The following is a 56,787-nucleotide window of genomic DNA, read 5'->3' as shown; positions in this document are numbered from 1 at the left end:
CTCCGGCACGAGCGCAAACCCGACCGTGCATTCCCTGCAAGCGGAATTGACGATCTGACAGGTTCCCGCGCTACGCGTCCCCGGCGGTTGCCCGGCGCCCGTTCAGACGCGGCCGTCTCTGCCGGAGGGCAGAACGTTGGACAGGAAGATCGCCACCGTCGCAAGCCCCGCGAACAGCGCCAGCAGGAAGCCGGGCGCCAGCATGAACCCGGTCTGCTGAATGATGAAGGTCGCCGTCAGCGGCGTCAGCCCGCCGACGATCGCAAAGCCGATATTGTAGACAAAGGCCACGCCGGTATAGCGCACATCGGTTGGAAAGATCGCCGTCAGCAGTACCGGCCCGACGCCCCAGGCGAAGGCGGCGATCAGCGAGATCACGATCATGGCCGGCAACAGTTCGGCCACGCCCTGCTGCATCCAGACATAGGCCGGGATCGCCGCCACCGCCAGAAGCAACGCGGCTATGAAGGCTGGAACCTTGATGCCGACGAAATCCGAGAGCAGGCCGGCCACCGGCATCGGCAGCGAAAACAGCACGATGCCGATAAGAACGGCGGTCGCCACCTGGTCGGGATCGTATTTCAGGAAATCGGTAAGATAGGAATTCATGTAGAGATAGAGCAGCGGAACGGTGGCGGCGCCGAGCCCGGTGATGAACAGGCCGAGCCAGACGGCGCGGGCATTGTCGCGGAACAGCGCGGCGAGCGGCACCTTGTGGGCATGGGCTTCCATCTCGGCGAAGGCCGGGCTTTCGGAAAGCCGCGCCCGCAGGAAGAAACCCGCGATCGCCACCAGCCCGCCGACGAAGAAGCCGATGCGCCAGCCATAGGAGAGCACCGCGGTCTCCGACATCAGATGGGTGATCGCCCACTGCACGGCCTGGGCGGCCAGCATGCCGACATTGATGATCATGAACAGGAAACCGCAGGCAAGCCCGCGCCGCTTCGGCATGGTTTCGGTGATCAGCGTCATCGCGCCGGGGATCTCCCCGCCGAGGCAAAGCCCCTGCACCATGCGCAACACCACGAGAAGCACGGTCGCGGCAATGCCCCAGCTTGCATAGCCGGGCATGAAGGCGATCAGGAATGTCGCGCCCGCCATGCCGGCGATCGAGACCCGGAGCATGGCCTTGCGGCCGTGCCTGTCGCCGAAATGGGAAAACAGGATGCCGCCGAGCGGGCGCACGAGATAACCGACGGCGAAGATCGCGAAGGCCGCCAGAAGCCGCGCGGCCGGCGCCTCGTCCGGAAAGAAGGTCTTGCCGATCTGCGAGGCGAAGGAGGCATAGATCACGAAATCATAGAATTCGAGCCCGCCGCCCATGCTCCCCAGAAAGAGTGCGCGTCTGCGCTCGCTCGCCGTCACCGTCATCCCGTTCCTCCGCGCTTGCCACTGAGCGACGTTCGCCGATGCCTGCCGGAAAGGCAAGGCGGAAAACGCAGGCCTCAGTCGAATGCGCTCGCAAGGCCCGCAAGCGCGGCATCGACGATCGCCTCCAGCGATTGATCGATGTCGACGACAACCACGCCCGGCTCTCCATCCGGCCGCTCCAGCGTCGCAAGCTGGCTCTGGAGCAGCGAAACCGGCATGAAATGGCCGGTGCGATGGCCCATGCGCGCGCTCAGCAAGGCCTCACTGCCGTCCAGAAACACGAAGGCCAGCGGTCCGCCGGCGGCCTCGCGCAACCGGTCGCGATAGGCCTTCTTCAGCGCCGAACAGGTAACGACGACGCCCTCCTTCCGATGGCCCGCGATCGCATCACCGATCAACGCCAGCCAGGGCCAGCGGTCCTCGTCCTGAAGCGGAATGCCGCGCGACATCTTTTCGACATTGGCGGCTGGATGAAGGTCATCGCCCTCGATGAAACCATGGCCAGCGCGCTCGGCAAGTCGCCGCGCAATGGAGGATTTGCCCGAGCCGCTGACACCCATGACGATGATGGCCTCGGGGAGTGCGCCCGAATTTGCGATGTCATGACCGTTCATTCTGTTCCCGCTCCGCAAGTGTGAGGCCATGGTCTAGAATGGTTCGCCCCCGAATGGAAGCGCGGGGCCGTTTCACCGGTCCGGTCTTTACACCCCCGCCGCTCCGGTGACGGTTTTGTGACGCGCAAGGGGTTTACCCCCGCCTTCCCCGAAGGCATAAGGGTTGAGGCATTACTTTCAGGCCCAATGAAATGAACGCATTGCAGACCCCCGACCCGAATGATGACCTCGCCGGCCTCGGCGACGACCGCAGTCTTCTGCTTGTCGATGACGACGCGCCGTTCCTGCGCCGGCTGGCGCGCGCCATGGAAACGCGCGGCTTCGATATCGAGACGGCGGGCTCCGTTGCCGAAGGGATAGAACTTGCAAAGGCGCGGCCGCCGGCCTTCGCCGTCGTCGATCTGCGGCTGGAAGACGGCAGCGGGCTCGACGTGGTCTCCGCCATCCGCGAGGCGCGGGCCGATACCCGGATCGTGATGCTGACCGGATACGGCAATCTCGCCACCGCCGTGACGGCGGTGAAGCTCGGCGCGCTCGACTATCTCGCCAAGCCCGCCGATGCCGACGATATCGTTCACGCGCTGACCCAGCAGCCCGGCGAAAAGACCGACCTTCCCGAAAATCCGATGTCGGCGGACCGGGTGCGCTGGGAGCACATCCAGCGGGTCTACGAGATGTGCGACCGCAACGTCTCCGAAACCGCCCGCCGCCTCAACATGCACCGCCGCACGCTGCAGCGCATCCTCGCCAAGCGCGCCCCGCGCTAGAAGCGGTTCCGCCATTCTCGCCTGATCGCTGTCTCCTCGCCCTGCGATGCGGGCGTTGAGCAAGCGTCGGCCGAAACACGCGGCCACTGCCGAAAAATTACCCTTTCGAAACAAGCATATTGCGGCATTCGCCCAAAGTATGAGCATTCGTCCACTTGACAGAGCGCGTCATTCTGGTGAGTAATTGCCCACATCGTAAGCTATTGCTCAATCTGAGGGAGGAACGAGTATGAAACTTCATTCGATGCTGCTCGCCGCTTGCTCGCTGGTCGCCCTGACCGGCGTTGCTTCTGCTGAGACGCTGACCATCGCCACCGTCAACAACGGCGACATGATCCGCATGCAGAAGCTCACCGACGATTTCACCAAGGATCATCCGGATATCGACCTCGAATGGGTCACGCTTGAAGAAAACGTGCTGCGCCAGAAGGTCACCACCGATATCGCCACCAAGGGCGGTCAGTATGACGTCTTGACCATCGGCAATTACGAAGTGCCGATCTGGGCCAAGCAGGACTGGCTTCTGCCGCTCACCGATCTGCCCGGCGATTACGACGCTGGCGACCTTCTGCCGGCCATCGCCGGCGGTCTTTCCGTCGACGGCACGCTTTATGCCGCGCCGTTCTACGGCGAAAGCGCCATGGTGATGTACCGCACGGATCTGGCCGAAAAGGCCGGCGTGACCATTCCGGCAGAGCCGACCTGGGACGAGATCAAGGCCGCGGCTGAAGCCATGACCGACAAGGACAACGGCATTTACGGCATCTGCCTGCGCGGCAAGGCCGGCTGGGGCGAGAACATGGCCTTCCTCGGCGCCATGTCCAACTCCTACGGCGCGCGCTGGTTCGATATGGAATGGAAGCCGCAGTTCGACACCGAAGAGTGGAAGGCGACGCTCACCGACTATCTGGACATGATGAACAATTATGGCCCGCCCGGCGCGTCCTCCAACGGCTTCAACGAGAACCTCGCGCTGTTCCAGCAGGGCAAGTGCGGCATGTGGATCGACGCCACCGTCGCCGCCTCGTTCGTGACCGATCCGGATGAATCCAAGGTCGCCGATTCGGTTGGCTTTGCCCTGTTCCCGGAAAAGGGCGATCTCGGCAACCGCGGCAACTGGCTGTGGTCGTGGAACCTCGCCATTCCGGCATCCACGCAGAAGGCCGATGCGGCCAAGGCATTCGTCGCCTGGGCAACCTCCAAGCACTACACCGATCTGGTGGCAGAGCAGGACGGCTGGCGCGCAGCACCTCCCGGCACCCGCACCTCGCTCTACGAGAACGCGGATTACAAGGAGGCGGCACCGTTCGCCGAAATGACGCTGGAATCGATCAACGCGGTCGACACCAACAAGCCTTCGGTTCAGGAGATCCCCTATACCGGCGCGCAGTTCGTCTCGATCCCGGAATTCCAGGGTATCGGCACCGCCGTCGGCCAGCAGTTCTCGGCAGCCCTTGCCGGCAACGTCTCCGCCGAACAGGCCCTCAACAACGCGCAGCAGTTGACCCAGCGCGAAATGATGAAGGCCGGCTACATCAAGTAACCTTCCTCCGCGGGCGGCCGGGCTCAAGGGTCCGGTCGCCTTCGGAGTTCAAGCCGACATGATGACGGCCGCCGCGCATGAAGTGACGGCGGCCAATCCGGTTTTGGCGCACCGATGAACGGCCTTGTCTGGCCCGACACACCGGGATGCGCAACGAACGGGCTCAAGGCGCCTGAGGGCGGCCTGACGATCCACTTTGCGGGGGAAACACCGAAATGGCGACGACCCATACCAAAAATGCGGCGCGGCTGATGATGGCGCCCTCGGTCATTCTGCTCTTGTTGTGGATGATCATACCGCTGTCGATGACGATCTACTTCTCGTTCCTGCGCTACAATCTTCTGATGCCGGGGACGGAAAGCTTCGCCGGCTTCATGAATTACCGCTTCTTCCTGACGGACCCGGCCTTCTTCCAGGCGATCGGCAATACGCTTCTGCTGGTGGGCGGCGTGTTGTTTGCAACCGTCGTCGGCGGCATCGCGCTGGCGCTGCTGCTCGATCAGCCGATCTTCGGACAGGGGATCGTGCGCATCCTCGTGATCGCGCCGTTCTTCGTCATGCCCACCGTTTCGGCGCTGGTGTGGAAGAACATGCTGATGAACCCGGTCAACGGGTTGTTTGCTTCGCTCGCGCGGTTCCTCGGCATCCAGCCGATCGATTTTCTATCGTCGATGCCGCTGACCTCGATCGGCCTGATCGTGACCTGGCAATGGCTGCCCTTCGCAACCCTCATTCTGCTGACGGCGCTTCAGTCGCTTTCCGAAGAGCAGAAGGAAGCCTCCGAGATGGACGGGGCCAACGCCTGGAACCGGCTGATCTACATCATCCTGCCGCATATGGCGCGCGCCATCACCGTGGTCGTGCTGATCGAGACGATCTTCCTGCTTTCGATCTTCGCCGAAATCCTGGTCACCACCAATGGCGGCCCCGGCACGGAAAGCACCAACCTCACCTACCTCGTCTACATGCAGGCATTGCTGCAGTTCGATGTCGGGGGAGCGTCCGCCGGCGGTATCATCGCCGTCATTCTCGCCAATATCGTTGCGATCTTCCTGGTTCGCATGATCGGCAAAAATCTGGAGGACTGACGATGGCACGCCGGGTAACAACGCAACGGAAAGCCGCTTTCACCGCATTGGCATGGCTGATCGCGTTCCTGATCTTCTTCCCGATTCTCTGGACCTTTCTGACCAGCTTCAAGACGGAGGGCGAGGCCGTCGCCTCGCCGCCCTCCTTCCTGTTCTTCCAGTGGACGCTGGAAAACTATGTCGAGGTGCAGGCGCGCTCGAATTATTTCCACCATTTCTGGAATTCGGTGGCGATCTCGCTGGGTTCCACTGTGATCGGCCTCCTGATCTCGGTGCCGGCCGCCTGGGCGATGGCGTTTTCGCCGACGCCGCGCACCAAGGACGTGCTGCTCTGGATGCTCTCCACCAAGATGCTTCCGGCGGTCGGCGTGCTGGTGCCGATCTACATCATCTTCCGCGATCTCGGCCTGCTCGACACCCGCACCGGCCTGATCGTGGTGATGATGCTGATCAACCTGCCGATCATGGTGTGGATGCTCTACACCTACTTCAAGGAAATCCCGGGCGAGATTCTCGAAGCCGCCCGGATGGATGGAGCAACGCTCGGCAAGGAGCTCATCTATGTGCTGACGCCGATGGCGATCCCGGGCATTGCCTCCACCCTTCTTCTCAACATCATCCTTGCCTGGAACGAAGCGTTCTGGACGCTGAACCTGACGGCCTCGAAAGCGGCGCCGCTGACAGCCTTCATCGCTTCCTATTCGAGCCCGGAAGGCCTGTTCTACGCCAAGCTTTCCGCGGCATCGACCATGGCGATTGCGCCGATCATCATTCTCGGCTGGTTTTCGCAGAAGCAGCTCGTACGCGGGCTCACCTTCGGCGCGGTTAAATAAGGACAGGACCAATGGGCAGCATCAGACTTGAAAAAGTTTCCAAGCACTTCGGCGAGCACGCGGTCATCCCTTCGATCGACCTCGAAATCAACGAGGGTGAATTCGTCGTCTTCGTCGGCCCGTCGGGCTGCGGCAAATCCACGCTTCTGCGCCTGATCGCGGGACTGGAGGACGTCACAGGCGGGCGCATCCTGATCGACGGCGAGGACGCCACCGACAAGCCGCCGGCAAAGCGCGGGCTTGCCATGGTGTTCCAGTCCTACGCGCTCTATCCGCATATGAGCGTTCGCAACAATATCGGCTTCCCGCTGAAGATGGCGAATGTCGACAAGGCCGAGATCGACCGCAAGGTCGAGGACGCTGCGAAGATCCTGAACCTCACCGATTATCTGGAGCGCAAGCCGCGCGCGCTTTCCGGCGGTCAGCGCCAGCGCGTTGCGATCGGCCGCGCGATCGTGCGCAATCCCGAGTGCTTCCTGTTCGACGAGCCGCTCTCGAACCTCGATGCCGCACTCCGGGTCAACATGCGCCTCGAGATCACCGAACTGCACCAGCAGCTCGATGCCACCTCGATCTATGTGACCCATGACCAGGTCGAGGCCATGACCATGGCCGACAAGATCGTGGTGCTGCGCGCCGGCAATATCGAACAGGTCGGCTCGCCGCTGGAGCTTTACCGCAAGCCCGCCAACCTGTTCGTCGCCGGCTTCATCGGCTCGCCGAAGATGAACTTCGTCACCGGCAAGGATGCGGAAGGCTACAAGGCGCACACGATCGGCGTCCGGCCCGAGCATCTGACGCTGTCGACCGAAAGCGGCACCTGGCGGGGCAAGGTCGTGGTCGCCGAGCATCTGGGCTCCGACACCTTCCTGCATATCGATGTCGAGGGCATCGGCCAGCTCACCGCCCGCGCCAATGGCGACTTCCCGGTGCGCCATGGCGATGTCGTCTATGTCACTCCCGATGCCGAGCGGATCTACCGCTTCGACGACAAGGGGCTGGCGCTCTAGACGGCAGGGCGCGCAGAGAAAACGGCGGGCACCACCGGCTGCGCCCGCCCCGGAATGCGAAGATCGGACAGGACAATGACCAAGGCACTTTCTCTTAACACACTCAAGGACCACGCCGACAAGGCGGCGGTGCCGACCTATGCGCGCGACGATCTTTCGCCGGGCATTGTCCATTTCGGCGTCGGCAATTTTCACCGCGCCCATCAGGCGGTCTATCTGCACGAGCTCTTCAACAAGGGCCGCGATCACGACTGGGCGATCATCGGCGCCGGCGTGATGCTGGGCGACGCGAAGATGCGCGACGTGCTGAAGGGCCAGGATTTCCTGACCACGGTGGTCGACCAGGAGGCCCATGCAAGCAGCGCCACCATCACCGGCGCGATGATCGACATGATCGCGCCGCCGGATTTTGACGCGATGATCGAAAAGCTCGCCGACCCGGCGATCCGGATCGTCTCGCTGACGGTGACCGAAGGCGGCTATTTCATCGATCCGGCAACCGGAAAGTTCGATCCGAAGCACCCGGCGATCGTGGCCGACGGCAACAACCCGGATCAGCCAAAGACCGCATTCGGCCTGATCATCGCCGGGCTGAAGAAGCGCCGCGCGGCGGGCCTTCCGGCATTTACCGTCATGTGCTGCGACAACATTCCCCATAACGGCGCGGTCACGAAGGCCACGGTGTCCGGACTTGCCGAACTCTCCGATCCGGATTTCGCCGGCTGGATCCGCGATCACGTCGCCTTCCCCAACGCCATGGTCGACCGCATCACGCCGGCCACCGGCGAGCGCGAGCGAAAGATCGCCGCGGAAGAACACGGCATTGCCGACAACTGGCCGGTGTTCTGCGAGGAGTTCCGGCAGTGGGTGTTGGAGGATGATTTTCCGCTCGGCCGGCCCGCGCTGGAAGAGGTGGGCGTCACCTTCGTCGATGATGTCAGCCCCTACGAAATCATGAAGCTCAGGATCCTGAACGGCGGCCACGCCGCGATCGCTTATCCGGGCGAACTGCTCGACATTCACTTCGTTCACGAGGCGATGGAGAACGAGCTGATCGCCGCCTTCCTGGAGAAGCTCGAAAAGGACGAGATCATCCCGATCGTGCCGCCGGTGCCCGATACCGATCTCACTGAATATTACAAGCTGATCGCGCGGCGCTTCGCCAATCCCAAGATCGGCGACACGATCGAGCGGCTGGCGCTCGACGGCTCCAACCGCCAGCCGAAATTCATCCTGCCCTCCACCGCCGTCCGGCTGGAGAAGGGCCTCGATGTCACCGGGCTTGCGCTGGTCTCGGCGCTGTGGTGCCGTTATTTCGAGGGCACGTCCGACAGCGGCCGCAAAATCAAGTTCAACGACGAGGCCGCAGACCGGCTCCATGCCGCCGCACTTGCCTCGCGGGAAAAGCCGACCCGTTTCCTGGAAGAGCGTGACATTTTCGGCGCCGTTGCCGATAATCCGCAATTCGTGAAGCGGTTCACCGGCGCGCTTGAAAGCCTGCGGGCCGACGGCACGGCCGCGACGCTGAAACGCTATATCGCCGGCGATCTGGAGTAACGCCGCAATCAGGAGGCTCATGCCCGCAAAGCCGCTCATCATTTTCGATTGCGACGGGGTGCTGGTGGACAGCGAACCGATTTCGCTCGCGGTCTTGAGGGAGGCGCTCGCCACCGAGGGCATCAGCATCTGTGACGAAGATGCGCGGCGGCTGTTTCTCGGCCGCTCGCTTGCCACCATGCTCGCAATCGTCAAGCAGGATTACGGCGCGACGCTCGGCGACGGGTTCCTGGACGGGCTGAGGCGCGACCTCTATGCCCGGTTCCGCGCCGAACTGAAACCGACAAATGGCATTGCGGCGGCCTGGGCCGAGCTGGAGGCGACGGGTTACGATTTTTGCGTCGCCTCCAGCTCCCAGCCCGAGCGAATCCGGCTTTCACTTGAGATCGCCGGTCTCCTGCCCCGGTTCGAACCGCCGATCTTCTCCGCCTCGATGGTGGAAAACGGCAAGCCCGCGCCCGATCTCTTCCTCTTTGCCGCAGGCCGGATGGACCGGCCGCCGCAGGAATGCCTTGTGATCGAGGACAGCCCGGCAGGCATTGCAGCGGCAAAGGCAGCGGGCATGCGCGTGTTCGCCTATCTCGGCGCCACCCATGCGCATTCCCCGGACTATCGCGAGCAGATTGCGGCGCTTCACCCCGACCTAATGTTTGACGCCATGGACAATCTCGTCCAACGTGCGGCAAAAGTCTGACAGGAAATCAAGGGTGGGAGCGACCGGGATGCGCGATCATGTGATTGCGGTCGATGTCGGCACGGCAAGCGTGAGGGCCGCCGTGTTCGACGCTGCCGGCGCGATGCTTGCCCGCGCGGCCACTCCGCTGCGCCTGAAGCGCCCGGCGCCCCGGCGCGGCGAATATTCCTCGCAAGACATATGGCAGGCGACAGCGGAGGCCGTGAAGGCCGCCCGCGCGGCAGCCGATATCGCGCCGGAGCGGATCGCGGGCCTTGCCTTCGGCGCCACCTGCTCGCTTGTGCTGCTGGACCGCGATGGCCGGCCGCTTGTGCTTTCCGAGGATGAAACCGGCGCATTCGACACCATTGCCTGGTTCGACCACCGCGCCGCTGCCGAGGCGGCCGAACTCAGCGGGTTCGACCATGAGGCGGTGCTCCATTCCGGCGGTTCGGTCTCCCCGGAAATGCAGGTGCCGAAACTCGCATGGCTGAAGCGCAATCGGCCGGATCTCTGGGACCGGGCCGGCGGCATCTTCGATCTCGCCGACTATCTCACCTTCCGCGCCACCGACAACAACCGCCGCTCGCTCACCACGCTTTCGGCCAAATGGTTCTATCGCGGCGACCACGTCCTTCCCTGGCCGCTCGGTCTTCTGGAAAAGGCCGATCTCACCGATCTGCGCGACAAGGCGGCAATCCCGGAATTCATTCTGGTGCCGGGCGACGCCGCGGGCCGGCTGACGACAGCGGCGGCCCGCGACCTTGGCCTTGATGGCGAAGTGGTGGTCGCGGCAGGCCTGATCGACGCCTATGCCGGCGCGCTCGGCGCGATGCCGCCGCCGGACATGAAAGGCGATGGCGAACTGGCGCTCATCGGCGGCACATCAAGCTGCATCGTCGGCTATGAAAGCCGGCCCGTCTTCGCGCCAAGCCTCTGGGGGCCCTATTTTTCCGCGCTCTATCCCGCGCGTTGGTTGTTCGAGGCGGGCCAGTCGGCCACCGGCGGCCTGCTCAACCACCTGCTGGAGGTCCACAGCGCCGGCGGCATTGCCACCGAGGAGCAGCATGGCAGGGTGATTGCCCGGATCGGGGACATGATTGCCGAGCACGGACCGAGCTTTGCCGATGGTCTCGATATTCTTCCCGATTTTCACGGCAGCCGCTCCCCCTTCGCCGATCCCTCGATGACCGGCATGGTTGCCGGGCTGACGCTCGACGGCAGTTTTGACGGGCTCTGCCGTCTCTACTGGCGCGCCTCGGTGGCGATCGCCCTGTCGCTGAAGCAGATTCTTGCCCTGCTTTCCGAAAACAGCATCGCCGCAACGCGCCTGCATCTCGCCGGCGGCCACCGGCGCAACCCGCTGCTCACCCGACTTTACGCCGATGCCACCGGCCTGCCGGTTCTGGTCTCGCCGACCGAGGACGTCGTCCTGCTGGGTTCTGCCATCCACGCCGCAACCGCCGCGGGTCTTGCCCCCGATCTCGGTGCGGCCGCGCGCGCCATGCAGGCGACGCCGGTCGAGATCGCGCCCGATCCCGCACTCGCGGATTACTATGCCCGTCAGTATCGCCGGCTGGAAATCCTGCAGGCCTGCCGCGACCAGCTCAAGACCCTCGCATAAGCGTCGACAGAAAGACATAAACAAACCTTTATGTCTTTCTTGCCAGTTTTCGCCAAGGCTGATAGGTACGGAACAGATGAACAGGCAAATTGCGGGTGCCGGTCGCGCTCGTCCTGCCGAAATGTTTCCGGAGTTTCAGATGAGCACCACAAACGACTATCTCGTCGCCGATATCGCGCTGGCCGATTATGGCCGCAAGGAAATCGACATTGCCGAAACCGAAATGCCGGGCCTGATGGCCGCGCGCGCGGAATTCGGCGACAGCCAGCCGCTAAAGGGCGCGCGCATTTCCGGCTCGCTGCACATGACGATCCAGACCGCCGTGCTGATCGAGACGCTGACGGCGCTGGGCGCTGAGGTCCGCTGGGCCTCCTGCAACATCTTCTCGACCCAGGATCATGCCGCCGCCGCGATCGCCGCCGCCGGCATCCCGGTCTATGCCGTCAAGGGCGAGACGCTCGCCGAATACTGGTCCTATACCGACCAGATCTTCCAGTGGGCCGATGGCGGCCAGTCCAACATGATCCTCGACGATGGCGGCGACGCCACCATGTATATCCTGATCGGCGCGCGCGCCGAGGCTGGCGAGGACGTGCTCTCCAAGCCCGGCTCGGAGGAAGAGGAAGTGCTGTTCGCGCAGATCAAGAAGCGCATGGAAGCCTCTCCGGGCTTCTTCACCAAACAGCGCGAGGCGCTTCTCGGCGTCACCGAGGAAACCACCACCGGCGTCAACCGGCTTTATCAGCTTGCCAAGAAGGGCCAGCTTCCCTTCCCGGCGATCAACGTCAACGACTCGGTCACCAAGTCGAAATTCGACAACAAATATGGCTGCAAGGAATCGCTGGTTGATGGCATCCGCCGCGCAACCGACGTGATGATGGCCGGAAAGGTCGCCGTCGTCTGCGGCTATGGCGATGTCGGCAAGGGCTCCGCCGCCTCGCTTTCGGGCGCCGGCGCGCGCGTGAAGGTCACGGAAGCCGATCCGATCTGCGCGCTTCAGGCGGCGATGGACGGCTATGAGGTCGTGCTTCTGGAAGATGTCGTCGCGACCGCCGATATTTTCGTCACCACCACCGGCAACAAGGACATCATCCGCATCGAGCATATGCGCGAGATGAAGGACATGGCGATCGTCGGCAATATCGGCCATTTCGACAACGAGATCCAGATTTCTTCGCTGCGCAACTACACCTGGACCAATGTGAAGCCGCAGGTCGACATGATTTCGTTTCCCGACGGCAAGCGCATCCTGCTGCTTTCGGAAGGCCGCCTTCTGAACCTCGGCAACGCCACCGGCCACCCTTCCTTCGTGATGTCGGCGTCGTTCACCAACCAGGTGCTGGCCCAGATGGAAATCTTCCAGAACCACGACAAATACGAGAACACGGTTCACGTCCTGCCGAAGCATCTCGACGAAAAGGTCGCCCGCCTGCATCTCGAAAAGCTCGGCGCCAAGCTGACAGTGCTGTCCGAGGAACAGGCCGCCTATATCGGCGTCACGCCTGAAGGCCCGTTCAAGCCGGAACATTATCGTTACTGAGTCCATTTGGGGGCCGCCGTCAGACGGCGGCCTGCGAACGTCACAAAAAAGGAAAGGCGGCCCCGCCTGGGAGCCGCCTTTTTTGATCAGAATCTCGATTTTCTCGGGTCACCCTCGGGCTCGACCCGAGGGTCCAGGCGACGCCCACCGTACGGCCTGGATGCTCGGATCAAGTCCGAGCATGACTCATGAGAGCGTGGCGTAGCGCGAAGGACACAAGAGCGTCGGGAATGTGGCGCCGAGCGCGTTTGCCGTCAGCGCCCTTCCAGCCCCACTCAGCCTTCGAGCACAACCACCTTGGTGCGCTTGTCGGGGTCGACGCGGGCGTAGAGGTCGATGATGTCCTGGTTGATCATGCGGATGCAGCCCGACGACACGGCCTGGCCGATCGAGGTCCAGTCCGGGTTGCCATGGATGCGGAACAGCGTATCGTTGCCGTTCTTGTAGAGATAGAGCGCGCGGGCGCCGAGCGGGTTCATGATGCCCGCATCCATGCCGCCGGCATATTCCTTCAGCTCCGGCTGGCGCTTGATCATGGCCTGCGGCGGATACCAGGTCGGCCATTCGGCGCGGCGGCCGATATAGGCCTCGCCCGACCAGCGGAACCCGTCCCGGCCGACGCCGATGCCGTAGCGCACGGCCTTGCCGTCTTCCAATACCAGATAAAGCAGCCGCTCCTTGGTATCGACGATGATCGTGCCGGGCGCTTCATCCGTTTCGTAATTGATGATCTGGCGGCGATACTTGTCGTCGACCTGGGTGATCGGCACGCGCGGCAGGTCCACGCCATTGTCATTCGTGGCCGCATAGGCGGAGATCGGCGCCATCGTCGTCGAAGAACTGTTGGTGGTGGTGCAGCCGGCGGCGGCGAGCAGGCTCGTCAGCGAGATTGCCAGAAAAAGGGATCGAATGTGCATGGACGGTCTCACGGCGTGGAACAAAAGGTGATAATGGTCAATTGATAGAAGCTTATGGTTAACATTTGATTGCAACACAAGCTCTGACATGGATCGGAGGTTTAGATCGCGCCCCGAGGGCGCGGGGCTGTTGTGAAAATGCATCGCATGAAAGGAAGTTCCATGGCGATTGTCGATCTGCATGGAAAAAACCCGACGGCGGATGGCCGCCAGTCGGACCGCGCCATCATGGTCCGTCGCGGCGTCCAGCAGTTGCTGAAGCATATGCGCGTTTCCGCGATCGCCGAGATGACGCTGAGGAGCGGGCGGCGGGCCGATCTGATCTGTCTTTCGGAGAAGGGCGAAATCTGGATCATCGAGATCAAGACCTCGATCGAGGATTTCCGCGTCGACCGGAAATGGCCGGAATATCGCGATTTTTGCGACCGGCTGTTCTTCGCCACCCATGCCGATGTGCCGCTCGAAATCTTTCCGGAAGATTGCGGATTGCTGCTCGCCGACCGCTACGGCGCGGAGATGATCCGTCCCGCCCCCGAACACAAGCTTGCTGCGGCGCGCCGCAAGGTGCTGACCCTTGCCTTCGCCCGAAACGCCGCCGACCGCCTGACCTTCGCCGAGCTGGTATTGGAGAAGCTGGAAGCGGAGGGCGTGGACGTCAGGATTTAGATTTGTTTTTACGCGCGTCCGGACGGAAAACCGGTATCCACTTTTCCTGGACGCGCTTTAAAGCGGCGGCGTGCCGTTTTCGGCGAGCGCATTGCCGGCGAAATAGAGCGAACCGCCGATCAGGATGCGCGGCGGCGGCTGATCGGCGCGCGCGCGCATGCAGATCGCGGCCAGCGCCTCGCCGATCGAGGACACGGGCTCCGCCGAAAGCCCGGCATCGGCCGCGGATGAAGCCAGTGCAACCGGATCGATCGAGGCCTCGGTGCCCCGGATCGGCGCGCAATAGACATAGGTCGCAAGCCCCGCGAAATGTTCGAAGAAGCCGAACGGGTCCTTGGTGTTGATCATGCCGATTACCAGATAGAGCGGGCGCGGGTCGCGCTCCTCGAACCCCGCCAGCGCCTCGGCGATCACCTCGCCGGCGCCGGGGTTGTGGCCGCCGTCGAGCCAGATTTCGGAGCCCGCGGGCGCCGCCGTCACCAGATCGCCCGTCGTCAGCCGCTGCAGACGGGCCGGCCAGAACACCGCGCCCATGGCGGTTTCGACGGCCTTTTCCTCCAGCGGAAAGCCGGCCGCCTTGACGGCCGAGATCGCGGCGGCGGCATTGGCATATTGATGCCGGCCCGGCAGCGCCGGCAGCGGCAGGTCCATCAGCCCGTCGCCATCCTGATAGACCAGCCGGCCATGCTCCTCATGGGCGGAAAAATCCTGGCCATAGACATGCAGTGGACATCCGAGCCTGTCAGCGCTGGCGATCAGCACCTCTTCCGCCGCCTCATATTCCTGCTGGCCGATCACCACCGGCACGCCGGGTTTCATGATCCCCGCCTTTTCGGCCGCGATCAGCTCCACCCGGTCGCCGAGATAGGCCTGATGATCGAGCGAGATCGGCATCACCACGGAAACGGCGGGCTTGTCGATGATATTGGTGGCGTCGTAGCGCCCGCCGAGGCCAACTTCGAGGATCACAACATCGGCTGGAATTTCGGCAAACAGCACGAAGGCCGCCGCCGTCAGCATTTCGAACACGGTGGCTTTCGCGCCCTCATTCGCCGCCTCGACCCGCCGCAGCGTCTCCGCCAGCAGCGTGTCGTCGACATAGCCGCTCGTCCCGCCCGGTCCGCCAATGCGGAACCGCTCGTGCCAGCGCACCAGATGCGGCGAGGAATGGACATGGACGGAAAGGCCGGACGCCTCCAGCAGCGCCCGGCAGAAAGCGGTGGTCGAGCCCTTGCCGTTGGTGCCGGCGATATGGATCACCGGCGGCAGGGAGAGATGCGGATTGCCGAGCTTTTCGAGCAGAACCCGGATGCGATCCAGCGACAGATCGAAGCCCTTGGGATGCAGCTGCATCAGGTGCTCGATCACGCGCTCGGCGGCGCCGAATGAGGGGTTATCCATGATTGATCCGATTCTGCGGGCTATCCCGCCCGTGGCGTTCGCGCGCCCTTATCATCCGCCGGAGGTGGCCGACCGGGAAGACCGCCGCCGCCTTGGGCCGCACGGGGTCTTCTTCGCCTTTCTCAGCCCTGCTGCGCCGGTGCTTCCTCCGCCGGAAGCGTCTGTTCGGCTTCCGCCTGCGACGCATGCGGGCCTTCCAGAAGCCCGTGCGGGGGCGTTGCCGGCGCGCCGGTCATGATCTTCAAAAGCCGGGCCAGCGTTTCGGGCAGGTCATGGCGCTTGACGACCATGTCGACCATGCCATGCTCCAGCAGATATTCCGCGGTCTGGAACCCATCGGGCAACTGTTCGCGGATGGTCTGCTCGATCACGCGGCGGCCGGCAAAGCCGATTTCCGCGCCGGGTTCGGCGATATGCAGGTCGCCGAGCATGGCGTAGGAGGCGGAAACGCCGCCGGTGGTCGGGTTGGTCAGCACCACCACGTAAGGCAGGCCGGCATCGCGCATCATCTCGATCATCACGGTCACGCGCGGCATCTGCATCAAGGAGAGAATGCCCTCCTGCATGCGCGCGCCGCCGGAAGCGGGGAAGATCACCAGCGGGCATTTTTCATCGAGCGCGCGCTGGAAGGCCTGGATGATCGCCTCGCCGGCGGCCATGCCGAGCGAGCCGCCCATGAACTTGAACTCCTGCACCACGGCGACGAGCTTCAAGCCCTCGAGCGTGCCGACGCCGGCGAGGATCGTGTCTTCCTGCTCGGTCTTCGCCCGGTTTTCCTTCAGCCGGTCGAGATATTTCTTGGAGTCGCGGAATTTCAGCGGGTCCTGCGCCACCTTCGGCTGCGGCAGGTCCTCATAGGTCCCGTTGTCGAACAGATCGGCGAGGCGGGCACGCGCGGGCATCTTCATGTGATAGCCGGAAGACGGGATCACCCACTTGTTTTCTTCCAGATCGGTATGAAACACCATGGCCCCGGTTTCGGGGCACTTGATCCACAGATTCTCGGGCACCTCGCGGCGACCGAACATGGAATTGATCCGCGGCCGCACGTAATTGGTAATCCAGTTCACCACATGAACCTCCTGAATTTCTTTGCCTGCCGTGTGCCAGATTTACTCGGCGGCTGCAAGGCGCGCGTCCCGCACCCCGCTTGAAAGGCCTTTTACAAAGGTCGAAACCGCATCGACCGTATCCTTGCCCGCTTTGCCATCTGCCGTCAGGCTGCCGGCAATCTGGTTCACCAGCGCCGTGCCGACAACCACGCCATCGGCGGCCGCGCCGATCAGGCGCGCATGCTCGGCGGTCTTGACGCCGAAGCCGACGCAGACCGGCAGATCGGTATGCGCCTTGATGCGCGAAACGGCCTCGCCAACCTTCGAAGGGTCCGGCAGGGCCGAACCGGTGATCCCGTTCATCGAGACATAATAGACGAAGCCGGACGTGTTCTTCAAAACCGCCGGCAGACGCTTACCGTCCGTGGTCGGCGTGGCCAGCCGGATGAAGTTCAGCCCGGCGGCAAGGGCTGGAATGCAGAGCTCATTGTCCATTTCCGGCGGCAGGTCGACGATGATCAGCCCGTCAATGCCGGAGGCCAGCGCATCGGTGATGAACTTCTCCACGCCGTAGATATAGATCGGATTGTAATAGCCCATCATCACGATCGGGGTATCGGCATCGCTCTTGCGGAATTCCCGCGCCAGATTAAGGGTCTTCGCCAGCGTCTGGCCGCCCTTCAGCGCCCGCAAGCCTGCCATCTGGATCGACGGGCCATCGGCCATCGGATCGGAAAACGGCATGCCGAGCTCGATCACGTCCGCGCCCGCCTTCGGCAGCGCCTTCATGATTTCAAGCGATGTATCGAAATCCGGATCGCCGCCCATGAAATAGGTGATCAGCGCCGGCCGGCCTTCGGCCTTGAGCGCGGCAAAGCGTTTTTCCATACGTTCGGTCATACTCTACTCCGTGGCATCGTCGATGCGAAATAATCGGCAAGCGGTGCGCCGGCCATGGCAGTTGCCATGAATGCGCGCCGCTCGAAGTCAATCACGCCCAGTTCCCATACACAGTCCATCGGCCCGGGCGGGACTGGCGAAAAGTCGGGCGGCGACATGCCGAGATCGGCGCGCCAGAGCCCATGAGAGAGGATCCCGCCGGGAAGCCACCAATGCAACAGCAGCCACCAGGCCTCCTCGCCGCGATGAAGCACCGCAAAACCGGCGCCGAAATTCGGCTTGGGCGCGGCGGCGCTTCTCAGAACGGAAATGGCGGCTTCCACGACGTCATCTGCGAAGTCCGGCGCGCCTGCAGCCGAAACGCCGCTGAGCTTGATCCTGCCGTCATCCGTCTCGACCGTCGTCAGATAACCGGCCTCGCGCGGGCGATAAAGCTCCGCCTCTGCCAGTCTATCCGCCATGACCTTCCTTCCTACTCTGTTTCTCCGTCCGACCACGCGCTGATCGCGGTCACCAGCGACTTATGGACGGACTTCATGTTCATCACGAGGCTGTCGATCTCGGCGGAGGCATTGCCGCCCGCGGCGAGCGCGTTCAGCGCCGAGACCAGTTCGATGTTGAACAGGTTCTGCTGCGCCAGTGCCTTGATCACCGCGGCTCGCAGCTCATCGCCGCCGTCCTCTTCCTCGATGATCTCGAACAGCGCTTCCGCCAGTTCCGACATTTCCTCAATCACGTCCCCCCGGCTCATTTATCTCACATCTCCATGCCGAGAATCTTGCCCACCGTGTGGACATCCTTGTCGCCGCGGCCGGAAAGATTGGCGAGGATGATCTCGTCCTTGCCCATTTTCGGCGCGCGCTTCATGATTTCGGCAATCGCGTGGCTCGCTTCAAGCGCGGGGATGATGCCCTCGAGCCTTGTCATGAGCTGGAAAGCTTCCAGCGCCTCGTCATCCATGATCGGCACATAGTTCACGCGGCCGATATCGTTGAGCCAGGAATGTTCCGGCCCGATGCCGGGATAGTCGAGACCGGCGGAGACCGAATGGCCTTCTTTGATCTGGCCGTCGCCATCCTGCAGCAGATAGGTGCGGTTGCCATGCAGCACGCCGGGTGCGCCAGCGGTGATCGAAGCGCAATGCTCCTCGCCCGAAAGCCCCTTGCCGCCGGCCTCTACGCCGACGATTTTCACGCCCGGGTCATCGAGGAAGGGGTGGAAAATGCCGATCGCGTTCGAGCCGCCGCCGACGGCGGCGATGACGAGATCCGGCAGCCGGCCCTCGGCCTCCATGATCTGCTCGCGCGCTTCCGTGCCGATCACGGCCTGAAAATCGCGCACCATTTCCGGATAGGGGTGCGGGCCTGCCGCCGTACCGATCAGGTAATAGGTATCCTCGACATTGGTGACCCAGTCGCGCAACGCCTCGTTCATCGCGTCCTTCAGCGTGCCGTGGCCGGCCGTCACCGGCTTCACCTCGGCGCCCAGAAGCTGCATGCGGAACACGTTCGGCGCCTGCCGCTCGACATCGGTCGCGCCCATATAGACCACGCAGGGCAGGCCGAAGCGGGCGGCGACGGTGGCGGACGCCACGCCGTGCTGGCCGGCGCCGGTTTCGGCGATGATCCGCGTCTTGCCCATGCGCTTGGCGAGCAGGATCTGGCCAATGCAATTGTTGATCTTGTGCGAGCCGGTGTGGTTCAGCTCCTCGCGCTTGAAATAGATCTTCGCGCCGCCAAGATGCTCGGTCAGCCGCTCGGCGTAATAGATCGGGCTCGGCCGGCCGATATAATGCTTGCCGAGCGATTTCAGCTCCGCCTGGAATTCCGGATCAGTCTTCGCCTTCTCCCACTCGGCCTCAAGGTCGAGGATCAGCGGCATCAGCGTCTCGGCGACGAAACGGCCGCCGAAAATGCCGAACAGACCAGTCTCGTCGGGTCCGGATTTGAAGGAATTCAGCTTCGGGGTCTCGTTCACGGTCATTCTCCATCAGGCCGTTGCATGGGCAGCGTCAACGGCATCAAAAAAGGCATCGATCCGGGCGGCATCCTTCACGCCGGGCGCGCTTTCCACGCCCGAGGAAACATCGAGCCCCGGCGCGCCGGTTTCATGAAGCGCGGCGGCGACATTTTCCGCCGAAAGACCGCCCGACAGGAAATAAGGGATAGTCGGACGATACCCGGCAAGCAAGCGCCAATCAAAGGTCACGCCATTTCCGCCGGGAAGCGTGGCGTTGGCCGGCGGCTTTGCGTCAAAAAGCAGGTGATCTGCGACACCCATATATTCATCGACACGGGCAAGGTCCTCCGGCGCGCGCAGCGAAAACGCCTTGATCACCGGCAGGCCGAACAGCGCCTTGATGGTCACCACCCGGTCGGGCGTCTCATGGCCGTGGAGCTGAAGCATGTCGGGCCGGGCGGCGTAGACGATCTCTTCCAGCAGCTCGTTGTCGGCATCGACCGAAACGGCGACGGTTTTGGCGCGGCCGCGCACATGATTGATCAGGCCGCCCGCGACATCTGGCTCGACATAGCGCGGGCTCTTCTCAAAGAAGATGAAACCGACATGGCTCGCGCCGCGACGGATGACGTGATCAATCGTGTCTACGCTGCTGAGACCGCAGATCTTGATGGCCGGACGTTTCATGGTGTGTCCTTAACATATCGCGAAAAACTTCGCGAGTTCTATACGGCGGGAGGATCGAAGCGGATCGCATGGAGGAAAGACCCTTCGGCTTTCAGCCAGCGGCGCGCCTCCGGGGTTCTCGGGCACAGTTTTTCGCAGAGCGCCCAGAAGCGCGGGCCGTGGTTCATTTCGCTGAGATGGGCCACCTCATGCGCGGCGAGGTAATCCACGACAAACAGCGGCGCCATCGCGATACGCCAGGAAAAATTGAGATTGCCGGCCGAGGAACACGAACCCCAGCGCGACTTGGTGTCCTTGAAGCTGATCGCCTTGAAGGGTCTGCCGCTGGCTTCCGCATGATACCGCACCCGCTCCGTGATCTCGCGCTTCGCTTCCTTCTTCAGATAGTCGGCCGCGCGCCGGCCGATGCTCTCGGCAGAGCCGGAGACCAGAAGAACGGGCGCGCCGTCCTCGACAAGGGCTTCGGTCAAGCCGCGCAGATTGCCGCTGTGGCGGATGGTGTGGGCGACGCCGAAAACCGGGAGCGACGCCCCGTCGCCGATTGTCGTATCGCGGCCGTCGAACCGTCCGATCCTGTCGATCAGCCAGTCGTGATGGCGGCGCAGGAAGCCGTCGACCTGATGGCGCGCCAGCCCCGGCGGCACGGTCAGGCTCACCGCATGCCCGCCCGGCTCGATCTTCAGCGTCATCCGACGCGCGCGCGCATTGGTTTTGACATTGAGCGGCAGCACCCTTCCGCCGATGTCGATTGTCCTGGCGTCCATTCCGTCTCTCTTAGGCCCCGGTGGCCTTCCTATACCGGTTACCGGGCCCCGCAGGCCACAAAAAAAGGCACCGCCCGGGGGATATGGGCGATGCCGAAAGGGGTAAGACCACGCCACAGGCGTGGCTATTGCATCAGTCCTGCGATGTGCCGCCGAAATTACCGCCGCGCTCGCGCATGAAACGGTCGAACTCCTCGCGGTCGCGGGCCTTTCTCAGCTCGTCGGTGTAGCGGTCGAATTCGGCGCGCATTTCATCGAGCTTGCGGCGCTCGGCCTCGATCCGTTCCATTTCGCTGCGGCGCCATTCATCGAAGGCGGCATTGCCGGTGGAGGCCATCGGTTCGGCGGCCTGGCGCATGTTGCGCTTGCAGGAGCCGAAGGCGCGTTCGGCGGAACGCTTCCACTCGCCGCGCGACATGTTCAGACGGTCGCCCCAGATAATATAGGCAAGCATCACCAGTCCAAGCGGCCAGAACACGACAAAACCGATCACCATCAGGGCAATCGTAAGTGGCGTCCACGCCGGACGCAGTAACGCAGTCTCGTTCATCTCGGTTTTTCCTCGCTTTAGAGCGGTATACACCGCCAATACTCAGGATATGGAAATGGACGGATGCCGCTTCAAGAGAAACATGGTCGAATCAGGCTTTTTATCTGAAATCGCTGCAATTTATCACACTGACGCCGATAACATCGACCAGCCGCTCATCGACCTCGCCCTCAGATGCCGGGACAAAATGCCGAACGCAAGGCATCGATTTCAGCCGCCGAACAAGCCCATCACGTTTCCGCACGGATACGGCATTCAGCTTCTCACAACGTGCGTTAATAGCCGAGCGCTATGCCATCCTTGCGGTGATCGGACGCGCCCCACAGGATGCCGCGCTCATGGTCGATCATGATCGCCTGACAGCCGCCGAGCGGCTCGTCGGCAATGCGGGTGCGATGGCCGCGCCGTTCCAGATCGCTTCGAACGTCATCGGAAATCGTCGGCTCCAGGCTGATCGCGCCTTCGGTGAAGAAGCTGCGCGGCTGATCGGAGGCCATCTGGACATCGAAGCCGCGATCGATGACCTGCGATATGAAATGGGCATGGCCATTGGCCTGATACTGGCCGCCCATGACGCCGAACGAGATGAACGGCCTGCCCTTGCTGAACAGCATGGCCGGAATGATCGTGTGGAAGGGGCGTTTGGAGGGGCCGATGCAGTTGGCATGGCCGTCCGCCAGCGAAAAGCCGCTGCCTCTGTTTTGCAGCAGAACGCCTGCCCCCTCGGCATAGATGCCGCTGCCGAAGGAGGCGAAGATCGAATTGATCAGCGAAATGGCATTGCCGTCGCGATCAACGACGCTGACATAGACCGTATCCTTGTGGACCGGCATGTCGAGCGCCTCGGCCGGCGAGGCCCGATCGAGCGAGATCGCGGCGCGGATCGCCGATATCCGCTTCTCGTCGAGCAGATCATCCACGGAAACCATCATCGCATCGGGATCGGCGATATAGATATCGCGCTGGCGATAGGCCGATTTCGCGGCTTCCGCCAGAAGATGGATGCGATCGGCCAGGGAAACCTTTCCTTCCCTGAGGTCGAACCCTTCCAGGATTCTGGTCATCAGCAAGGCGGCGAGCCCCTGGCCGTTCGGCGGACACTCCATCAGCCGGTGGCCGCGATAATCCGCCCCGATCGGTTCGACGGTTTCCGGGCGGGCGCGTTCGAAATCAGCGAGCGTGTGCAGCCCGCCCAGAGCGTTGAGCGTCGCAACAATATCCTCGGCAACCGCGCCTTCATAGAAGGCCTTGCGGCCCTCGCGCGCGATCCTTTCGAGCGTATGGGCCAGGGCGGGGTTTCGCAGCCGGTCGCCGGTGACGGGAGCCCTACCCGCCGGCAGAAACTGCCGTGCGGCCGGTTCGTGCCGCCGCAGCCGGTTGGAATAGCGCGCCCAGTCGCGCGCCACGCGCGGGGCCACGGTGAAGCCGTCCCTTGCGGCCCTGATCGCAGGCTGAAGGATCGCGTCAAGACCGATCTTGCCGAATGTTGCGCTCAGATAGTCCCAGGCCCCGACAGCGCCGGGCACGGTGACGGAATGCACAGAAAGATCCGAAATTCCGGTGATGCCCTGTTCCCGGAAAAACTCAGGATGGGCGGCAGCCGGGGCGCGGCCGGAGCCGTTGAGGGCGATCGGCTTGCCGCCGGCGGGCGTGAACAGCGCAAAGCAGTCCCCGCCGATACCCGTCATGTGCGGGTCAACCACGCCCTGGAGCGCGACGGCCGCGATCGCCGCATCGACCGCATTGCCGCCGGCGCGCAGAATATCGAGCGCCGCCAGCGTCGCCTGCGGGTGTGAGGTGGCAGCCATTGCATTTTCCGCAAGCGCCACGGATCGTCCCGGCTTCATGAAGTCGCGCTCAAGCATGGTATTCCAGTCTCCAGAGCCTGACGGCAACGGGACATTGATGTCCGCCGCAATTGGTACAGGCACCGATCTTATCCGGCCCACTTGTTGTAAAACAAGCGCTTCCTTGCCGAACACATTTTCAGGTTCGTTTGGCATCAATCCTACACACGCCATCTGTCATTCACCGCGCCGGTTCTGCAGAGCGGGAGGGCGGGAGACCATCTTCGGGCGTACGCCTCCTTGCCAAATGGCAGGAAAAGGCTTATATCTCGCCAAAAGGCTGGGATTGGATATGCCGCACCTGCAACTTGTTGAGAAAACCGCTTACCATTCCGCCGCCCCGGAAATCACCGATGCGGAAGGCGAGGCCATGGCGCGGGCGACGGTAAACCTGTTCTCGCGGTGGGGACTGACCGACGCCCAGGCCTGCATCCTCCTTGGCGGACTGTCTTCGCGCACATGGGCGCGCTGGAAAGCCGGCGAGATCGGCCGCGTGCCGCGCGACCTCAAGGCCCGGCTGTCGAACCTGATGGGTATACACAAGGCGCTGAGGATCATTTTCACGGAAGCCGAGCGGAGCTATCAATGGGTGCGGCTGGAGAACGCGGCTTTTGGCGGGGCATCCGCGCTGGACGTCATGCTCGGCGGCGAGTTGACCGATATCATGCGGGTACGGCGCTATCTCGATAATGTCAGGGGCGGTTGATATTGGAGAGCCCTGATACTGTTCGCGTGCGATGGGCGAAGACGCATCGGATCATCCGCTCCCGGTTCCCGCCGATCGATCTCTTTGAGGATATCGCCGATCCTGCCGACTGGGACGCGATCCTGTCGGCGGAGGCCAAGACCAATCCGCGCGTCAGCGAGAGCGTTGGCATGCTCGATCTGGTGCCGCCCGAGCGGCGGGTTGCCGGCGACGGGGCATCGTGGGCGATGGCGCCCTTTGTGCATATCTCGACGGATCGTCCGAGCAGGTACAGCGACGGATCTTTCGGCGTCTATTATGCCGGCGACCGGATCGAGGTCGCGCTGTTTGAAACAATGCATCACCACGCCAATTTCATGGCCGCGACCAGACAGCGCCCCGGATGGACCTCGGACTTCAGGGAACTTGTCGGTTCCGTTGATGCCGATCTCCGCGATGTCGCCGACCGCATGCGGTTCGCCGATCTCTACGACCCCGACGATTATCAGCGGCCGCAGGCGCTTGGCGCGCGTCTACGCGGCCAAAACGCCGACGGGATTGTCTATCGCAGCGTCCGCTATCCAGACGGATTGGCGATCGCGTTGTTCTGGCCGGATATCGCCGGAATTCCAAAACAGGGCCGGCATTTCTCGTATTACTGGGATGGCGAAAAGGTCAGCCAGGTCAAGAACCCCGGCTCGGGCGAGGTGTTTTCCGTGGTCGCCGACGCAGGCTCCTGAAACGCCATTCGGGAAGGAAATCGTAACGGCCTCCCTCGCCTTTTCCAAAAGATGATCAGGCCGTCAGGGGAAGAAATCACTCTTCCCCTCTCGTCCGGCCGTCAGATATCGAGGTTTGCCACCGAGAGCGCGTTGTCCTGGATGAAGTCGCGGCGGGGTTCCACCTCGTCGCCCATCAGGCGCGAGAACAGACCGTCGGCGCTGGTGGCGTCGTTGACCTTGACCTGCAGCAGCGAGCGGACATTGGGGTCCATGGTGGTTTCCCAGAGCTGCTCGGCGTTCATTTCGCCAAGGCCCTTGTAGCGCTGCATGGTCAGGCCCTTGCGGCCGGCCTCGAACACGGCTTCCAGCATGGCGCGCGGGCCGTAGATCGTGAGATCGCCATTCTTGCGCTTCAGGAGCGGCGGCTTCTCATAGACCTCGAACAGGCGCTTCTGGAGCTGGTCGATATAGCGGGCATCGGCCGAGCCGATCAGGCCCATGTCGATATTGGCGACTTCCTTGACGCCGCGCACCGTGCGCTCGAAGCGCAGACCGCCGTCCTCGCGCACGAAGCCTTCCCAGCCGCGCTCGGTTTCTTCCGCGATCATGTCGAGTCGGGCGGCGATATCGGCGGCAAGCCTTGTCGCCTCTGCCGGGTCGGTGACCCGCTCGGCATTGAGCGCGCCGGCAATCGCCGCCTGCTCCACCACGGCGCGGTCATAGCGCGAATGGATGCCTTCCATCAGGTTGCGCATGCGGATCGCATCGACGATCGCCTGTCTGAGGTCCGGTCCTGCGCGCACCTCGCCGGTGCCGAGCTCCAGCGACGCATCCTCGAGGCCCTGGTCGATCAGGTAATCCTCGAGCGCCTGTTCGTTCTTCAGATACTGCACCGACTTGCCGCGCGTGACCTTGTAGAGCGGCGGCTGGGCGATATAGAGATGGCCGCGCTCGATCAGCTCCGGCATCTGCCGGAAGAAGAAGGTGAGCAGCAGGGTGCGGATATGCGCGCCGTCGACGTCAGCATCCGTCATGATGATGATCTTGTGATAGCGGAGCTTGTCCGGATTGTACTCGTCCTTGCCAATGCCGGTGCCGAGCGCCGTAATCAGCGTGCCGATTTCCTGGCTCGACAGCATCTTGTCGAAACGCGCGCGTTCGACGTTCAGGATCTTGCCCCTGAGCGGCAGGATCGCCTGGGTCTCGCGCGAACGGCCCTGCTTGGCCGAACCGCCAGCGGAATCACCCTCCACCAGCACCAGTTCGGATTTCGCCGGATCGCGGTTGGAACAATCGGCGAGCTTGCCGGGCAGCGAGGCGATATCGAGCGCGCCCTTGCGCCGCGTCAGTTCGCGCGCGCGGCGTGCGGCCTCGCGGGCGGTCGCGGCCTCGGCGATCTTGGTGACGAGAATGCGGGCTTCGTTCGGGTGCTCCTCCAGCCATTGGCCGAGCGCGTCGTTGACGCAGCTTTCGACCACGGGACGCACTTCGGAGGAGACCAGCTTGTCCTTGGTCTGTGACGAGAATTTCGGGTCCGGCACCTTCACCGAGAGCACGGCCGTCAGGCCCTCGCGGCAGTCTTCGCCGGAAAGCGTCACCTTCTCGCGCTTCAGGATGCCGGACGTGTCGGCATAGGACACCATCTGCCGGGTCAGCGCGCCGCGGAAACCCGCCATATGGGTGCCGCCGTCGCGCTGGGGAATGTTGTTGGTGAAGCAGAGCACATTTTCGTGGTAGCTGTCGTTCCACCACATCGCGACCTCGACGGTGATCCCGTCCTTCTCGGTGGAAATCGCGATCGGTTCGCTCACCAGCGGCTTCTTGGCGCGGTCGAGATAGGCGACGAAGGCGGCCAGCCCGCCATCATAATGCATTTCCTTGGAGACCGGCTCGGCATGGCGGTTGTCGGTCAGAAGAATGCGCACGCCGGAATTCAGGAAGGCGAGCTCGTGCAGGCGCTTTTCCAGCGTGTCATAGTCGAACTCCACCATGGTGAAGGTTTCGGAGCTCGGCATGAAGGTGAGCTCGGTGCCCGTCTCATCGCCGGCATCGCCGATCACTTCCAGCGGTTTGTCGGCCACGCCGTGGGTAAACGAAATCTCGTGCAGCTTGCCGTTGCGCTTGATCTTCAGCTTCAGCCAGACCGACAGCGCGTTGACCACCGAAACGCCCACGCCGTGCAGGCCGCCGGAGACCTTATACGAGTTCTGGTCGAACTTGCCGCCGGCATGGAGCTGGGTCATGATCACTTCGGCCGCCGAGATGCCCTCGCCGGTGTGAATGTCGGTCGGAATCCCGCGGCCATTGTCGGTCACCGAGACCGAACCGTCGGGATTGAGCGTCACGGTCACCAGATCGGCATGACCCGCCAGCGCCTCGTCGATCGCGTTATCGACCACCTCATAGACCATGTGGTGCAGCCCGGAGCCGTCATCGGTATCGCCGATATACATGCCCGGCCGCTTGCGCACGGCATCCAGCCCCTTGAGAACCTTGATCGAATCAGCGCCGTATTCGGCGGGAACGCCGACGGCAATTTCTGGGGTTTCGCTCATAAACAGGTCTTTCCAAACGTGTTGGAGTGTGGGCGCAAAACATTGGCGCCGAATCACTGCCGTTTTCAGGCACCGATCCTAGGGGAAAAGCCCTTTTCACTCAAATCGATGGGGCCTCTTTTACAGTCAAATTGGGGATAAGCCCAGCCCGTTTCAATGGCGGGCGCTCGCAAGTGGGGCGGGACGCAAAAATCGCTGATCCCGAAACGGGATATTTCCGGCGGGCGGGGGCGCGGCCAGATAATTCTTGTGTATGCTATCGTTATAAACCGGCGGCGCACTATCTGAAAGTGGGGTCGCCATTCACCATCGCCCCCGGACAATGCCGGGCGGTGGCGAAGCGGCAGCTTCCTTGCCGGTCGCCAAAGATGCGGCCGGACGAATTTTTCGCGGCTGCGCCGTTTGCGGGGTGAGGACCCCAAGGCGCGGCAACCGGCCCGGGACGGGCCGTTCCTAGAGAGAGGGAACCGATATGAACCGACTTCTCACCCTGACCGGCGCACTGGCGATCGCAGCCTTCGCCGCCGCCCAGACCGCCGCGGCAGCGCCCGTGGTCGTCTCCTCCAAGATCGACACCGAGGGCGGCGTGCTGGGCAACATCATCCTCCAGACGCTACAGGCCAACGATATTCCGACAGAAAACAAGATCCAGCTCGGCGCCACGCCGATCGTGCGTCAGGCGATCACCGAAGGCCAGATCGACATCTATCCGGAATATACCGGCAATGCCGCCTTCTTCTACAACAAGGCCGCCCTGCCGGTATGGAAGAATGCCGAGGAAGGCTATGAAGAGGCGAAGAAGCTCGATTACGACGCCGAGAAGATCGTGTGGCTGACCCCGGCCAACGCCAACAACACCTGGGCGATCGCGATCCGCAAGGAAATCGCCGATGATAACAATCTGACCGACCTTTCCGAACTCGGCAAATACATCGCCGATGGCGGCGACATCAAGCTCGCGGCTTCCTCCGAATTCGTGACCTCGCCTTCGGCGCTGCCGGCCTTCGAAAAGGCCTATGACTTCCACCTTGATTCCGACCAGCTGATCACGCTTTCCGGCGGAGATACCGCGGCAACGATCGCGGCCGCCGCCAAGCAGACCTCCGGCGCCAATGCCGCCATGGTCTACGGCACCGATGGCGGCATCGCGCCCTCCGGCCTGAAGGTGATGGACGACGACAAGGGCGTGCAGCCGGTCTACCTGCCGACCCCGATCATCCGCGAGGCGCGCCTTGAGGAATATCCGCAGATCGCCGAGATCCTGAAACCGGTCTTCGAGGCGCTCGACCTTGAAACCCTGCAGGACCTCAACGGCCGCGTCCAGGTCGGCGGCGAGCCGGCCGATGCGGTTGCCAAGGAGTTCCTGACGCTGAACGGGTTCGTGAAGTAAGGTCGGGGTTTTGACCTAACCGTAAGGCCCCCAATAATCTCCCCCACACGGGCAGGGGTATCGCAGCTTGCTCCCAGTACTCTCTCCCGCTTGCGGGAGAGATGCCCCGAAAGGGGCAGTGAGGGTGAAGCAGCATTTCAAGTTGTGAGGGCGTTCGCGGTGAAAGTCTCCCCCCCTCACTGTCGCTTTCGCGACATCTCTCCCCTCCGGGGCGAGAAGATTGGGGGGCTATGCGACGATGTCATATGCCATAGCCCTGCCCGCAAGGGGAGAGATTGTTTGGAGCAAGATCGCCCCGCTTCAACGGAACAACGACCTAAGGCAGAACATGTCAGCCATCACCGAGACAGAGACGAGCGCGACCGGAAGGCTCGATAAGCTTGGCGTCATCGTTGCGGCGATCGCGCTTGCCGGTCTGTTTCTCCAACCCTTCGCGCTGTCGCGCGCAAACCGCATCGTGTCCGCCGAGGGCGTCATGCTCTGGGCGGCGATGCCGATGGCGCAGGCGATCGCGCTGATCGCCTTTTTGATGGCCGTGGTTGCCGTCATTCTGCTGAAAACCCCGGTAAACCTCCGGCTGGCTGCCGCGGTGGCCGCGATTGCGGTGCTGGCGCTGATGGTCGGGCGCGCCGGCTACTACCTGATGCCGGACGACAATCCCTATGCCCGCGTTTCGCCGGGCGGCGGGTTCTGGATCATGCTCTTTGCGTTTTCGATCGCGATGGCCGATGCGATCGTGCGCAAACAGCTCTCGCCGCTCGCCAGAATCATCTTTCTGCTCGCCGCCATTGCCGCGATTGGGGCGCTGCTGTGGTCGGGGGCGTGGAACGAGCTTTCGATCATCAAGGAATATGAAAACCGCGCCGCCGCCTTCTGGCGCGAGGGCCGCATTCACGTGGCGCTCGCCTTCGGATCGCTCGCGGCTGCCACGGTTATCGGCATTCCCATCGGCATATTGTGCTTTCGAACGCCGCCGGTGCGCGCCAGCATTCTGAACGCCCTGAACGTGTTGCAGACCATTCCCTCGATTGCGCTGTTCGGGCTTCTGATCGCGCCGCTGGCCTGGATCGGCCGCACCGTGCCGGGGGCCGCAGCGCTCGGCATTGCCGGGATCGGCTTTGCGCCTGCGATCGTGGCGCTGTTTGCCTATTCGCTGCTGCCGGTGGTCTCCAACACGGTCGCCGGCCTCGACAGCGTGCCGCGTGACGCCCGCGACGCCGCGCGCGGCATGGGCATGACCGGCCCGCAACTGCTGTTCCAGATCGAGCTGCCGCTCGCTTTTCCGGTGATCCTCACCGGCATCCGCATCGTGCTGGTGCAGAATATCGGGCTCGCCGTGATCGCCGGCCTGATCGGCGGCGGCGGCTTCGGCACCTTCGTATTCCAGGGCATCGGCCAGACCGCCACCGACCTCGTGCTGCTCGGCGCGCTGCCGGTGGTCGGCATGGCCTTTGCCGCAGCCATCATCCTCGACGCCCTCGTTGAAGTCAGCCAGAAGAAAAGGGTCCGCCGCCCATGATTGAGATCGATGCCGTCACCAAGGTCTATGGCGAGGCGCGGGCCGTGGACAATGTCTCGCTCACCGTCGAGCGCGGCGAACTCGCGGCCATCGTCGGCACGTCCGGCTCCGGCAAGACCACGCTGATGCGGATGATCAACCGGCTCGTGGAACCCACATCCGGCACGATCCGAATCGATGGCCGCGACAATCGCGACCTGCCGGCCTATGAGCTCAGGCGCGGCATCGGCTACGCGATCCAGGGCCACGGCCTGTTTCCGCATCGCTCGGTCGCCGAAAACATCGCCACCGTGCCGAAACTGCTCGGCTGGGACCGCAAGAAGCGCGACGAGCGCGTCGACGAGCTGCTGTCGCTCTTCAACCTCGAGCCCGAGCTTTATCGCGACCGCATGCCGCAGGAGCTTTCCGGCGGCCAGAAGCAGCGTATCGGCGTCGCCCGGGCGCTTGCCGCCGAGCCGGCGCTGCTGTTGATGGACGAACCCTTCGGCGCGCTCGACCCGATCATCCGCGCCAAGGCGCAGGAGGACCTGCTCAAGATCCAGCGGCAGTTCTCGACCACCGTGGTGCTGGTCACCCACGACATGGACGAGGCGATCCTGCTCGGCCACCGGATCGGCGTGATGCACGAGGGCAAGCTTTTGCAATATGCGCCGCCCGCCGAAATCATTGCCCATCCGGCCTCCGATTTCGTCAATGAACTGCTCGGCACCGGCGACAAGGCCTTCCGCATGCTGTCGCTGACGGCGGCGTCGAAAATGGTGGAGGAAGGCCCGGCCGAAGGTCCCCCCATCGCCGATACCGCGAGCCTGAGAGATGCGCTGGCGCAGATCCTCTGGTCCGGACGCGATGCCGTGCCGGTCGAACGCGACGGGGCCATCATCGGCCGCATTACCCGCGAAAGGCTGTTGCAGCGGGCGGAAGGTCCGGCTTCATGAAGCTTGCGATGCTGATAAGGCTGGCGCTTCTGGCGCTGCTCGTGACCTTCATCGTCACGCCCGAGACCTTCGCGCCGGTGTTCGCGCCGTTCACGCAGAACAACGCGCCGGCGATCTACACTCAATCCAGCATATTGTCGCTGACGCTCAGCCACCTTGCGCTGGTGGGGCTCGCAACGCTCGCCGCGACGCTGTTTTCGGTCAGCCTCGCCATCGTCGTCACCCGGCCCTTCGGCGTCGAGTTCCTGCCGCTGTCGCGCTCGATCGCCAATATCGGCCAGACCTTTCCGCCGGTCGCCGTGCTGGCGCTGGCCGTGCCGATCTTCGGCTTCGGGCCGATCCCGACGCTGATCGCGCTGTTTCTCTACGGTCTGCTGCCGATCTTCGAAAACGCGCTGACGGGGCTCACCAACCTGCCGGGCAATGTCTCGGAGGCCGCGCGCGGCGCGGGCATGACGGGATGGCAGCGGCTGGCGCAGGTGGAATTTCCGCTGGCCTTCCCCGTAATCCTCGCCGGCATAAGGCTATCGGTGGTGATTTCGCTGGCGACGGCCACCATCGGCTCGACGGTGGCGGCCAAGACGCTGGGCGAGGTCATCATCGCCGGGCTGTTGTCCAACAACACCGCCTTCGTGCTGCAGGGCGGCCTCGTGGTCGGCGTGCTGGCGCTTCTGATCCATGACGGCCTTGTCATGGTCGAACGCGCCATGGCACGGCGGACGGGTCGGCAGGCGTGAGGGGATACAACCCTGCGCTGCTGACAGAGCAACAAGCCTTGACCATCATCTGTCATCGAGCCTCATTCTTGGGTCATGCTCGGGCTTGACCCGAGCATCCAGGCGGCTTACGCAATTGAATTTGCGACGATTTTCAACGTCGCTGCCGGGCGGCCTGGATCCTCGTGTCAAGCACGTGGATGACTCTGAGTGTGGGGTGACGTCTCTCAGAAAAATGGCGTCCCGCGGCCCCTGCCCTGTTCTTCAGGATTTCGCGTCCTCGAACCGCTGCCATATGCCGTCCAGCGCCTTCGACAGCGCGCGATAGACGCCTTCCTCCTTCAGATGCGCCAGCACCTGTTCGTTGGTGCCGCCTCGGGTGGCGGATTCCCTGGTGAGGTCGGCGAAGGAATGCTCCGGCGCGTTCTTCGCGGTGGCGGCAAGGGCGTAGAACACCGCGCCGGAAAACTCCCGCGCCTTGTCGGTGGGCACATTCTTGGCCGCCAGCCAGTCGGCGATCGTCTCGTAATAGGCGAACGCGCCGGCAAGGGTCGCGGTGGCGACGCAGAGCGCCTGATATTCCTCTGCCGTTTCAACCGCGACCGGGGTGCCGAGCGGTTCGAACAGGTCCACCACCTCCTGATGCACCGGATGGATCGGCGTCGGACCGCCATGGAAGGCGACGGCGGGCAGCGGCGTGACCAGCGTGACCTTCTGCGCCGGGGCCGTCAGCTTTTCGATCTGCTCAACGCCATAGGTCGCCATGAACGAGACGACATGATGGGCCGGGCCGAATTTCAGGCCTTCGAGAATGCCCACGGCATCCTGCGGGCGCAGCGCGAGGCAGACCATCTCCGCCCCGTCGATGACATCCTGATTGCTGCCCGCGACCGCGACGTTGTCGAAGCGTTCGGCGAGGTCGCGCGCGATCGCCTCATTGCGCGGCGAAACGAGGATTGCGGGCTTCTCGCCCTCGACCGTGGACAGGCCGGTCACCACGGCCCGGGTGATTTCGCCGGTTCCGATAAACCCGATCGTCATGGCGGTCTCCTTTGCTGTTCGACGCCAACATAGAAAGCGCGCACCGGTTTGGAAACGCCCGGGAGGAAAAAGAAAGGCCGCCGGATGGTGCCGGCGGCCAGGTTTTCTCAACGGCCCCACGATGAGGCCAATTGCGGCCTCAGGCCGCCTTCGACTTGTTCTGGCGGTTTTCGATCAGGTCGTCGACCACGCCCGGATCGGCGAGGGTCGAGGTGTCGCCGAGCGCGCCGAAATCGTCCTCGGCGATCTTTCGCAGGATGCGGCGCATGATCTTGCCGGAGCGGGTCTTGGGCAGGCCGGGAGCGAACTGGATCTTGTCGGGGGTGGCAATCGGGCCGATTTCCGAGCGCACCCACTTGATCAGCTCCTGACGCAGAGCCTCGTCGCCCTCGTGGTCGCTCATCAGGCTGACATAGCAGTAGATCCCCTGCCCCTTGACCGGATGCGGATAGCCGACCACGGCGGCCTCCGAGACGAAATGGTGCGAGACCAGCGCGCTTTCGATTTCCGCCGTGCCGAGCCGGTGGCCGGAGACGTTGAGCACGTCATCGACGCGGCCGGTGATCCAGTAATAGCCGTCCTCGTCGCGCCGGCAGCCGTCGCCGGTGAAATACTTGCCCTTGTAGGTGGAGAAATAGGTCTGGATGAAGCGGTTGTGGTCGCCATAGACCGAACGCGCCTGCCCCGGCCAGCTATCGATGATGCAGAGGTTGCCGTCGGCCGTACCTTCCAGCACCTGGCCTTCATTATCTACAAGCTGCGGCTGGATGCCGAAGAACGGCGTGGTGGCCGAGCCGGGCTTCAGGGCGGTCGCGCCCGGGAACGGCGTGATCATCATGCCGCCGGTCTCGGTCTGCCACCAGGTATCGACAATCGGGCAGCGCTCCTCGCCGACGACGCGGTAATACCATTCCCAGGCTTCCGGATTGATCGGCTCGCCAACCGAGCCCAGCAGGCGCAGGCTTTCACGCGAGGATTTTTTCACAAGATCGTCGCCGGCGCCCATCAGCGCGCGGATCGCGGTCGGCGCGGTATAGAGGATATTGACCTGATGCTTGTCGACCACCTCCCAGAAGCGGCCGGCATCCGGGAAGGTCGGCACGCCCTCGAACATCAGCGTGGTCGCGCCGTTGGCGAGCGGGCCGTAGACGATGTAGGAATGGCCGGTGACCCAGCCGACATCGGCCGCGCACCAGAAGATCTCGCCCTCGCGATAATCGAACACATATTCGTGCGTCATCGAGGTCCAGACGAGATAGCCGCCGGTGGTGTGCAGCACGCCCTTGGGCTTGCCGGTGGAGCCCGAGGTATAGAGAATGAACAGCGGGTCCTCCGCCTTCATCTTGACAGGCGGGCAATCACCCTTGACGGTCTTGATCTCCTCGTGATGCCAGAGGTCGCGGCCGCGCGCCCAGCCGACCTTGCCGCCGGTGCGGCGGATGCACAGCACATGGTTGACCATGACATACTGCTTGGCGGCGATATCAATGGCGAGGTCGACATTTTCCTTGAGCTGGATCGGCTTGCCGCCACGCACGCCCTGGTCGCAGGTGATCACGAAAGTGCTCTCGCAATCGACGATGCGCCCGGCCAGCGCCTCCGGCGAGAAGCCGGCGAACACCACCGAGTGGATCGCGCCGATGCGCGCGCAGGCGAGCATCGCGTAGGCGGCTTCCGGCACCATCGGCATGTAGATCGTCACCCGGTCGCCCTTCTTGACGCCATGCTTCTTCATCACGTTCGCCATGCGGCAGACCTGATCGTAAAGCTGGTTATAGGTGATCTTCTTGTCGATATAGGGGTTGTCGCCTTCCCAGATGATCGCGGTTTCCTCGCCGCGGGTCTTCAGGTGGCGATCGATACAGTTGTAGGAGACGTTGGTCTGGCCATCCTCGAACCACTTGATCGAGACGCGACCCTTGAACGAGGTGTTCTTGACCTTGGTATAAGGCTTGAACCAGTCGATCCGGCGGCCGTGGCGGTCCCAGAAGATCTCCGGCTCCTCGACGCTTTCCTTGTACCACTTTTCATATTTCGCAGCGTCGATCTTTGCGCGCGCGCTGGCCGATTTCGGCACGGGATAGGTTTTTGACGACATCGTTTCCTCCTAACGGCAATTCCACGAGAACCGCTTAACCGGGCGGAATTGCGACACAATCAATAGATGGAGCGTTTTCGCGTTTCAAAGAAAGGCGGAAAGGCTCAAAAAACCGGGGCTCCTCCATTGATTCCCATTCATACAGCCTGATTTTGCGAGTTCAATAAGACATTGGTCAATTGCCGCCGGATCAATTGCAATTGCGACATTTTGCCGTTATATGAACGCCCATGTTTTCCCGGAAATAGTGGCAAAGACCCACGGACCGCGACACCGGCGCGGACGATAGAAGGACTATATCCAATGGCGCAAAAGCTGCTCATGCCCAAGGCGACTGCCGTATGGCTCGTGGACAACACGGCCTTGTCGTTCGACCAGATCGCCGAATTGTGCGCTCTGCATCCGCTGGAAGTAAAGGCGATCGCCGACGGCGAATCCGCACAGGGCATCAAGGGCCTCGACCCGATCTCCACCGGCCAGCTCTCCCGCGACGAGATCGAGCGCGCGGAAAAGAACCCGAACCACAAGCTGAAGCTTTCCGAGCCCAAGGTGCGGGTGCCGGAATCCAAGCGCAAGGGCCCGCGCTACACGCCGGTCTCCAAGCGTCAGGACCGTCCGAACGCCATCCTCTGGCTGGTGCGCAACCATCCGGAACTGAAGGATGCGCAGATCTCCCGCCTCGTCGGCACCACCAAGTCGACAATCGAGCAGATCCGCAACCGGACCCACTGGAACGCGGCCAATCTCGTGCCGATGGACCCGGTGACGCTCGGCCTTTGCAGCCAGATCGATCTCGACCTCGAAGTCAGCAAGTCCGCCAAGGACCGGCCCCTGCCGTCTGCCGACGAGATGGACAATGCGACGCTCGCCTCCGCTCAGGACACCGAGAACCTCGGTTCGGACGACGACAAGGGCATGTCCGCCGACGAAGTGTTCTCCCGCTTCGCCTCGCTCGGCAATTCGGTCAAGGATGACGACGAGAACGAAGACGACGACCGGTAAGGCATTTCCGGCTGCGGCCGCATCACTGCGGAACGATCGAGGGGGCGAAAGCCCCCTTTTGCTTTTGGGCGGTTGTCGGAGACTGGTCGTTCAGGCCGCGCGTCCATCGAATGCGGCTTGGGCGCGGGTGATTTCGTCGCCGTTTTCCTCGGTCCAGGTGTAGAGCGCGATGACATGGGCGCGCAGCGACTGACCGAGCGCCGTCAATTCATACTCCACGCCGACGGGCGAGGTCGGCAGCACCTTGCGATTGACGACGCCATTGCGCTCGAGCTTGCGCAGCGTGTCGGTCAGCGCTTTTTGGCTGATGCCCTCGAGCTGCTTCTTGATCGCGTTGAACCGGTGGGGGCCGTAGCCGAGCATGGTCAGAACCATGATCGACCATTTGCCGGAAATCTGGTCGAGTATCTTCCGGTTGATGCAATCCACCTGGAATTTCGGGCAGTGGGACGGATCATGCGTCACGGGGTCACCTCATCTATACCTAGGCAAATGATAATGCCTTATTGACACTAAGTCCATAATTTATACCTATGTCGCCACAAGTCCTCCCAAGGCTGCAAAGGAAATCCGAAATGTCAAACTCTGCCAATGAGGCCCTGTTCCGGCCCTTCAAACTCAAATCGCTCGAATTGAAGAACCGGATCGTGATGGCGCCGATGACGCGCGGCTTTTCGCCCGACGGCGTACCCGGCCAGAACGTCGCCGATTACTACCGCCGCCGCGCCGAGGGCGATGTCGGCCTGATCCTCTCCGAAGGCACGGTCATCGACCGCCCCTACTCCAAGAACCTGCCCGGCATTCCGGATTTCCACGGCGAGAAATCGCTCGCGGGCTGGAAAAACGTGATCGACACCGTCCATGCCGCCGGCGGCAAGATGGGGCCCCAGATCTGGCACGTCGCCAACACCATTGCCTCCGCCGACTATCCGCCGAACCCGGACGAGACCGAAAGCCCGTCCGGCTTCGTCAAGCCTGGCGAGAAGCGCGGCCACGCCATGAGCGAGGAGGACATCGCCGATACGATTGCCGCCTTTGCGAAAGCAGCGGCGGATGCCGAGCGGCTCGGCTTCGATGTCGTCGAGATCCACGGGGCGCACGGCTATCTTATCGACCAGTTCTTCTGGCAGGGCCTGAACCTGCGCGATGACCGCTGGGGCGGCGAGACCATCACCGAGCGCGCCCGGTTCGGCGCGGAAGTGGTCAAGGCCGTGCGTGAGGCGGTTTCCGACGACATGCCGGTGATCATCCGCCTCAGCCAGTGGAAGCAGCAGGACTACAATGCCCGCATCGCCACCACGCCGGACGAGATGGCCGAATGGCTGCAGCCGCTGGTGGATGCCGGCGCGGATATGCTGCATTGCTCGCAGCGCCGTTTCTGGGAACCGGAGTTTCCGGAGATCGACGGCGAAGAAGGGCTGAATTTCGCCGGCTGGGCCAAGAAGCTCACCGGTGTTCCGACGATTTCCGTCGGCTCGGTCGGGCTCAACGGCGCCGATTTCCTCGGCTGGTTCGGCGGCGCGGAGGCGAATGCGAAAACGCCCGATCTCGACCGACTTACCCGCCGCATGGAACGCGACGAGTTCGACCTGATCGCCGTCGGCCGCGCCCTGATCGCCGATCCGGAATGGGTGAAGAAGATCGAGGGCGGCGAGACCGAAACGCTCAGCACGTTTTCACGTGAAACATTGGGCGCGCTGGTCTGAGCCCTCCCTTTCATGCATCCGCCCGGAAAACCGCCAGCCGATTTTCCGGGCACTTCCAACGCAACTGCAAAAGCCATGCTTGACGAAGAAGACATCAGAAGCCGGCTGCTGGGGCTTGAGCCCGGCGAGTTTCACTTTCCCGCGCTTTATGGCGAGGGCTGGGACCGGCTTTATATCGGCGACAAGGTGAAGATCGGGCGGGAATTCCTGAATGCCGTGCGCAAGGGCAAATTCCCCGGCGTGGAGGATACCGGCCGCAAGAAGGGCGGCGGCCGGGTCTATCTCAAGCGCGGCTAAGGGCTCTCAGTCGGAATAGTCGCGCTCGCCGAAGATCGCCGATCCAACGCGCACGCTGGTGGCGCCGAAGGCAATCGCGATCTCGTAATCGCCGGACATGCCCATCGAGAGTTTCTGAATGCTGTTCTCGATCGCGAGATCGTGCAGCAGCGCGAAATGCGGTCCGGGGTTTTCACCGGCCGGCGGGATGCACATCAGGCCTTCGATCGCGAGGCCGAGCTCATCGCGGCAGAGCGCGAGAAAGGCTTCCGTTTCGCGCGGGTCGATACCGGCCTTTTGCGGTTCATTACCGGTGTTGACCTGAACATAGAGGCGTGGCGCCCTGCCCTGCTTTTGAATTTCCTTTGCCAGCGCTCGGGCAATCTTTTCGCGGTCGACGGTCTCGATCACGTCAAACAGCTTGACCGCGTCCTCGGCCTTGTTGGATTGCAGCGGCCCAATGAGGTGCAGCTCGATATCCGGCGTCTCCTGCTTCAGCGCCGGCCATTTCTTCTGCGCCTCCTGCACCCGATTTTCGCCGAAGACCCGCTGCCCGGCTTCGATGGCAGGGCGGATGGCGTCGGCGTCATGGGTTTTGGAGACGGCGACCAGGGTGACGCCCGTGCGCTCGGCCTCGTGTTCGGCGGCCCTGATCCGCCCCAGCACCTCTTCCAGATTGTCGCGCACGCCCATATCGTCACACCTCACATTGCCATTGCGGCGTCACCATATGGCAAAGGCATCCGGCGAGGCAACGCCGGCGGGCCCATTTCCGGGCCGTTTTGCTTGACGCTGAAGCGCTTTCATGGTGAAGCTCACCGCCAAAATCCCCAAGAAAAAGAACCGAGCAAATCCGACATGGCATCCGAACGTTACAATCCGCGCAAAGTCGAACCCCAGTGGCAGGCACGCTGGAATGACGAGAACGTCTTCGTCACCGACAATGCCGACCCGCGCGAGACCTATTACGTGCTCGAAATGTTTCCCTATCCCTCGGGACGCATTCATATCGGCCATGTCCGCAACTATGCCATGGGCGATGTCGTGGCCCGCTACAAGCGCGCCCGCGGCTTCAACGTGCTGCACCCGATGGGCTGGGACGCCTTCGGGATGCCGGCGGAAAACGCCGCAATGCAGAACAAGGTCCACCCCAAGGACTGGACCTACGAGAACATAGCGACTATGCGCGGCCAGCTGAAATCCATGGGCCTGTCGCTGGACTGGACCCGTGAATTCGCGACCTGCGACGTCGAATATTACCAGCGCCAGCAGCATCTGTTCCTCGACATGCTGGAAAAGGGCCTGGTCTACCGCAAACAGTCCAAGGTGAACTGGGATCCGGTCGACATGACCGTGCTTGCGAACGAGCAGGTGATCGAGGGCCGCGGCTGGCGTTCGGGCGCGCTGGTCGAACAGCGCGAGTTGACGCAGTGGTTCTTCAAGATCACCGATTTTGCCCAGGAGCTGCTGAACGCGCTCGACACGCTCGACCACTGGCCGGAAAAGGTCCGGCTGATGCAGAAGAACTGGATCGGCCGTTCGGAAGGCATGATGGTGCGCTGGGACATCGCCAACGGCAGCGCCATGGACGACGTCACCGTCTACACCACCCGCCCCGACACGATCTTCGGCGCATCCTTCCTGGCGATTTCCGCCGACCATCCGCTGGCGAAGGAGGCCGCGAAGCACAACGACAAGGTCGCCGCCTTCTGCGAGGAGACGCGCCGCGCCGGAACATCGGTGGCCGCGCTCGAGACCGCCGAGAAGAAGGGCATCGACACCGGCATAACCGTGCGCCATCCCTTCGACGAGAACTGGGAGCTGCCGGTCTATGTCGCCAATTTCGTATTGATGGATTACGGCACGGGCGCGATCTTCGGTTGCCCGGCCGGCGACCAGCGCGACCTGGACTTCGCCCGTAAATATGACCTGCCCGTCACCCCGATCGTGATGCCGAAGGATGGCGATGCGGCGACATTCGCGATCGGCGACGAGGCCTATACCGATGACGGCGTGATGATTAATTCGCGCTTCCTTGACGGCATGAGCACCACGGAAGCCTTTGAAGCGATTGCGCAAAAGCTGGAAGCCGAGACCGTACGCGGTGCACCGCGCGGCGAACGCAAGGTCAATTTCCGCCTGCGCGACTGGGGCATCTCGCGCCAGCGCTATTGGGGCTGCCCGATCCCGGTGATCCATTGCGCCGATTGCGGCGTGGTGCCCGTACCGAAGGCCGACCTGCCGGTGAAGCTGCCGGACGACATCGATTTCGAAAAGCCCGGCAACCCGCTCGACCGCCACCCGACCTGGCGGGATGTCGCCTGCCCGTGCTGCGGCAAGGCCGCGCGCCGGGAAACCGATACGATGGACACATTCGTGGATTCGAGCTGGTACTACACCCGCTTCACCGCGCCGCGCGAGGACGCGCCGACGGACCCGGCCGTTGCCGACCGCTGGCTGCCGGTCGACCAGTATATCGGCGGCATCGAGCACGCGATCCTGCACCTGCTCTATTCGCGCTTCTTCACCCGGGCCATGAAGGCGACCGGCCACGTGAACCATGATGAGCCGTTCAAGGGTCTGTTCACGCAAGGGATGGTGGTGCACGAGACCTATCGTCTCGGCGGCAGCGGCACGTCGGGCAGCTGGGTTTCTCCGACCGATGTGCGGATCGAGGAAACCGACGGCGCCCGCAAGGCCTATATGCTGGAAACCGGCGCGGAAGTGACGATCGGCTCGATCGAGAAAATGTCGAAGTCGAAGAAGAACGTCATCGATCCGGATGATATTCTGGCGACCTATGGCGCCGATACCGCCCGCTTCTTCGTGCTCTCCGACAGCCCGCCCGACCGCGACGTGGTCTGGACCGAGGCCGGCGTGCAGGGCACGTTCCGTTTCGTGCAGCGCATCTGGCGGCTGATTTCCGAGGCGGCTCCTGCCCTTGCCGGCGTCGAGGCGAAAGCTGGCGCGGACGGCAAGGCGCTGGAGGTTTCCCGCGCGGCTCACAAGACGCTGAAGGCCGTGGCTGCGGATATCGAGGCGCTGGCCTTCAACAAGGCGATCGCGCGGATCTACGAACTGGTCAACGTGCTGGCCGCACCGCTGACGGAAGCCGCCGAAGGCAAGGCCGATGCGCAAATGCTCGGCGCGCTGAAGGAGGCGAGCCTGTTCCTGACCCATTGTTTTGCACCGATGATGCCGCATCTTGCCGAAGAATGCTGGAAGGCGCTCGGCGGTGAGGGTATGATCGCCATGGCCGCATGGCCGGCCTTTGATGCCGGGCTGACGGCCGACAATGAAATCACCCTGCCGGTGCAGGTGAACGGCAAGAAGCGCGGCGAACTGACCGTTGCCCGCGACGCCGATCAGGACAGCATCAAGGCTGCGGTGATGGAACTGGAAGCCGTGACGCGCGCGCTGGAAGGCAAAACGCCGAAAAAAGTGATCGTCGTGCCGCAAAGGATCGTGAATGTTGTTGTCTGACCGCCTTTTCCGCACCGCCCTGCCGGCAGCGGCCCTTGCCGCGCTGATGGCGCTTTCCGCCTGCCAGGTCCGCCCGCTCTATGGCGGCGCGGAGGGCACGGCGCTGAATGCCAAGATGCATCAGCTCGCCTTCAACACGCCGACCACGCCGGTGGCGCAATATGTGCTGAACGACCTGATCTTCATGACCGCCGGCGGGCTCGGCGAAAGCGCCGATCCGAAATATGACGTCAATGTCTCGGCCTTTGCGATTACATCCGAAGTTCTGGTTGACGATTCCTCCGATACCGCGAGCGCGGGCCGCACCATCGTGACGGCGGATTATTCGCTGCGCCGCCGCTCCGACAGCAAGCTTCTGGCCTCGGGCCGCCGCAAGGCGATTGCGCTTGTCGATTTCCCGTCGCAGGAATTCGCGCGTCTGCGCGCCATCCGCGATGCCGAGCAGCGGGCCTCGAACGAAGTGGCCGAGATCATCAATGCCGATCTCGCCATTGCGCTCAACAAGGAGCCTCCGGAGGTTCTGCCGCCCGCCCCTGCCCCGCAATAGACAAGGGCCCCGATGACCGAGATAAAATCCCACCAGTTTGACGGCTTCCTGCGCCAGGATGCCCGCAAATATCGGGTTTTTCTGATCTACGGGCCGGATCGCGGCCTTGTGAGCGAACGCGCCGCGCTGATCGCCAAGGGCACCGGCGTACCCCTGGATGATGCCTTCGCGGTGATGAAGCTCGACAGCGGTGATGTCGACGCCGGCCGGATCATGGACGAGATGGGAGCGATCGGCCTGTTTGGCGGGGAGCGGCTCGTCTGGGTGCGCGCCGGCGGCAATGACAAGGCGCTGGCGGATGTGCTGAAAATGCTGGGCGAGAGCCCGCCCGAAAGCGCCTCGCTGATTATCGAGGCCGGCGAGCTGCGCAAGGGCACGGCGATGCGCAAGGCGGCGGAAAGTGCCCGCTCCATCGCGGCCATACCCTGCTACGCCGACGACGCCCGCGCGCTTAACGCATTGATTGACCAGGCTTTATCCGATGCTTCGCTTAGGATAACCCCGCCAGCGCGGCAATTGCTGTTGTCGCTGATTGGCGGCGATCGGTTGGCGACCCGCAACGAGATAGACAAGCTTGTACTTTATGGCCGGGGCCTCGATGTGATCACCGAGGAGCACGTCGCCGCCGTGATCGGCGATGCCAGCGCGATTTCCGCCGATGATGCGGTGGATGCCGTGCTTTCCGGCGATATGGCGGCGCTGCGCCACGCCATGGCCAAGACGGCGCAATCAAAAACACCGATTTTTCTGATCCTCAATGGCTGTATCCGCCAGTTTCACCTGCTCGACCAGATGCGCGCCGAAATGGAAAGCAAGCGCCTGCCCGCAAGCCAGGTGATGCAGACCCACGGGCGGCACATCTTCTTCAAGCGCAAGCCGATCTTCGAACGCGCGCTCGGCGCCTGGAACAGCGCCGCGACTGCCCGGGCGCTCAGGCTGTTGGCCGATACCGTGCTGAAGACACGCCAACATCCCGAGCTTGAGGAAAGCATTGCGATGCAGACCCTGCTTTCGCTCTCGCTGCGGTCAAACCGGGCGGCAACGCGGGCGTGACGTTTGGAAGGCGGGGAGCGGAATGTGCCTTCTGTTGAAGCCAAGGTTATCGCATACGGCGTAGCAGCTTGCTCCCATTACTCTCTCCCGCTGGCGGGAGAGATGCCCCGAGAGGGGCAGTGAGGGTGGCGCGGCGTTTCCACATGCGAGGCGTTCGCGGGGATGGATTCCCCCCTCACTGTCGCTTTCGCGACATCTCTCCCCTCCGGGGCGAGAAGATTGGGGGGCTATGCGATATAGTGCTGAAGAGCGGCCTTCTTGCCCGAACAACTCCTATTGGGCGTCATTAGGCGGGTGCAATCCAGACCTTCTTTCAGTCCTTTGAATTTCAATGAAAAAATTGTGTCATATCAATTTGGCGTGCGATCCAGACGGCGGCACAGATCGTCGAGCTGATCCAGCGTCTTGTAGCTGATCCGGATCTGCCCGCCGTTGGGTTTGTGATCGATCACGACCGACAGTCCGAGCCGATCAGAGAGCGTCTGCTCCAGCGCCAGCGTATCGGCGTCCTTCTGACGCGGTGCCCGATTGCTCTGGCCACCGCCCTCAATCGCCTTCTGCGCCAGCTTTTCGGCATCGCGCACCGAAAGACCCCGTTCGACGATGGTGCGGGCAAGGCTTGCCGGGTCGGGCGTAGAGATCAACGCGCGGGCGTGGCCAGCCGACAAAGCGCCTTCGGCCAGCATTGTCTGCACCCCTTCGGGCAGCTTCAGCAGCCGCAAACTGTTGGCAACATGGCTGCGGCTTTTGCCGATAATGTCGCCGAGATCGTTCTGGGTATAGCCGTGCTCGGCGATCAGCAGTTCATAGCCATTGGCCTCTTCCAGCGGGTTGAGGTCGGCGCGCTGGACATTCTCGACGATGGCGATCTCCAGCGCCGTGCGGTCGTCGACGTCGCGGATCAGCGCCGGAACATCGGCGAGGCCCGCAAGCTGCGCCGCGCGCCAGCGGCGTTCGCCGGCGATGATTTCGTAGCGTTGTGCGCCAATGGTGCGCACCACGACCGGCTGGACGATGCCGTGCTGGCGGACGGAGGCGGCGAGATCCCGCAGATCCGCCTCCTCGAAATGGCGGCGCGGGTTGCGCGGGTTGCGGGTGATGAACTCGATCGGAATCCGGCGATCGGCCGTCACCGGAGCACTGGCTTCTTCGGGCTTTTCGATATCGCCGATCAGGGCGGCGAGACCGCGGCCGAGACGCCGTTTGGAACTGTCATCACTCATCGCATTCACCATGTTAATCGCATCACGCCGCTGCCAGCGCGCGCTCGCGCTGGATGATTTCCGAGGCAAGCTGGATATAGGCCTGACTGCCCTGGCATTTGAGATCATAAAGGATCACCGGTTTACCGAAGGACGGCGCCTCGGACACCCGGACATTGCGGGGAATCAGCGTCTTGTAGACCTTGTCACCCATATACTCCCGCACATCGCTGACCACCTGCTGAGCGAGATTGTTGCGGCTGTCATACATTGTCAGCACCACGCCCTGGATTTCCAGCTTCGGGTTGATGGTGCTGCGCACTTCCGAAACGGTGTCGAGCAGCTGGCTGAGCCCCTCCAGCGCGAAAAATTCGCATTGCAACGGTACGAGAATGGCGTTGGCCGCGCCCATGGCGTTCATCGTCAGAAGATTGAACGAAGGCGGGCAATCGCAGAACACGTAGCGGTAATTGCTGATATCGCTGTGCGAAAGCGCATCGCGCAGCTTGAACACCCGGCGGGGATCGCTGGCGATCTCGAGCTCGAAACCGAGCAGATCGAGCGTCGAGGGAACGATATCGAGATTGGGAACGGCGGTATGCACCGCGGCCTCGGCGACCGTCTTCTCGCCGATCAGCACATCATAGGCCGAAATTTCCCGCTGGTTGCGCTCGATGCCGAGCCCAGTCGAGGCATTCCCCTGCGGATCGAGGTCGACGATCAGGACCTTCTCACCGATCGCCGCGAGCGCGGTTGCCAGGTTGATCGCCGTCGTCGTCTTGCCGACGCCGCCCTTCTGGTTGGCGACGGTGATGATCCTGGTTTTCTGGTTCATGATCGTCCCGCCTGTCTTCAAAGAACCGGTGCAAGGCGCGCGATTTCGAGGATTACGGAGCCGGGCTCGACCTTGCTTTCATGTTTTACCAGATCGAACGACCATCGGTCACGCGCTTTGTCGATCTCGCGCTGATAATCCCGTCCCTTGTGGAAAAAAGCGCGGAAGGAACGGTCTGCGGCGAACCAGGGTGCCGCATAATCCAGCAGTTGATCGAGCGACGCCAGCGCCCGCGCCGACATCAGTTGCGGCGCCTCGATCTCCGCCGGCGCCGTCTCGGCTCGGATGGCGTGGACGCTGGCGCGCGCGCCGGTCTCGCGGATCGCGGTGCGCAGGAACGAGGCCTTCTTGTTATTGCTCTCGACAAGGTGCACCCAGCCCTCGCCAGCCTCCGCCAGAAAGATCGCGGTCACGATGCCGGGAAAGCCGCCACCGCTGCCGAGATCGATCCAGGTCTTCGGTTCCGGCGCCAGTTGAAACAATTGCGCGCTGTCGGCGATGTGCCGATCCCAGATCTGCTGACGGGTCGACGGCGCAACTAGATTGATCGCCTTCGCCCACTTCTCGAAGTGGCTGACGAAGCGGTCCAGCCGCGCCCCTGTTTCACGTGAAACATCGATGCCATTCAGCTTCATCGCTCAGGCCGCCCGCAGCTTCAACCGCACCAGCAGCAGCGAAAGCGCCGCCGGCGTCATGCCGTCAATGCGACTTGCCTGCGCGATGGTCGCGGGACGCGCTGCCGAGAGCTTTCCCTTGAGCTCGTTGGAGAGCCCGGACAGACTGTCATAGTCGAATTCCAACGGAATCGCCCTGCCCTCGTCGCGCTGCACTTCCGCGATATCAGCGGCTTGCCGGTCGAGATAGACGGCGTAAGAGGCTTCGATCTCCAGCGCGCTCTGCACCGCCGAAGGGATAGAGCCAAGCTCGGGCCAGATCGCGGCAATCCCGGCAAAGTCCTGCTCCGGATAGGCAAGAAGATCATAGGCGCTGCGGCGCTGGCCATCCTGATTGAGCTTCAACCCGTAGCGAGCGGCCTCATTGGGCGTCAGCGAACGGCCCTTCAGCGCCGCCCTCCCCTCATCGATTGCCGTCATATAGTCCGTGAATTTTTCGCGCCGTTCACCGCACGCAATCCCCAGCGCCACCGCCATCGGCGTCAACCGTTGGTCGGCATTGTCGGCGCGCAGGGTCAGGCGATACTCGGCGCGCGAGGTGAACATGCGGTAAGGCTCCGCCACGCCCCGCGTGGTGAGGTCGTCGATCATCACGCCGATATAGGAGTCCGTCCGCGAGAAGGTCACCGGCTCGGAGCCCGACGCAAGCATCGCGGCATTAAGCCCGGCAACCAGACCCTGCGCGCCCGCCTCCTCGTAACCCGTCGTGCCATTGATCTGGCCCGCCAGGAAAAGGCCGCCCAGCTTTTTCAATTCAAGCGAAGCCGACAGTTCGCGCGGATCGACGTGGTCATATTCGATGGCATAACCCGGCTGCAGGATCGTCACCTGCTCCAGACCCGGGATCGCATGAATGAAGGCGTCCTGAACCTCCTCCGGCAAGGATGTCGAGATACCGTTTGGATAGACCGTGGGATCGTCGAGGCCCTCGGGCTCAAGGAAAATCTGGTGCCCGTCGCGATCGCCGAAGCGCATGATCTTGTCTTCGACCGAGGGACAATAGCGCGGACCCACGCCTTCGATCTGGCCGGAATACATCGCCGACAAGCCGATATTCTCTCGGATGATCTCATGCACCTTCGGCGTCGTCCGGGTGATGCCGCAATCAATCTGCGGGTTCTGCACGCCCGCCGTCATGAAGGAAAACGGCGTCGGATCGGGATCCGCGCTCTGGCGGTCGAGCGAATCCCAGTCGATGGTGCGACCATCGAGCCGCGCCGGCGTGCCGGTCTTCAACCGGCCGAGCGAAAGGCCAAGCCGCGCCAGGGTTGCCGACAGGCCGACGGAAGCCGCCTCACCCACGCGGCCGGCGGGTATCTTTCTGTTCCCGATATGGATAAGGCCCCGCAGGAACGTGCCGGTGGTCAGCACCGCAGCCGCGCAACTAAAGCGTTGGCCGTCACCAAGGATGACCGCTGAAACGCGGCCATTGGAGGTTTCCAGATCGAAGACATCGCCTTCCAGAATATCGAGATTGTCGATATCTGCCAGCGCCACCTGCATCGTCTGCCGGTAAAGCTTGCGATCCGCCTGGCTGCGGGGACCGCGCACGGCCGGCCCCTTGCGACGGTTCAGCATGCGGTACTGGATCGCGGCGGCATCGGCGACGCGGCCCATCAGTCCGTCCAGCGCGTCAATCTCCCGCACGAGATGGCCCTTGCCAAGACCGCCGATAGCGGGATTGCACGACATCGCGCCAATGGTTTCCCGGCGATGGGTGATCAGCGCGGTCTTCGCGCCGGCGCGGGCCGCAGCGCTCGCGGCCTCGCAGCCGGCATGGCCGCCGCCGATGACGATGACATCATAGGACATTCGTGACTCCATGGCTCGACGGGTCATTGCCCGGAGCCTTTCTCCGCCGCCTGCGCGGCTGGTCATTTTCGACGCGTTGTGCCGTCTGTCGGCGCGCGAGTCAAGATTGTTTCACGTGAAACAAATGCGCTCACTTGCCGACGCAGAACGACGAGAAGATCACATCCAGCAGATCCTCGACATCCACCCGCCCGGTGATCCTTCCAAGCGCGTTGGCGGCCTGCCGCAGCGCCTCGGCGGGTATCTCCGGCGAGTGGTCGCGAGCGGCCAGCGCCGCCTGAATATGATGCAGCGTTTCCTTCAGATAACCAACCTGGCGATCCCGCACCGGCAGCGACAATGAGGCGCCCGCAAGCCGCGCCTCCAGGCGCGCCTTTATCATCTCAACCAAACGATCCATACCCGCGCCGGTGCGCGACGATATCAGCAGATCGAAGTCAGCCTCGGCTCCATTCCCGGCATCCGCCTTGGTGCCGATACGCAGGCACTCGCCTTCGAAGCGCTCCGCTGCCTGGCCCGTCCTTATATCACTGAGGGAAAGAATCAGATCCGCCTCCTCGAGCAGTTCGCGCGCCCGGCGCATCCCTTCCGCCTCGACAATATCATCGCTGTCGCGCAGACCAGCGGTATCACACAGCCGAACGGCATAGCCATCGAGGTCGAGATAGACTTCCAGAACATCGCGGGTCGTGCCCGCGACATCGGTGACGATCGCGACATCGCGCCGCGCAAGCGCGTTCAACAGGCTGGATTTTCCGGCATTGGGCGGGCCGGCAATCACAACGCGATAACCATCACGGATGATCTCCCCTGCCCTGCTGCCGGCAATGTGGTTCTCGATCTGACGACCAACTTCCTCGACCGTGCCCCAGATCGTGGCCGATACCGAACCCGGAATATCGTCCTCATCGGAAAAATCGAGTTCGGCCTCGATCATCGCCCGCGCATGGGTCAGTTCGCGCGCCCAGCCGTCATAAAGCTCGGAAAGCCCGCCGCCAGCCTGTTCCAGCGCCAGCCGCCGCTGCATCTCGGTTTCCGCCGCGATCATGTCGGAAAGCCCTTCAGCCTCGACAAGATCGATCTTGCCGTTTTCAAACGCCCGGCGGGTAAACTCTCCGGCTTCGGCATGCCGCAGGCCCAGGCCTGCCAATCGATCGAGCATTGCCCGCACCACCGCCCGCCCGCCATGAAGCTGAAACTCGATGCAATCCTCGCCGGTGAAAGAGGCCGGGCCGGCAAAGGCCAGAACCAGAGCCGTGTCCATCGGAAGGCCTGCGCCATCAACAAGCCTCATCAGGCGCGCCTTGCGGGGCTCCGGCACGGCGCCGGCAATCGCGAGGCAACAGGAAAATGCATCTTTTCCCGACACCCGCACCACCGCCACGCCGGAAGGCAAGGCGCCGCTCGATAGCGCGTAGATAGTGTCGCCGGCAGCGGACATTTTTATGAAACCTATTTTATTTCAATGGTTTAATATGCATGAAGCATTACTAGAATTAACGCTCCATCGCTTAGTCAGAGCATTGCCGCTTGCTCTCTATACTCTCTCCCGCTGGCGGGAGAGATGCCCCGAAAGGGGCAGTGAGGGCGGCGCGGCATTTCAAAACGTGAGGGCTTTCGCGGGGATAGGCTCCCCCCTCACTGTCGCTTTCGCGACATCTCTCCCCTCCGGGGCGAGAAGATTGGGGGGCTATGCGGCGAATGCCACGGGGGTCCATCCCACCTTCAATGCCGTACACAACCAGTTGCAGATAGGCCTCGGCCAGACAAAACTCGCCCGGCTCCCGCCCCGCTCAGGTATTCATCGATTCGAAGAATTCGGCGTTGTTCTTGGTCTGCTTCAGCTTGTCGATAAGGAATTCGATGCCGTCCGTGGTGCCCATGGGGGCGAGGATGCGGCGGAGGACGAAGATCTTCTGCAGGTCCTGGCGCGGCACGAGCAGGTCTTCCTTGCGGGTGCCGGATTTGAGGATATCCATGGCCGGGAAGATGCGCTTGTCGGCGACCTTGCGATCGAGCACGATTTCGGAGTTGCCGGTGCCCTTGAACTCCTCGAAGATCACCTCGTCCATGCGGCTGCCGGTATCGATCAGCGCGGTCGCGATGATCGTCAGCGAACCGCCCTCCTCGATATTGCGTGCGGCGCCGAAGAAGCGCTTTGGCCGCTGCAGCGCATTGGCGTCGACGCCGCCTGTCAGCACCTTGCCGGAAGACGGCACGACGGTGTTGTAGGCGCGGCCAAGACGGGTGATGCTATCGAGCAGGATCACGACATCGCGGCCGTGCTCCACCAGGCGTTTTGCCTTTTCGATAACCATTTCAGCCACTTGAACGTGGCGCACGGCAGGCTCGTCAAAGGTCGAGGACACCACCTCGCCATTGACCGAACGCTGCATGTCGGTCACTTCCTCCGGCCGCTCGTCGATCAACAGCACGATCAGGAAACATTCCGGGTGGTTGGCGGTGATCGAATGGGCGATATTCTGCAACAGCACGGTTTTACCGGTGCGCGGCGGGGCGACGATCAGTCCGCGCTGGCCCTTGCCGAGCGGCGCCACCAGATCGATGACGCGGGCGGAATTATCCTTGGAGGTCGGGTTGTCGAGCTCCATCTTGAAGCGCTCATTGGGATAGAGCGGCGTCAGATTGTCGAAGTGGACCTTGTGACGGATCTTTTCCGGATCGTCGGAATTGATGGTGTTGACCTTGAGCAGGGCGAAATAGCGCTCGCCTTCCTTCGGTCCGCGGATCGGCCCTTCAACCGTGTCGCCGGTCTTCAGGGCGAAGCGGCGGATCTGGGAGGGCGAAATATAGATGTCGTCCGGGCCGGGAAGATAGTTGGCGTTGGCCGAACGCAGGAACCCGAAACCGTCCTGAAGGACCTCGACCACGCCCTCGCCGATGATCTCGACGTCCTGGGCGGCAAGCATTTTCAGGATGGCAAACATGAGTTCCTGTTTGCGCATCGTGCTCGCGCCCTCGACTTCGACGGATTCGGCAAAGGCAAGGAGATCGGTAGGCGTTTTACTCTTCAGTTCCTGAAGCTTCATTTGAGACATGAAGAAAACCGTGATGTTGTCATGATGATAGCAAGGCCGGTTGCGCTGGTAGAGCAGTGCCAATTCGGATTGGCAAAGGGAGATACTTTCGCACAGCCTTTTGGATGAGTGGCCGGAAGATACTGATTTGCCGCTGACGTTACAAGAGCAAAAACCGCATTTTTATCGCTGAAACCGGCCGAATCCGTTCATCAAATGATTAAAACGGCTTCAAAACCACCATTATGACGATAATGATCATCAAAACGGTCGGCGCCTCGTTCACGATCCGCCAGTGTTTCGCGCTCTTGGTACGCTTATCCGCCGCAAAATCCTTCATCGCCTTGCTGAGATAGCCATGGACGCCGGAGAGCAGGAACACCGCGAAAATCTTGACATGCAGCCAGCCGCCGGAAAACCGGAAACCCTCCCAGGCGAGGTATAGACCGAAGATCCATGTCAGAATCATGGCCGGGTTCATGATCGCCTTCATCAGCCGGTATTCCATGACCTTGAAGGTTTCTGAACTTTCCGAACCGGGCACCGTGTCGGCATGGTAGACGAACAGCCGCGGCATGTAGAACATGCCGGCCATCCAGGCGATCACCGCCATGATGTGGATCGCCTTGGCCCAGAGGTAGAAATTGTCGCGGTCGAAGATGTAGATGCCAAGACAGACCGCCAGAAACACCAGCAGCGCCGTCATGGCCCGTCCTGCCGCCTTGCTGCCGGCGTTGTTCCGATCTGCCATCAGGCATCCTCCCTCTTGAAAAAGACTATTCTTCGCCTCTGACGAGCCGCACCAGCGCTGCCACATGCTCGGGATCGGCCTCGGGCGTTATCCCGTGGCCTAGATTGAAGATCAGCGGCCCGTCCGCAAGCGCTTCAAGAATGGCAAGGGCGCGGCTTTTCATCGCATGACCGCCGGCGACCACGGAAAGCGGGTCGAGATTGCCCTGCACCGGCCCATCCTTCTGCAGGTCCTTGGCGATAGCAAGAGGCACCGTCCAGTCGAGGCCGATGGCATCCGCGCCGGTTTTGGCTCTGTAGGTAGAAAGATTAGGGCCAGCGCCCTTGGCGAAGACGATGATCTTCGCCTCCGGATGGGTAGCCCGCACCTTCGCAACGATCCGGGCGACGGGTGCCGCGGCAAAGTCGGCAAAATCCTGCTCGCCGAGCACGCCGGCCCAGCTGTCGAAGATCTGCACCGCGCCGGCGCCGGCCTCAAGCTGGCGGATCAGGTAATCGGCCGAGAGATCGGCGAGGTAATCGAGCAGCTTCAAAAATTCGCGTCTGTGGCGGTAGGCAAACAGCCGCGCCGGCGCCTGGTCGGGCGTGCCGCGTCCGGCAATCATATAGGTCGCCACCGTAAAGGGCGCGCCGCAGAAGCCAAGCAGCGCCGTTTTCTCCGGCAGCTCCCGGCGTATCCGCTTCACCGCTTCGATGACCGGATCGAGCCGACCTGCGTCATAGCTCTTTTCAAGAGCCATAATCCCGTCTGCGTCAATCGGATCGAGTCTCGGTCCTTCCCCTGCCTCAAAGCGGACATTGCGCTTCAGCACATCGGGTATGACGAGAATGTCGGAAAACAGGATTGCCGCGTCAAAGCCATATCGCCGGATCGGCTGCAACGTCACTTCCGTAGCAAAATCAGGATTATAGCAGAGATTCAGAAAACCTCCCGCCTTCTCCCGCACGGCACGGTATTCCGGCAGATAGCGCCCTGCCTGCCGCATCAGCCAGATCGGCGGCGGGTTTACGGTCTCGCCATCCAGCACCCGTTCCAGTGCCCTTTTCGCCATATCCCCAGCCTCGCCTCTAAATGAATCTTGTTTTATTCGGTTTCTTTTATTTCTTAGAGTCTGTGACGATCAAGGATTAAAGCTTTTGCCGCGGTCATGAGTCATTTCCCCGGTTTCCAGTTTCGCTGTAGCGATTTTCGCCGCTCGGATTCCGGCAGACCGGGGATTTCGCGATTAATCTCAAGGAATTCCGGCCCTCCGGACTCTGGCGCGCGGTGAAAACCCTGTGTAAAACCTCCGGAAAAGCGGTGCGGTGGTCGCCATTGTCCCCGTTTTCAACAGGCTGGATTTCTCGCTCTCCGTATTTGAGCATATGTGGATAAACGCTCCCGCTTCCCACAGGCGAAACCCGGACGAGATTTTTCATCCCGGTTTCTCCAGCGTTATGAACAGCAGGCGAAGGACATCGTGGAAAACCGGAAAAACTTCTTTCACCTGCATCTGATCTCCGATTCGACGGGCGAAACGCTGATCTCGGCCGGGCGCGCGGTATCCGCCCAGTTCGGCGGCCACGAGCCGATCGAGCACGTCTATCCGCTGATCAGAAGCCGCAAGCAGTTGCTCACCGTGCTGCGCGCGATCGACGAGGCGCCGGGCATCGTGCTCTATACGGTTGTCAACGAGGAGCTTTCCGCCCTGATCCACGAAATGTGCCGCAATATGGGGGTTCCGAGCGTCAATGTGCTGGAGCCGGTGGCGGCTGTCTTCCAGTCCTATCTCGGCACCACGCTGCAACGCCGGGTCGGCGCTCAGCACAGCCTCAACGAGGATTATTTCGCCCGCATCGAGGCGCTGAACTTCACCATGGAGCATGATGACGGCCAGATGCCCGAGACCTATGACGAGGCCGATATCGTCATATTGGGGATCAGCCGGACATCGAAAACGCCGACATGCGTCTATCTCGCCAATCGCGGCGTCAAGGTCGCCAATATCCCTATCGTGCCGGGGGTGGCGCTGCCGGACAGTCTCTATCGCGCGCAAAAACCGCTGATCGTCTGCCTGATCGCCTCGACCGGACGGATTTCGCAGGTCCGCGAGTTCCGCGAATTCGGCGCCGGCGGGGATCATGGCAAGAGCGATTATACCGACCGCGCCGTCATTGCCGAGGAGCTGAAATACGCCCGCTCGCTTGCCGCCCGCAATGACTGGCCGATCATCGACGTCACCCGCCGCTCGATCGAGGAGACGGCGGCGGCGATCCTCGCCCTGAAACACCAGCGCGGCTGAAGAGCCTGAGGGAGAAATATGAACGCCACCGATGAAAAACCCGCGATCGTGCTCGCCTCCACCAGCCGGTCCCGCCGCTCCCTGCTTGAAAATGCCGGCCTCGCCTTTACCGCCGTAAAGCCCGATGTCGATGAACGCGCCATCGAGGCCCCCTATCTGAAAGAGGGTGTCACACCGGCCTTCCTGGCGGGCCTGCTGTCGCGCGAAAAGGCGCTCGATGTTTCGGCGCGGGCGGAAAATGCGTTTGTGATCGGCGGCGACCAGGTGATGGAATTCGAAGGCCGGCCCTATTCCAAGCCGGAAAGCCGGGAGGAGGCCCGTGATCATCTGAAGCGGCTTTCGGGCAAAAGCCATTCGCTGATCAGCGCATTCGCGATTGCCAGAAACGGCGAAATCCTCTTCGAGGCGGCGGAGACGGCGCGGCTTACCATGAGCACGCTCGATGAGGCGGCGATCGAGCGTTATCTTGCCCTGCTTCCGGATGAGGTGCTTTTTTCCTCCGGCGTTTACCAGCTCGAAGGACCGGGCGTGCAACTGTTTACGAAAATCGAGGGCGATTTCTTCACGATACTGGGCCTGCCGATGCTGACGCTTTTGAAGGCCTTGCGCAAACTGGGAGCGATTGATGAGTGATTCACGTGAAACGGCAAAGCCAAGGGCCTGCGTTATAGGCCATCCGGTGGATCAGTCGCGCTCGCCGCTGGTGCATGGCTACTGGCTGAAGAAATACGGCATTGACGGAGACTATGTCCGCCAGGATGTCGCGCCCGGCGCGATCGGCGAATTCATGGACAAGCTGCGCTCCGGCGAGGCCGGCTATGTCGGCTGCAATGTCACCATGCCCTACAAGGCCGCAGCCTTCGAACTTGCCGACGAGCGCGACGAGCTCGCAACCACGCTCGGCGTCGCCAACACGCTGTGGGTGGAAGACGGCCGCATCCACGCCACCAATACCGATGGCTTCGGCTTTGCCAGCAGTCTCGATGCGCTCCACCCCGGCTGGGATTATGCCGAGCGCGCGGTGGTGCTGGGCGCCGGCGGCGGCGCCAGCGCCGTGGTGCTGGCGCTGAAGAATCGCGGCTTTTCCCATGTCCATATCGTCAACCGCACGCTGGCGCGCGCCTCAGAGCTCGCCTTCAGGCTCGGCGACCGGGTGCATGCTCACGACATGGACAATCTCGAGGCGGTGATGGAAGGCGCCGGCCTGTTCGTCAACACCACCTCGCTTGGGATGAAGGGCGGTGCTGTGCCGGATTTCGATTTTTCGCCGATGCACGAAAACGCGATCGTCGCCGATATCGTCTATGTGCCGCTCGAAACCCCGATCCTCAAACAGGCCAAACAACAGGGCTTCAGAACCGCCGAGGGCATCGGCATGCTGCTCTACCAGGCTGTGCCCGGTTTCGAGAAATGGTTCGGCAAGACGCCGGAGGTCGATGACGGGCTGATGGCCGAAATCCTCGCTGACCTTGGAGAAACCGCATGATATTGCTTGGTCTCACCGGATCGATCGGCATGGGGAAATCGACCACGGCGGGTTTCTTCGCCGAGGCCGGCATGCCGGTCTTCAACGCCGATGATGCCGTGCACCGGCTTTATCGCGGCCGGGCGGTGGAACCTGTGGAAGCCGCCTTCCCCGGCGTCGCCGTCAACGGCGCGATCGACCGGCAGAAGCTCAGCGCCGCGCTTGCCGGCAAGGCGGAAAACTTCAAGCGGCTTGAGGCGATCGTCCATCCGCTGGTGCGCGAGGAACGGCGCGCCTTCCTGGAGCAGGCGAAGGCGGCCGGCGCGCCAATCGCGGTGCTCGATGTGCCGCTGCTTTACGAAACCGGCGGCGAGCGCGATGTCGATTATGTCGTGGTCGTCACCTGCGATCCGGAAATTCAGCGCGAACGCGTGCTCTCGCGGCCGGGAATGACAGTGGAAAAACTGGAAACCGTGTTGAAACAACAGCTCCCCGATAGCGAAAAACGGGCGCGGGCCGATTATACTGTCGATACCGGACATGGCATCGACGCGGCGCGTGCGGCGGTAACCGCGATCATTGCCGACCTGAAAAAACGAGGCCCGCGGGCCGCAAGGGACAGCATCTGATGAAGGCGCAGCGCGATATCATCTTCGATACCGAAACCACCGGCATGGACAAGAATGACGACCGGATCATCGAGATCGGCGCCGTCGAACTGATCGACCACTTCCCGACCGGCCGCACCTTCCACGTCTATATCAATGCCGATGGCAAGACCGTGCATCCGGAAGCCCTTCAGGTGCACGGAATCACGGACGAGTTTCTTCAGGACAAGCCGAAATTCTCGGAAATCGCCGATGATCTCCTGGCCTTTTTCGACGGTGCGCGCTGGATCGCTCACAATGCGTCCTTCGATATGGGCTTCATCAATGTCGAGCTCGGTCGGCTGGGCAAGGGACCGATCGCCGATGAGATGGTGCTCGACACGCTGGCGCTGGCGCGGCGCAAACATCCGATGGGCCCCAATAGCCTCGATGCGCTCTGCAAGCGCTATGCGATCGACAACGCCCACCGCACCAAGCACGGCGCGCTGCTCGATGCCGAGTTGCTGGCGGAGGTTTATATCGAGATGTCGGGCGGCCGGCAGGCGGCGTTCCGGCTCGTCAATGCCGGCGACGGCGACCAGTATGACGCCGACGGCAATGTCCGCAAGCTCCCTCCCCTCGTCCGCCCCCGCCCGCTTGCCCCGCGCATCCACCCGGAAGAGCTGGAAGCCCATGCGAAAATGGTCGCCGAGATCGGTGACAAGGCGTTGTGGCATTCGGTGGCGGTTGAGTAGCGGGCGGGGCTTCGCCGCTTGCCCCCTAATCTCCCCCCTTGAGGGCAGGCGAATCGCATATGGCGTAGCGGCTTGCACCCAATACTCTCTCCCGCTGGCGGGAGAGATGCCCCGAAAGGGGCAGTGAGGGTGGTGCGGCTTTTCGTCTCGCGAGGGCGTTCGCGGGGAAACTCTCCCCCCTCACTGTCGCTTTCGCGACATCTCTCCCCGCCGGGACGAGAAGATTGGGGGGCTATGCGGTCAAGCCATATGCGACAGCCGTTGTCTTTTGCCCGCGCCTCACTTCACATACTTAC

54 protein-coding genes (1 of these 54 running past the window's edge) are annotated in these 56,787 nt (G+C 62.7%); 27 read left to right on the top strand and 27 right to left on the bottom strand.

What is annotated here, in order from left to right:
• Positions 1-102: 102 nt before the first annotated feature.
• Together V6765_RS14795 and V6765_RS14790 are read right to left on the bottom strand one after the other, a co-directional pair.
• On the bottom strand, positions 103-1,371 hold the full coding sequence (locus V6765_RS14795) for an MFS transporter (RefSeq protein WP_448430075.1): 1,269 nt from the start codon (positions 1,369-1,371) through the stop codon (positions 103-105).
• A 74-nt stretch (positions 1,372-1,445) separates the two neighbouring features.
• The gene (locus V6765_RS14790) at positions 1,446-1,985 is read right to left on the bottom strand and encodes a gluconokinase (protein WP_448430073.1); all 540 of its coding nucleotides are present in this window, start codon (positions 1,983-1,985) and stop codon (positions 1,446-1,448) included.
• 191 nt (positions 1,986-2,176) lie between these two features.
• Between V6765_RS14790 and V6765_RS14785 the strand changes: the two genes are divergently transcribed.
• The 9 genes from V6765_RS14785 to ahcY all read left to right on the top strand — a co-directional run bounded on the left by V6765_RS14785 (position 2,177) and on the right by ahcY (position 12,620).
• Entirely contained in the window at positions 2,177-2,752 is a 576-nt protein-coding gene (locus V6765_RS14785) for an ActR/PrrA/RegA family redox response regulator transcription factor (RefSeq protein ID WP_448430071.1), read from the top strand.
• 229 nt (positions 2,753-2,981) lie between these two features.
• Entirely contained in the window at positions 2,982-4,295 is a 1,314-nt protein-coding gene (locus V6765_RS14780; RefSeq protein WP_448430069.1) for an ABC transporter substrate-binding protein, read from the top strand.
• 215 nt (positions 4,296-4,510) lie between these two features.
• Positions 4,511-5,383 carry a carbohydrate ABC transporter permease gene (locus V6765_RS14775; protein ID WP_448430067.1) on the top strand — a complete coding sequence of 291 codons (873 nt, stop codon included), beginning with the start codon at positions 4,511-4,513 and terminating at the stop codon, positions 5,381-5,383.
• Positions 5,384-5,385: 2 nt separating this feature from the next.
• Positions 5,386-6,216 carry a carbohydrate ABC transporter permease gene (locus tag V6765_RS14770; protein WP_448430065.1) on the top strand — a complete coding sequence of 277 codons (831 nt, stop codon included), beginning with the start codon at positions 5,386-5,388 and terminating at the stop codon, positions 6,214-6,216.
• 11 nt (positions 6,217-6,227) lie between these two features.
• On the top strand, positions 6,228-7,226 hold the full coding sequence (locus V6765_RS14765; protein WP_448430063.1) for an ABC transporter ATP-binding protein: 999 nt from the start codon (positions 6,228-6,230) through the stop codon (positions 7,224-7,226).
• 75 nt (positions 7,227-7,301) lie between these two features.
• Entirely contained in the window at positions 7,302-8,783 is a 1,482-nt protein-coding gene (locus V6765_RS14760; protein ID WP_448430061.1) for a mannitol dehydrogenase family protein, read from the top strand.
• Positions 8,784-8,802: 19 nt separating this feature from the next.
• Positions 8,803-9,477, top strand: a complete 675-nt coding sequence (locus V6765_RS14755) for an HAD-IA family hydrolase (protein WP_448430059.1) — start codon at positions 8,803-8,805, stop codon at positions 9,475-9,477.
• Between the two features lie 28 nt (positions 9,478-9,505).
• The gene (locus V6765_RS14750; protein ID WP_448430057.1) at positions 9,506-11,080 is read left to right on the top strand and encodes an FGGY-family carbohydrate kinase; all 1,575 of its coding nucleotides are present in this window, start codon (positions 9,506-9,508) and stop codon (positions 11,078-11,080) included.
• Between the two features lie 139 nt (positions 11,081-11,219).
• Positions 11,220-12,620, top strand: coding sequence for an adenosylhomocysteinase (ahcY, locus tag V6765_RS14745; protein ID WP_448430055.1), 1,401 nt, complete (start codon positions 11,220-11,222; stop codon positions 12,618-12,620).
• A 275-nt stretch (positions 12,621-12,895) separates the two neighbouring features.
• Here the strand turns inward: ahcY and V6765_RS14740 are convergent, their stop codons facing one another.
• Positions 12,896-13,537 carry a L,D-transpeptidase gene (locus V6765_RS14740; RefSeq protein ID WP_448430053.1) on the bottom strand — a complete coding sequence of 214 codons (642 nt, stop codon included), beginning with the start codon at positions 13,535-13,537 and terminating at the stop codon, positions 12,896-12,898.
• Positions 13,538-13,699: 162 nt separating this feature from the next.
• Here V6765_RS14740 and V6765_RS14735 point away from each other — a divergent pair, with 162 nt between their 5' ends.
• Positions 13,700-14,203 (top strand): MmcB family DNA repair protein, encoded by a 504-nt coding sequence (locus V6765_RS14735; RefSeq protein ID WP_448430051.1) that lies wholly within the window; start codon positions 13,700-13,702, stop codon positions 14,201-14,203.
• 57 nt (positions 14,204-14,260) lie between these two features.
• Here the strand turns inward: V6765_RS14735 and V6765_RS14730 are convergent, their stop codons facing one another.
• The 10 genes from V6765_RS14730 to ggt all read right to left on the bottom strand — a co-directional run bounded on the left by V6765_RS14730 (position 14,261) and on the right by ggt (position 23,381).
• Positions 14,261-15,604: a bifunctional folylpolyglutamate synthase/dihydrofolate synthase gene (locus tag V6765_RS14730; protein ID WP_448430048.1), complete on the bottom strand. Its 1,344-nt coding sequence runs from the start codon at positions 15,602-15,604 to the stop codon at positions 14,261-14,263.
• A gap of 122 nt (positions 15,605-15,726) precedes the next feature.
• On the bottom strand, positions 15,727-16,674 hold the full coding sequence (accD, locus tag V6765_RS14725; RefSeq protein ID WP_448430912.1) for an acetyl-CoA carboxylase, carboxyltransferase subunit beta: 948 nt from the start codon (positions 16,672-16,674) through the stop codon (positions 15,727-15,729).
• Between the two features lie 42 nt (positions 16,675-16,716).
• Entirely contained in the window at positions 16,717-17,556 is an 840-nt protein-coding gene (gene trpA, locus V6765_RS14720; RefSeq protein ID WP_448430046.1) for a tryptophan synthase subunit alpha, read from the bottom strand.
• Positions 17,553-18,017, bottom strand: a complete 465-nt coding sequence (locus tag V6765_RS14715) for a hypothetical protein (protein WP_448430044.1) — start codon at positions 18,015-18,017, stop codon at positions 17,553-17,555. Before V6765_RS14715 ends, trpA begins: the two co-directional genes overlap by 4 nt.
• Positions 18,018-18,028: 11 nt before the next feature.
• Positions 18,029-18,307, bottom strand: coding sequence for a hypothetical protein (locus V6765_RS14710; protein ID WP_448430042.1), 279 nt, complete (start codon positions 18,305-18,307; stop codon positions 18,029-18,031).
• Positions 18,308-18,312: 5 nt separating this feature from the next.
• Positions 18,313-19,533 (bottom strand): tryptophan synthase subunit beta, encoded by a 1,221-nt coding sequence (trpB, locus tag V6765_RS14705; protein WP_448430040.1) that lies wholly within the window; start codon positions 19,531-19,533, stop codon positions 18,313-18,315.
• A 12-nt stretch (positions 19,534-19,545) separates the two neighbouring features.
• The gene (locus V6765_RS14700) at positions 19,546-20,202 is read right to left on the bottom strand and encodes a phosphoribosylanthranilate isomerase (protein ID WP_448430038.1); all 657 of its coding nucleotides are present in this window, start codon (positions 20,200-20,202) and stop codon (positions 19,546-19,548) included.
• A gap of 38 nt (positions 20,203-20,240) precedes the next feature.
• On the bottom strand, positions 20,241-20,966 hold the full coding sequence (locus tag V6765_RS14695) for a M48 family metallopeptidase (protein ID WP_448430036.1): 726 nt from the start codon (positions 20,964-20,966) through the stop codon (positions 20,241-20,243).
• A gap of 133 nt (positions 20,967-21,099) precedes the next feature.
• Positions 21,100-21,516, bottom strand: coding sequence for a DUF2852 domain-containing protein (locus V6765_RS14690; protein WP_448430034.1), 417 nt, complete (start codon positions 21,514-21,516; stop codon positions 21,100-21,102).
• Positions 21,517-21,791: 275 nt separating this feature from the next.
• Positions 21,792-23,381, bottom strand: a complete 1,590-nt coding sequence (gene ggt, locus V6765_RS14685; RefSeq protein WP_448430030.1) for a gamma-glutamyltransferase — start codon at positions 23,379-23,381, stop codon at positions 21,792-21,794.
• 274 nt (positions 23,382-23,655) lie between these two features.
• Here ggt and V6765_RS14680 point away from each other — a divergent pair, with 274 nt between their 5' ends.
• Together V6765_RS14680 and V6765_RS14675 are read left to right on the top strand one after the other, a co-directional pair.
• A complete protein-coding gene (locus tag V6765_RS14680; protein WP_448430028.1) occupies positions 23,656-24,069 on the top strand; it encodes an MbcA/ParS/Xre antitoxin family protein in 414 nt (137 codons plus the stop codon).
• A 26-nt stretch (positions 24,070-24,095) separates the two neighbouring features.
• The gene (locus V6765_RS14675) at positions 24,096-24,788 is read left to right on the top strand and encodes an RES family NAD+ phosphorylase (protein ID WP_448430026.1); all 693 of its coding nucleotides are present in this window, start codon (positions 24,096-24,098) and stop codon (positions 24,786-24,788) included.
• 101 nt (positions 24,789-24,889) lie between these two features.
• Here V6765_RS14675 and gyrB read toward each other — a convergent pair whose 3' ends face one another.
• Entirely contained in the window at positions 24,890-27,325 is a 2,436-nt protein-coding gene (gyrB, locus tag V6765_RS14670; RefSeq protein WP_448430024.1) for a DNA topoisomerase (ATP-hydrolyzing) subunit B, read from the bottom strand.
• 472 nt (positions 27,326-27,797) lie between these two features.
• Between gyrB and osmF the strand changes: the two genes are divergently transcribed.
• The 4 genes from osmF (at position 27,798) to V6765_RS14650 (ending at position 31,906) form a co-directional block, all read left to right on the top strand.
• The gene (gene osmF / locus V6765_RS14665; protein WP_448430022.1) at positions 27,798-28,715 is read left to right on the top strand and encodes a glycine betaine ABC transporter substrate-binding protein OsmF; all 918 of its coding nucleotides are present in this window, start codon (positions 27,798-27,800) and stop codon (positions 28,713-28,715) included.
• Positions 28,716-29,043: 328 nt separating this feature from the next.
• Positions 29,044-30,234 carry an ABC transporter permease gene (locus V6765_RS14660; RefSeq protein WP_448430020.1) on the top strand — a complete coding sequence of 397 codons (1,191 nt, stop codon included), beginning with the start codon at positions 29,044-29,046 and terminating at the stop codon, positions 30,232-30,234.
• Entirely contained in the window at positions 30,231-31,169 is a 939-nt protein-coding gene (locus V6765_RS14655; RefSeq protein WP_448430018.1) for an ABC transporter ATP-binding protein, read from the top strand. Before V6765_RS14660 ends, V6765_RS14655 begins: the two co-directional genes overlap by 4 nt.
• An 8-nt stretch (positions 31,170-31,177) precedes the next feature.
• The gene (locus tag V6765_RS14650; RefSeq protein ID WP_448430910.1) at positions 31,178-31,906 is read left to right on the top strand and encodes an ABC transporter permease; all 729 of its coding nucleotides are present in this window, start codon (positions 31,178-31,180) and stop codon (positions 31,904-31,906) included.
• Positions 31,907-32,149: 243 nt separating this feature from the next.
• Here the strand turns inward: V6765_RS14650 and V6765_RS14645 are convergent, their stop codons facing one another.
• Together V6765_RS14645 and acs are read right to left on the bottom strand one after the other, a co-directional pair.
• The gene (locus V6765_RS14645) at positions 32,150-32,926 is read right to left on the bottom strand and encodes a pyrroline-5-carboxylate reductase (RefSeq protein WP_448430016.1); all 777 of its coding nucleotides are present in this window, start codon (positions 32,924-32,926) and stop codon (positions 32,150-32,152) included.
• A gap of 139 nt (positions 32,927-33,065) precedes the next feature.
• Positions 33,066-35,024, bottom strand: coding sequence for an acetate--CoA ligase (gene acs / locus V6765_RS14640; protein ID WP_448430014.1), 1,959 nt, complete (start codon positions 35,022-35,024; stop codon positions 33,066-33,068).
• A 303-nt stretch (positions 35,025-35,327) separates the two neighbouring features.
• On the opposite strand from acs, the gene V6765_RS14635 reads away from it, so the two are divergent.
• Positions 35,328-36,026: a DUF1013 domain-containing protein gene (locus V6765_RS14635; RefSeq protein WP_448430012.1), complete on the top strand. Its 699-nt coding sequence runs from the start codon at positions 35,328-35,330 to the stop codon at positions 36,024-36,026.
• Between the two features lie 90 nt (positions 36,027-36,116).
• Here V6765_RS14635 and V6765_RS14630 read toward each other — a convergent pair whose 3' ends face one another.
• Positions 36,117-36,491 (bottom strand): winged helix-turn-helix transcriptional regulator, encoded by a 375-nt coding sequence (locus tag V6765_RS14630; RefSeq protein ID WP_448430010.1) that lies wholly within the window; start codon positions 36,489-36,491, stop codon positions 36,117-36,119.
• Positions 36,492-36,601: 110 nt separating this feature from the next.
• Here V6765_RS14630 and V6765_RS14625 point away from each other — a divergent pair, with 110 nt between their 5' ends.
• Together V6765_RS14625 and V6765_RS14620 are read left to right on the top strand one after the other, a co-directional pair.
• Positions 36,602-37,732: an NADH:flavin oxidoreductase gene (locus tag V6765_RS14625; protein ID WP_448430008.1), complete on the top strand. Its 1,131-nt coding sequence runs from the start codon at positions 36,602-36,604 to the stop codon at positions 37,730-37,732.
• Between the two features lie 75 nt (positions 37,733-37,807).
• Entirely contained in the window at positions 37,808-38,029 is a 222-nt protein-coding gene (locus V6765_RS14620; protein ID WP_448430006.1) for a DUF1413 domain-containing protein, read from the top strand.
• Positions 38,030-38,035: 6 nt separating this feature from the next.
• Here V6765_RS14620 and V6765_RS14615 read toward each other — a convergent pair whose 3' ends face one another.
• Complete coding sequence (locus V6765_RS14615) at positions 38,036-38,701, bottom strand: YggS family pyridoxal phosphate-dependent enzyme (RefSeq protein WP_448430004.1); 666 nt, start codon at positions 38,699-38,701, stop codon at positions 38,036-38,038.
• Between the two features lie 165 nt (positions 38,702-38,866).
• On the opposite strand from V6765_RS14615, the gene leuS reads away from it, so the two are divergent.
• Genes leuS through holA form a run of 3 tightly spaced genes read left to right on the top strand, consistent with a single transcriptional unit; the run spans position 38,867 to position 43,091 of the window.
• Positions 38,867-41,491 carry a leucine--tRNA ligase gene (gene leuS / locus V6765_RS14610; protein WP_448430002.1) on the top strand — a complete coding sequence of 875 codons (2,625 nt, stop codon included), beginning with the start codon at positions 38,867-38,869 and terminating at the stop codon, positions 41,489-41,491.
• The gene (locus V6765_RS14605) at positions 41,478-42,038 is read left to right on the top strand and encodes a hypothetical protein (RefSeq protein ID WP_448430000.1); all 561 of its coding nucleotides are present in this window, start codon (positions 41,478-41,480) and stop codon (positions 42,036-42,038) included. Before leuS ends, V6765_RS14605 begins: the two co-directional genes overlap by 14 nt.
• A gap of 12 nt (positions 42,039-42,050) precedes the next feature.
• Entirely contained in the window at positions 42,051-43,091 is a 1,041-nt protein-coding gene (gene holA, locus V6765_RS14600) for a DNA polymerase III subunit delta (protein ID WP_448429998.1), read from the top strand.
• Positions 43,092-43,441: 350 nt separating this feature from the next.
• On the opposite strand, the gene V6765_RS14595 is transcribed toward holA, so the two are convergent.
• The 8 genes from V6765_RS14595 to hemE form a co-directional block, all read right to left on the bottom strand.
• A complete protein-coding gene (locus tag V6765_RS14595; protein ID WP_448429996.1) occupies positions 43,442-44,314 on the bottom strand; it encodes a ParB/RepB/Spo0J family partition protein in 873 nt (290 codons plus the stop codon).
• Positions 44,315-44,336: 22 nt separating this feature from the next.
• Positions 44,337-45,131 carry a ParA family protein gene (locus V6765_RS14590; protein WP_448430908.1) on the bottom strand — a complete coding sequence of 265 codons (795 nt, stop codon included), beginning with the start codon at positions 45,129-45,131 and terminating at the stop codon, positions 44,337-44,339.
• 14 nt (positions 45,132-45,145) lie between these two features.
• Positions 45,146-45,763: a 16S rRNA (guanine(527)-N(7))-methyltransferase RsmG gene (rsmG, locus tag V6765_RS14585; RefSeq protein ID WP_448429994.1), complete on the bottom strand. Its 618-nt coding sequence runs from the start codon at positions 45,761-45,763 to the stop codon at positions 45,146-45,148.
• 3 nt (positions 45,764-45,766) lie between these two features.
• The gene (mnmG, locus tag V6765_RS14580; RefSeq protein WP_448429992.1) at positions 45,767-47,614 is read right to left on the bottom strand and encodes a tRNA uridine-5-carboxymethylaminomethyl(34) synthesis enzyme MnmG; all 1,848 of its coding nucleotides are present in this window, start codon (positions 47,612-47,614) and stop codon (positions 45,767-45,769) included.
• A 130-nt stretch (positions 47,615-47,744) separates the two neighbouring features.
• Complete coding sequence (gene mnmE / locus V6765_RS14575; RefSeq protein ID WP_448429990.1) at positions 47,745-49,055, bottom strand: tRNA uridine-5-carboxymethylaminomethyl(34) synthesis GTPase MnmE; 1,311 nt, start codon at positions 49,053-49,055, stop codon at positions 47,745-47,747.
• 352 nt (positions 49,056-49,407) lie between these two features.
• Positions 49,408-50,673, bottom strand: coding sequence for a transcription termination factor Rho (gene rho / locus V6765_RS14570; protein WP_448429988.1), 1,266 nt, complete (start codon positions 50,671-50,673; stop codon positions 49,408-49,410).
• 199 nt (positions 50,674-50,872) lie between these two features.
• Positions 50,873-51,403 (bottom strand): protoporphyrinogen oxidase HemJ, encoded by a 531-nt coding sequence (gene hemJ / locus V6765_RS14565; RefSeq protein WP_448429986.1) that lies wholly within the window; start codon positions 51,401-51,403, stop codon positions 50,873-50,875.
• A gap of 25 nt (positions 51,404-51,428) precedes the next feature.
• Positions 51,429-52,454, bottom strand: a complete 1,026-nt coding sequence (gene hemE, locus V6765_RS14560; protein WP_448429984.1) for a uroporphyrinogen decarboxylase — start codon at positions 52,452-52,454, stop codon at positions 51,429-51,431.
• Between the two features lie 408 nt (positions 52,455-52,862).
• Between hemE and V6765_RS14555 the strand changes: the two genes are divergently transcribed.
• Genes V6765_RS14555 through dnaQ form a run of 5 tightly spaced genes read left to right on the top strand, consistent with a single transcriptional unit; the run spans position 52,863 to position 56,491 of the window.
• Positions 52,863-53,684 (top strand): pyruvate, water dikinase regulatory protein, encoded by an 822-nt coding sequence (locus V6765_RS14555; protein ID WP_448429982.1) that lies wholly within the window; start codon positions 52,863-52,865, stop codon positions 53,682-53,684.
• Between the two features lie 18 nt (positions 53,685-53,702).
• Positions 53,703-54,317 (top strand): Maf family protein, encoded by a 615-nt coding sequence (locus tag V6765_RS14550; protein ID WP_448429980.1) that lies wholly within the window; start codon positions 53,703-53,705, stop codon positions 54,315-54,317.
• Positions 54,310-55,170 carry a shikimate dehydrogenase gene (locus V6765_RS14545; protein WP_448429978.1) on the top strand — a complete coding sequence of 287 codons (861 nt, stop codon included), beginning with the start codon at positions 54,310-54,312 and terminating at the stop codon, positions 55,168-55,170. Before V6765_RS14550 ends, V6765_RS14545 begins: the two co-directional genes overlap by 8 nt.
• Entirely contained in the window at positions 55,167-55,778 is a 612-nt protein-coding gene (gene coaE, locus V6765_RS14540; RefSeq protein ID WP_448429976.1) for a dephospho-CoA kinase, read from the top strand. Before V6765_RS14545 ends, coaE begins: the two co-directional genes overlap by 4 nt.
• Positions 55,778-56,491 (top strand): DNA polymerase III subunit epsilon, encoded by a 714-nt coding sequence (gene dnaQ / locus V6765_RS14535; RefSeq protein ID WP_448429974.1) that lies wholly within the window; start codon positions 55,778-55,780, stop codon positions 56,489-56,491. The genes coaE and dnaQ overlap by 1 nt, the downstream gene beginning before the upstream one ends.
• A 279-nt stretch (positions 56,492-56,770) precedes the next feature.
• On the opposite strand, the gene V6765_RS14530 is transcribed toward dnaQ, so the two are convergent.
• A protein-coding gene (locus V6765_RS14530) for an NAD-dependent epimerase/dehydratase family protein (protein ID WP_448429972.1) crosses the window boundary here: on the bottom strand, positions 56,771-56,787 show its 3' end. 874 nt of this gene lie beyond the right edge of the window; only the last 17 of its 891 coding nucleotides appear in the window; its start codon lies beyond the right edge, outside the window; the stop codon is at positions 56,771-56,773.

The organism is Martelella sp. FOR1707 (assembly GCF_053484265.1).
This window is presented reverse-complemented; position numbering and strand designations above follow the sequence as displayed.

Bases quoted from the DNA above. Each gene is read 5' to 3' on its own strand.
- V6765_RS14795 (WP_448430075.1), bottom strand. From the start codon at position 1,371: ATGACGGTGACGGCGAGCGAGCGCAGACGCGCACTCTTTCTGGGGAGC.
- V6765_RS14790 (WP_448430073.1), bottom strand. From the start codon at position 1,985: ATGAACGGTCATGACATCGCAAATTCGGGCGCACTCCCCGAGGCCATC.
- V6765_RS14785 (WP_448430071.1), top strand. From the start codon at position 2,177: ATGAACGCATTGCAGACCCCCGACCCGAATGATGACCTCGCCGGCCTC.
- V6765_RS14780 (WP_448430069.1), top strand. From the start codon at position 2,982: ATGAAACTTCATTCGATGCTGCTCGCCGCTTGCTCGCTGGTCGCCCTG.
- V6765_RS14775 (WP_448430067.1), top strand. From the start codon at position 4,511: ATGGCGACGACCCATACCAAAAATGCGGCGCGGCTGATGATGGCGCCC.
- V6765_RS14770 (WP_448430065.1), top strand. From the start codon at position 5,386: ATGGCACGCCGGGTAACAACGCAACGGAAAGCCGCTTTCACCGCATTG.
- V6765_RS14765 (WP_448430063.1), top strand. From the start codon at position 6,228: ATGGGCAGCATCAGACTTGAAAAAGTTTCCAAGCACTTCGGCGAGCAC.
- V6765_RS14760 (WP_448430061.1), top strand. From the start codon at position 7,302: ATGACCAAGGCACTTTCTCTTAACACACTCAAGGACCACGCCGACAAG.
- V6765_RS14755 (WP_448430059.1), top strand. From the start codon at position 8,803: ATGCCCGCAAAGCCGCTCATCATTTTCGATTGCGACGGGGTGCTGGTG.
- V6765_RS14750 (WP_448430057.1), top strand. From the start codon at position 9,506: ATGCGCGATCATGTGATTGCGGTCGATGTCGGCACGGCAAGCGTGAGG.
- ahcY (WP_448430055.1), top strand. From the start codon at position 11,220: ATGAGCACCACAAACGACTATCTCGTCGCCGATATCGCGCTGGCCGAT.
- V6765_RS14740 (WP_448430053.1), bottom strand. From the start codon at position 13,537: ATGCACATTCGATCCCTTTTTCTGGCAATCTCGCTGACGAGCCTGCTC.
- V6765_RS14735 (WP_448430051.1), top strand. From the start codon at position 13,700: ATGGCGATTGTCGATCTGCATGGAAAAAACCCGACGGCGGATGGCCGC.
- V6765_RS14730 (WP_448430048.1), bottom strand. From the start codon at position 15,604: ATGGATAACCCCTCATTCGGCGCCGCCGAGCGCGTGATCGAGCACCTG.
- trpA (WP_448430046.1), bottom strand. From the start codon at position 17,556: ATGACCGAACGTATGGAAAAACGCTTTGCCGCGCTCAAGGCCGAAGGC.
- V6765_RS14715 (WP_448430044.1), bottom strand. From the start codon at position 18,017: ATGGCGGATAGACTGGCAGAGGCGGAGCTTTATCGCCCGCGCGAGGCC.
- V6765_RS14710 (WP_448430042.1), bottom strand. From the start codon at position 18,307: ATGAGCCGGGGGGACGTGATTGAGGAAATGTCGGAACTGGCGGAAGCG.
- V6765_RS14700 (WP_448430038.1), bottom strand. From the start codon at position 20,202: ATGAAACGTCCGGCCATCAAGATCTGCGGTCTCAGCAGCGTAGACACG.
- V6765_RS14695 (WP_448430036.1), bottom strand. From the start codon at position 20,966: ATGGACGCCAGGACAATCGACATCGGCGGAAGGGTGCTGCCGCTCAAT.
- V6765_RS14690 (WP_448430034.1), bottom strand. From the start codon at position 21,516: ATGAACGAGACTGCGTTACTGCGTCCGGCGTGGACGCCACTTACGATT.
- ggt (WP_448430030.1), bottom strand. From the start codon at position 23,381: ATGCTTGAGCGCGACTTCATGAAGCCGGGACGATCCGTGGCGCTTGCG.
- V6765_RS14680 (WP_448430028.1), top strand. From the start codon at position 23,656: ATGCCGCACCTGCAACTTGTTGAGAAAACCGCTTACCATTCCGCCGCC.
- gyrB (WP_448430024.1), bottom strand. From the start codon at position 27,325: ATGAGCGAAACCCCAGAAATTGCCGTCGGCGTTCCCGCCGAATACGGC.
- osmF (WP_448430022.1), top strand. From the start codon at position 27,798: ATGAACCGACTTCTCACCCTGACCGGCGCACTGGCGATCGCAGCCTTC.
- V6765_RS14660 (WP_448430020.1), top strand. From the start codon at position 29,044: ATGTCAGCCATCACCGAGACAGAGACGAGCGCGACCGGAAGGCTCGAT.
- V6765_RS14655 (WP_448430018.1), top strand. From the start codon at position 30,231: ATGATTGAGATCGATGCCGTCACCAAGGTCTATGGCGAGGCGCGGGCC.
- V6765_RS14650 (WP_448430910.1), top strand. From the start codon at position 31,178: ATGCTGATAAGGCTGGCGCTTCTGGCGCTGCTCGTGACCTTCATCGTC.
- V6765_RS14645 (WP_448430016.1), bottom strand. From the start codon at position 32,926: ATGACGATCGGGTTTATCGGAACCGGCGAAATCACCCGGGCCGTGGTG.
- acs (WP_448430014.1), bottom strand. From the start codon at position 35,024: ATGTCGTCAAAAACCTATCCCGTGCCGAAATCGGCCAGCGCGCGCGCA.
- V6765_RS14635 (WP_448430012.1), top strand. From the start codon at position 35,328: ATGGCGCAAAAGCTGCTCATGCCCAAGGCGACTGCCGTATGGCTCGTG.
- V6765_RS14625 (WP_448430008.1), top strand. From the start codon at position 36,602: ATGTCAAACTCTGCCAATGAGGCCCTGTTCCGGCCCTTCAAACTCAAA.
- V6765_RS14620 (WP_448430006.1), top strand. From the start codon at position 37,808: ATGCTTGACGAAGAAGACATCAGAAGCCGGCTGCTGGGGCTTGAGCCC.
- V6765_RS14615 (WP_448430004.1), bottom strand. From the start codon at position 38,701: ATGGGCGTGCGCGACAATCTGGAAGAGGTGCTGGGGCGGATCAGGGCC.
- leuS (WP_448430002.1), top strand. From the start codon at position 38,867: ATGGCATCCGAACGTTACAATCCGCGCAAAGTCGAACCCCAGTGGCAG.
- V6765_RS14605 (WP_448430000.1), top strand. From the start codon at position 41,478: ATGTTGTTGTCTGACCGCCTTTTCCGCACCGCCCTGCCGGCAGCGGCC.
- holA (WP_448429998.1), top strand. From the start codon at position 42,051: ATGACCGAGATAAAATCCCACCAGTTTGACGGCTTCCTGCGCCAGGAT.
- V6765_RS14595 (WP_448429996.1), bottom strand. From the start codon at position 44,314: ATGAGTGATGACAGTTCCAAACGGCGTCTCGGCCGCGGTCTCGCCGCC.
- rsmG (WP_448429994.1), bottom strand. From the start codon at position 45,763: ATGAAGCTGAATGGCATCGATGTTTCACGTGAAACAGGGGCGCGGCTG.
- mnmG (WP_448429992.1), bottom strand. From the start codon at position 47,614: ATGTCCTATGATGTCATCGTCATCGGCGGCGGCCATGCCGGCTGCGAG.
- mnmE (WP_448429990.1), bottom strand. From the start codon at position 49,055: ATGTCCGCTGCCGGCGACACTATCTACGCGCTATCGAGCGGCGCCTTG.
- rho (WP_448429988.1), bottom strand. From the start codon at position 50,673: ATGTCTCAAATGAAGCTTCAGGAACTGAAGAGTAAAACGCCTACCGAT.
- hemJ (WP_448429986.1), bottom strand. From the start codon at position 51,403: ATGGCAGATCGGAACAACGCCGGCAGCAAGGCGGCAGGACGGGCCATG.
- hemE (WP_448429984.1), bottom strand. From the start codon at position 52,454: ATGGCGAAAAGGGCACTGGAACGGGTGCTGGATGGCGAGACCGTAAAC.
- V6765_RS14550 (WP_448429980.1), top strand. From the start codon at position 53,703: ATGAACGCCACCGATGAAAAACCCGCGATCGTGCTCGCCTCCACCAGC.
- V6765_RS14545 (WP_448429978.1), top strand. From the start codon at position 54,310: ATGAGTGATTCACGTGAAACGGCAAAGCCAAGGGCCTGCGTTATAGGC.
- coaE (WP_448429976.1), top strand. From the start codon at position 55,167: ATGATATTGCTTGGTCTCACCGGATCGATCGGCATGGGGAAATCGACC.
- dnaQ (WP_448429974.1), top strand. From the start codon at position 55,778: ATGAAGGCGCAGCGCGATATCATCTTCGATACCGAAACCACCGGCATG.